Here is a 56991-nt window from a genome sequence, read left to right as displayed (position 1 = left end):
CCGGTCGGCTTTCGGCGCGTCCGACCAGGTGAGTTCCAACTTATCCTCGCCGGCAAACTGGAAGAGGTGCTCGGCAAGCACTGAGCGGACATTTTGAAGTGCGCGCGCACTCTTGCAGGAGAGCTCGATCGCAAGCGAGCGGCCTTCATGGCGGATATCGGCCTTGCCGATCATCATCTCCAGGGTCACCTGGTCGCCATCGCGCCTGACGGTGCTGTGTTCGACAAAATGAGTGCAAAGCTCGTCGAGCATCCTACCGGGATCGACGGCGATTGCGATGCCGGATGTGGTAAAAGGTGCAGCCATCATTATTTGATGTCCTTTCTCGAAAGCAGCCAGATGAGATAGGGACCGCCGATCAAGGCCGCGAAGAGGCCGACCGGCACCTGATAAGGGTAGATAACGACGCGCGAGAGCCAGTCGGCTGTCATCAGCACGCTAGCGCCGAAGAGCACGCTTGCTGCAAGCTGGTGACCCGGCCGGTGGAAGCCGGCAAGCCGCGCAAGGTGCGGGGCGATGAGCCCGGCCAGGCTGAGCGGCCCGACGAGGAATGAGGCGATTGCCGTCATCAGTGCGGCGAGAATGGCAAGTGTCAGGCGGCTTGCGCCGACGCGAAGACCGAGAGACCGGCTGGAATTGCCACCGAGCGGCAGCATCGTCAGCCAGCGGCCGAGGAACGGCAGCGGCGCGACGAGGATGGCAAGTGAGATGATTGCGGTCCAAGCTTCAAAAGCACCGGCGCGATTGGTCGAGCCGGAGAGCCAGGTCAAGAGGATGTATCCGCGCATATCGCCCTGAGCGAGCACCATGCTGACGATCGCCATGGCGAACGCGCCGATGCCGACGCCGGCAAGCAGCATGCGTTCCGGCGAGAATTGCGCTCGGGCGGAAACGGCAATCATCGCCCCGAATGCGGCGAGCGCGGCAAGCGCCATGGCGAGCAGCATGATGGCGGGTGAGGGGAAGCCGAACAGGAAGAGAGCCACCGTCAACCCAGCCCCGGCGCCACTGCTGATGCCGAGCACTTCCGGACTTGCGATCGGATTGCCTGTCATCCGCTGCATGATGAAGCCGGCCGCCGCGAGCATGCCGCCGGCGCAGGCCGCGACGATGATGCGTGGCAGACGAAAGGGCAGGAGGCCGGTGAAGAGGGTGCCGGTCGCGAGATGCCAACCGTCATCGGCCGGGCCGAGCGTGAGGAAGGCGATGAAGAGCAGCACAACTGTGGCGCAGAGCACGGCAAGGGCAACAAGCGGCTTTGATAGTCTCGTAAGCGGCCGCGTTGATTGAGCCGCCGTGGCCGCAACGGAATGTACGCGCGGCAGCAGGAAAATCAGCGATGGGCCGCCGAGCAATGCTGTCGCAGCCCCTGTTGGCACGAGATCTGTGAAGCCGGGGCCGAGGATCTGGGTCAGGCAATCGGTGAGAAAAAGCAGACTGGCGCCAGTCAGCGGTGCCGCGATCATCAGGCTCCCGGTGCTGCGTGCGCCGAGAAGTCTCGCGATTGCCGGTGCTGCCAAACCGAGGAAGCCGATGATGCCGACCTCTGCCGTGACCGAGGCAGCGAGCCAGACCGCGAGCGCAAGGATGGCGAGGCGGGCAGAATGCAATGCGAGGCCGAGGCTCCTGGCACTGCCGTCATCCAGTGTCAGAATGCGCAACGGCCGCACCAGGATCAGGGTGGCGGTAAAGCCGAGGACGAGGCGGGGACCAAGCGAAAGCACGCCGTTCCAATCCTGCTGGCTCAGCGAACCGGCGCCCCAGATATAGATCGACATCGCATATTCGCCACGCTCCAGGATGAGTGTGACGCTGAGCGCGGCAGCGATCATGCTGACGATCATGCCCGAGAGCGCGACGGTGACCGGATCGAGCCCGCGCCGCCAGCTCAAGGCGAGCACGATCGCGACGGCACCAAGCCCGCCGCCAAAGGCGATGATCTCTCGCGAAAAACCAGGTAGCAGCGGCGAAAAGCTGAGCGCCGCCGTCATCGCCAGTTCCGCGCCGGAGGCGATACCGAGCGTTGAGGCGTCGGCGATGGGATTGCGCAACACCCGCTGCAACAGCGTGCCGGAAAGGCCAAGCGCTGCACCGGCAATCAGCGCCAGTACGGCGCGCGGCATGATGCTGTTCCAGAGCAGAACGCCGTCAAGCATGGTGGCTTGAGCGACGTCGCCGGGAACCTGCGGGCGTGTTGCGATCAGTAGCGCGAAGGCAATGATGCAAAGCACCGGCAGCGCAACAGTGGCAAACGGAATGTTGAGGCTGCGGGCGGGCCTGGCGAGACTAACCATTCCATGCATGGTCAAGACCCTCCTGCAGAAGATCGGCAAAGCGCATGGCAGCCGGGAGCGCACCATAGGGATTGATGGAGCCAAGCATCAGCACACGCTTCTCGCGCACGGCCGGCAATGCGTTCCAGAAGGCGCTGGTCGAAAGTTCCTCGATCGCATCGGCCGGATGGGGCGGGATCATGACGATCCAGGCATCCGGCATAGAAGCCAGCGTCTCGATGCCGACGGGAGCGGTCGCCGAATAGCTGGTCGCTCCCTGCCAGGCATTGGTTAGGCCGACACGCTTCAGCACCTCGCCGAACATGCTGTCGGAACCGAAGACGCGGAAATGCCTGGCATCGCCGAGATTGATCGGGATGACCGGCCTGCCATCGCCCGCAGCAAAGGCCGTCTTATAACCGTCGAGTTTGGCGGAAAGCTTTTCGGTAAGCTGCCTTGCAGCAGCAAGCTGTAACCGCTCGCCGATCGCGAGCGTTGTCTGTTCGGCAAGCGCATAGGGGCTTTCGCCGGGCTTGTAGATCGCATGGCTTTCGACAGGGGCGATCGGCTGCATGCGCGCATCAGCCCAGGCGTAGAAATTCGAATTGAGGATCAGTTCCGGGCGAGCGAAGCGCAGCACCTCGAAATTCGGCGTGCCACGCAGGCCGAGATCGGTGACGCCGCCGGGAACGACAGGCGTGACCGCCACCTTACGGAACTGCCGCAGTTCCGTTCCGGCGACCACATTGGCGCCGATCGCCAGCAGGGTTTCGAGCAGTGCCCAGTCGAGGGTCGCGACGCGCGGGCTGTCGGCCGCCCGCAGGAGTGCAGGGGCAGACAGCGTGGCTGCGGCGCCGGCCAGAAAATGCCTGCGGGGGAATGATGCCATGGCCTACAGCAGGTAGCTGACCGGCTCGTTGCGAACCGGATGCGGGAAAACGCCCATGCCGACGCCGAAGATCGACTGGAGCTTATCGGCCTGCATGATATCGGCTGGCGCACCTTCGGCGGTGATCTGGCCGCGATTGAGGGCTATGATGGCATCGCAATAGCGCGCCGCGAGATTGATGTCGTGCAGGACGATGATGACGGTGAGGCCGCGCTCGTGGCTGAGTTCCTGTACCAATGAGAGCACGCTTGCCTGATGTGCGAGGTCGAGCGCGGACGTCGGCTCGTCAAGCAGCAGGCAGCGGGCATTCTGGGCAAGCATCATGGCGATCCAGGCGCGCTGGCGCTCGCCGCCGGACATGCTGGCGACGAGACGATCAGCGAAATCCTCAAGCTCCGTGCGGACGATCGCTTCTTCGACCATCTCACGGTCTGTGGCGCTGAAGCGACCGAGCGTGCCATGCCAGGGGAACCGGCCAAGGGCCACCAGTTCCCGCACGGTCATGCCGTCGGTCGCCGGCGTGAACTGCGGCATATAAGCGACATGGCGGGCGAAGGCGCGGCTGCCCCAGTCGGCGGCGGCTTTGCCGTCGAAGTCGATCGCACCGCACTTTGGGGCAATCTGTCGGGCGATGATCTTCAAGAGCGTGCTCTTGCCGGATCCGTTCGGGCCGACCAGGCCGTAGATGCGGCCAGCCTCGAGCGCTAGATCAATGCCGTTGAGGATGGGTCTGGTGCCGATGGCATAATCGATCCCGGTAAGGGTCAGGAAGGACTTGGACACGAGGAAACTCCGGCTTGGCTGCAAAAGGGCTCAGGAGGGCCTTAACCCTCCTTTATCGCAGCTTCCTGAAAAACTAAACTATATTTGTCAACTTACCATTTCTTGCTGAGCTTGAAAGTGACCGTGCGTGCATCGCCATAACCGCAGACCGTAAGGCCTTGGCAACTGGTGACATATTCCTTGTCGAAGAGGTTGGCGACATTGAGCGATGCGGCCCAGTTTTCCTTCTCGTAGCGGATAGCTGCATCGAAAACCGTCGCCGATGGCACTTTTTCGGTATTCTGTTCATCCGCCCATGACCAACCTTGATGTCGAATGCCGGCGCCAAGGCTGAGACCCTCCAGCGCACCCGTCGTGACCAGATAATCGACCCAGAGCGAAGCCTTGACCTTCGGTGTGATATAGGGGGATTTGCCGACCAGAAGCGGGTTGGCGGCGTTTTCCAACACTTCCATGTCGGTATAGTCGAGACCCGCCGTGACCTTCCAGTTGTCGTTGACGTTGATCTTGCTTTCGAGTTCGAAGCCGCGCGAACGTACCTTGCCGAGCTGGCTCTGTTCGAAGGTGATTGGATTGGTCACGGCATTGTTGCGCTTGTCGATCTGGAATACGGAGGCTGTGATCACGCCATCGAAGAAGGCCGGTTCATATTTGACGCCGCCTTCGATCTGATAGCCTTCTTCAGGCTTGAGGGGGCCAGAAATGCCGGTGCCGATCAACGGGTTGAAGAAGCTTGCTGCGCTGACATAGGGGGTCAGGCCGTTGTCGAACTCGTAGGCGAGGCCGGCACGGCCGCTGGCCGCGCCGTCATCGAAACCGTAGCTCGTGCCGATCGCGGCATCGGAGTCGATGTCGACATGATCATAGCGGCCGTTCAGCGTCAGAAGCCAGCCGTCGCCGAAATGGATCTGGTCCTGAGCGTAAATGCCGATCTGCTTCATGCTCACGATACCATCGGCGTAAACGAAGTTGGCACCCTGTGGCGTGCCGTAGACCGGGTCGGTCGCGCTAATCGGGTTCGAGCCGCAGCAAGCCTGCCAGTTGTCCAGACGGTAATATTTGTAGTCGATACCGGCGAGCAGGTTATGGGTAGTGCCGCCGAGCTCTGTCTCGCCCTCTACGCGGTTGTCGATGCCGACGGAATCGACGCCGGAGCGGCCTTCGAAACCGATACGGGCAAGGTCGTAATCTGGAGCCGTTGGAACACCGCCCTCATAGCCGTTGAGGTACGGACCCTGCTCATGTTTATCCAGGCGGCCATAACGGAAATTCGAGGTGAATTTCACGCCATTGTCGAATTCATGCTCGAATTCGTAGCCGACCATCTTCTGCACATAGCTGCCGTCGTCGATATCAGGCTCGCCATAGAAGGCGTCGCGTGGGATCTTGCCGAAGGGCGCGTCCACGACCGTGCCCTCATAGGGGAAGAAGCCGTTGCCTGTGTGGACCTGATCGAGGCCTGCGAGATAACCCCAGACGGTGAAACTCGTCGCATCGTCAGGGGCGACCTTCAGCTGCGGCATGATGAAGCCGCGGAAATCATGAGAGAAATCGGAGTAGTTGTCGCCGCCGGAGACCTTGCCGGTGATGCGGTAGGTCATCGTATCGCTGGAGCCGACCTTGTCGGAGATATCGAAACCGGTAAAGGCGTTGCCGTTACTGTTGATGCCGATATCGGTGTAATAAAGCGGCTCATCGAGCGGGCGCTTGCGTACGAGATTGATGATGCCGCCGGGATTGGCGCCGCCGTAAAGAACCGAGGCCGGCCCCTTCAGAACCTCGACACGCTCCAGCATGAACGGATCGATCTGGAAACCGCCGAAGCCGTAGCTGAAGAGGTTCAGGTTGTCGAAGAAGACGCCGGTCTGGGTCGCGTTGAAGCCGCGGATATAGAACCAATCGGTATCGGGATCATTGCCGAAGGGCTGGGTTGTGACGCCGGGCGTGTAAAGGAGTGCTTCGTCGATTTTGTTGGTGATGCCGTGATCATCCATTTCCTGCCTGCCGATAACGGAGACCGACTGCGGGGTTTCGTTGATCGGCGTATCGCTCTTGGAGCCCGTGGAAGAGGTTTTCGCGACATAGCCTTTGACGGGGCTGGTGGCGGTTTCATCGCCGCCCTGGATGACGATCGGCGCCAGTTGCGTCGGATTGGCATCTTGAGCAAGGGCGGAAGAGCCCGCCATGATCCCGGCGAATGCCGTTCCTGCCAGTAGATATGTCCTGAAGGTGAGCCCCTTGGTCTGCGCTCGCATAATTTACCCCACTCATGCCGCGGCCTCGCTTGCCACGGTTTGGCCTTGAATAAGTCGAGTGTTTAACTCAAATTTAATCGGGCGGATTGTCGCGATCGGGTGGAAATTGAACGTTCTTGGGCAATTTTCCGCGCTGCACGCAAATGCCCAGGCGTGTTGCAATCAGGCAATCTGCGCCTTTTTCCAGTTCGCCGGTGTGGTTCCCAAATTCTTACGGAAGACACGGGTGAAATGGGCCTGATCGGCAAAGCCGGTTTCCACAGCGATGGTCGTCAGCGGATATTCGCTGCCAACGAGCAGATGTTTTGCGCGGTCGAGGCGGACATTGGTCTGATATTGATGCGGCGCAACGCCGGTCGATGCCTTGAAGGCATGGCTGAAATGCGATTGCGACAGGCCGGTGACGGATGCAAGTTCCTCCAGCCGGATATTGCGCAGGCAATTCTCCTCGATGAAATCGGTGGCGCGGCGCAATTGCCAACCTGCAAGCTTGCTGCGCTTGCGCGGCTGCACCTTGGTAAGCTTTAGCACATCGATGATGAGGGAGAGCGACAGGCCGTCTCCATAGAGATCATGCAGCGGCTGCGGATTGACGCATTCGGCAGCAATCAACTGGGCAAGCGACAAAAGGCGCTCGTCGGAAAACAGGAGTTGAGCATTGGCGAGGCGCTGCGGATCGAGATCATCGCCGAGCCTTCGGCTGATGGTCTCGACATCGAAATGGATATCGAGATGGCGCAGCGAATGCACACCCACCAGATCGGCCCAGACCTCCATATCGGCCGGCACATAGGAGATCGGCCGTTTTTCGGTGTCTTGCACTGTGCCATGGGCACGCGGCGAGAGCTTAACCCGCGAATTGCCAGGCCCGCGCTTTTCGAGGAGGATGAAAAGCCGCGGGTCTTGCGATACGTAGTAGCCGCCGCAATGGGAGGCGCATTCGACATCCCAGACATCGGCCACGATGCCGTTCCACACCCGGCGATTGACGCCTTTGGTGACGGAAAAACCGTGAATCTTGTTCTGCATGCGCGGTTGAAACGTCATTCCCACTTCCGCCTCCGGCCAGATGGCCAGAATAAACCTTCGTATTAAACTCAAGTTTAATACAGGAGGCAGAGTGGTATGACAATCACCCAGATTCGTTGTGCAAAAAAGCCGATATCAGACGACGGACAAGGTCAGCCGCGCGCTGTCGCCGAAGCGGATATCGATCTCGCCGGGCTCGGTGAGTTCGACGGCGCCGCTGAGCGTACCCGTGGTGACGAGCGCGCCTGACTTCAGCGAATCGTCCGGCCGCAGCGGGTCGTTGATGTAGTCGAGGAGCCAGAACAGGACGTCGCCCTTCGGATGCTTGGCAAGCCCATCATAGATCACCTTGCTGCCATGGGTGACCTTCACCGGCGTGCTTGCGGCCGTATCGATAAAGCTCTTCGAAATGGATGGGCCGAGCACATAGCCGCTATTGCCGAGACGGTCTGCGAGGAAGAGAAGGAAGGAGACAGCACCGCTTTCCTTGACCGCGCTGACCAGCAGTTCGGCGCCGAGATAGGCGCTGGATATTGCTTCCAGCACTTCGGCGCGGCTGTAGGGTGCGCCCTTGCGATACGGCAGGTCCTTGCCGAGGCGCACCGCAATTTCGGCCTCGAATTTCATCCCCGGATACCAGGGGATCGTCGCGCCGGAGACGGCTTCAGCATAGGGATGGAGGGGCGCAGTAACCGGCTGGCCCTCGGGGGAGGCCGTAACCTTCCAGGCATTGCTGGCGACAGCTTCATCGGCCTTCAGGAAATTCTGCGCTTCCATGCCCTGGTGAAAATCGTTCGGCAGCGGAAAGGCGCTTGTCGGCTCCTGCTTTCCGTCCTGGCGCAGGCTGTAAAGCTTGGCGGCCAGCGCCCGCGGGTCGAATGGATCAGTCATGCTGTCTCCTCCATCAAATCGAGAGGTGCCACAGTAGCGGCACAGCCGGTCTGAACAAGGGCACCGTTGGAAAGACTGTTATTCCATCGCGGCGTACCAGTGCTCCCGGTAGTCGGAAAGCCCTGGGATTGCCGAGGGTGCGAAGTGTTTTTCCGCGCTGGAAACGGGTCTGATGCCGGCAAGCAGCGCGGCACCCTGGCTGGTGCCCGTCGAGCCCGGCAGCGCCATCGTATCCCGGCCGGTCAACGCAGAAAGCAGGGACAAGTAGGTCTCGTTCAGCGCGAACGGACCTTCGACGATAACGGGGCCTTTTGCACCGATCAGCCCGAGACAGGCCTGTGTCATCAGCGCCAGATAGAGGCAGGCCGCGGCATATCGCTCTTGGCGACTGGCGCCCTCCACACCCACCCAGCGGCTGACCTTGCCGGGGAAGGGACCGGAGCCCGTCGCCACGTTCGGCAACAGCATGATACCCTTGGCAATGACATCAGCGACGGCAGTTCGTGCAGCGGCATCGCTGACCTCGCCGATTTCCGCCGAGAGAATTTCGAATTCGCGACCGCCCATGAAACGGGAGGAGGGCACAGCGCGGCCATAGGCGTCGACATTGGCAAGCGCATCGCGCTTCGCGTCGAGATGGTCGAGATCGCCGCCGACACCGAAATTGATCACCCATGTACCGGTCGAGACTACGGCGAAGGGCGCTTCACGGCCGACGAGATGCGGCAGTAGCGAGGCATTTGAATCATGGATACCGCAATAGACAGGCACGGAAAGCCCAATTTCATCGGCGATTTCGGGCAGGACTGGGCCAAGCGCATCGAAAGCCGAACGGATCGGCGCCATCCGGGCGCGAATGGCCAGCGTGTCGACCAGCGAGGAATAAGCGCCGGTTTTCGGGTTCCAGAGGTCGGTGTGACAGCCGAGCGAGGTCGCCTCGTTTGCCGCGACACCGGTCAGCCGCGCGGACCAGTATTGTGCATAGGTGAGGATGTTTGCGACTTTGGCGAACGCGTCCGGGAAGGCGGTCTTTTGATAGTGCAGCTGTGCGCCGACATTCAGCCCCATCGACAGGCGTGGCGAGAATGTCTCGGCAAAGGGCGGCCGGAGCGCGTCATAGGCGTCGCGGATGTCCTGCGGGTATTCATGCTCGTAATCGATGACAGGCATGGCAAGTTTGCCATTTGCATCGAGCAGGGCGGCAGCTGCCCCATGCGTGGTGATCGAGATCGCGTCGAAGCCCGGCTCCCTGGCGGAAGCCTTGAGTGAGGCTAGCGCGAAATTCCAGAGGGTTTCAATATCGTAATGCGGATAGAGACCATCGCGTATGACGGTGTTCGGCTGCTTGCGAACGGCGATTTCAGCGCCCGTCGCGCTGTCCAGCACGACGACCTTGGCGTTGGTCTTGCCGATGTCGAGAACGGCGATGCGGCGATAGTCACTCATGGCATATGGAAGACGGTGACGAGGTCGCTTTGAACTGGCGAATTATCCGGATTGGTTTCCATGATGTCGCCCATATGCGCCCACCACTTCTTCATGACGGGATGTTCGGGCAGGCTCGCCATGGTGTGGTCTTTCGGGCGCGTCAGCACGCCGAAAAGCGTATTGGTCTCGCGGTCGAGATGGATGGAATAGTCGCTGGCGCCCGACTTGTGCAGGAGATCGACCAGCTCCGGCCAGATCTCGTCATGGCGCCTGCGATATTCGGCCTCCATGCCGGGATTGAGCTTCATCTTGAAGGCGTGTTTTTCCAGGGTCATTTGGCGCTCATGGCTTTGATGCGGCGGGCGATGATCGGGATCGCAATGGTGATGATCAAGAGCAGGCCGATGAAGATCGACATGACGATGCCGGGCACGTTCAACAGGCCGAGGCCGAAGGTGACGAGGCCCATGACGAAGGCGGCGATGACGACGCCGCCGATCGTGCCGGAGCCGCCGAGGATCGAGATGCCGCCGAGCACGACCATGGTCACGACTTCGAGTTCCCAGCCTTGCGCGATCGAAGGACGCGTCGAGCCGAGGCGCGAGGTCAGGCAGACGGCGGCGACACCGCTCATCACACCGGTCAGCAGGAAGAGGATGAATTTGACGCGCTCGACCGGAATGCCGGAGAAACGGGCGGCAAAATCATTGTTGCCGATCGTGTAGACTTGTCGGCCGAAATTCGTCGCATGCAGCAGGATGGCAAAGAGGATCGCCAGCACGATGAACAGTACGAATTCGAAGGAGAAAACCCAGATGACGTAACCCTGGCCGAAATAGGCGAAATCCGCCGGATATTTGCCGTAGGCCTGGTCGCCAAGCACGATATAGGAGATGCCGCGGAAAAGGCTCATCGTACCGATTGTGACGACGATCGACGGCAGCTTCAGCACCGAAACGAGAAAACCGTTGAAGATGCCGCAGAGAAGCCCGGTACCGATGCCGATCAGCACAAGGCCCGGCGTGCCGACGCCGACCTGCGCTGCAGCACCCATCGCCGTCGAGGCAAGGGCTATGATGGCCGCAACCGACAGGTCGATCTCGCCTGATATGACGAGCAGCGCCATGGCAAAGGCGATCATTGCCTTTTCGGTGAAATTGAAGGTCGCGTCCGAGAGGTTCCAGGCATCGAGGAAGTAGGGCGATGCCACGGAATTGAAGATGAAGATCAGGACGGCCACCCCAAAGAGCAGCACTTCCCAGCTCGACATGATGCGCTTGAAGGGCGTGCCGAGGCGATCGGGAATGATACGCTTTTCGGGCGTTGAGGAAACCATGCTCATGCTGCGACCTCCGCTGCCGCCCGATCCCGCAGGATGATGCGGCCACGATTGCGCTCGCGCCGGGCGTTGAAAACGACGGCGAGGATGATGACGGTTCCCGAGATCGCCATCTGCGTGAAGGGCGAAATGCCGATGACGGGCAGGGCATTCTTGATGACGCCGAGGAAGAGCGCGCCAAGCACGGTGCCGGCGACCGAGCCAACGCCGCCGGCAATCGAAATGCCGCCGATCACGCAAGCCGCGACGCTATCGAGCTCGAAGCCGTTGGCGATATCGACATAGGCGACTGCATAACGCGAGACCCAGAGATAGCTGGACAGCCCGGCGAGCGCCCCCGAGAGGACGAAGGCCAGGAACTTCGTCCGGCCGGTATCGATCCCGGCATAGACGGCGGCCGTCGGGTTGCCGCCGGTTGCATAGGCCGAGCGGCCGAACTGGCTGTAGCGCAGCAGCATATACATCAATGCAACGATGATGATCGCAACCCAGCTCAGTACAGGCAGGCCGAGGATCGGCGTGCGCGGAATAGCAAGGAAGGTCGGCGTCATCTGGTGGGCATTGACCCAGGCCCCACCTGACAGGACAAAGGCCATGCCGCGATATATGGTGAGCGTGCCGAGCGTCACGACGATCGGCGGGATTTCGAGGCGCCAGACGAGGAAGCCGTTGATGCTGCCGAGGGCTGCACCGATCACGACCGCCGCAAGGATGAGGACGATCAGAGGCAGGCCGGGAAAAGCGGCGTTCATCATCGCGATTGCCATGCCGGTAAAGGCGAGATTAGCAGCGACCGAGAGGTCGATCGATTTCGTCAGAATGACCGTCATCTGGGCGAGCGCCAGGATGATGAGGATTGCCGTATCGTTGAAGATGCCGGCGAGATTGTCCGGTGTGGCGAAATCGGCAGCACGCGTCGAGAAGACGGCAATCATCACCACGATGATGGCGAAGAGCAGGGTTTCGCGTTTTCTGATCAGTCTCATCAAGCCGTCACCTCATGCATTTCCGGTCGCCGCGCGCACCAGCGCTTCCGGCGAAAGCTGATCGCGTTCGAAGAGCCCTGCCGACAGGCCCTCCTTCATGACGAGCACACGGTCCGACATGCCGATAATCTCAGGCAGTTCGGAGGAGATCATGATGATGGAGAGGCCTTCAGCGGCAAGCTCGCTGATGAAGCCGTGGACGGCAGCCTTCGAGCCGATGTCGATACCTTTGGTCGGTTCATCGAGGATGATGACCTTGGGCATGGTCGCAAGCCACTTGCCGATGACGACCTTCTGCTGGTTACCGCCTGACAGAGTGCCGACCGGCACGGACAGGGCGGCAGCACGCAGGTCCAGCCGCTCGGCATATTTGCGGGCGAGCGCGAATTCTTCCGCCGCCTTCAGGAAGCCCTTGCGCGAGGTGCGCGCCAGAGAGGGAAGCGTCATGTTCTGGTAGATCGGCATCGGCAGCGCCAGGCCGTGACGGCCGCGCTCTTCCGGCACGTAGACGATACCGGCGCGGATGGCGTCATGCGGAGAATTGATCGAAATCTCCCGGCCTTCAAGTGACAGCCTGCCGGAGAGCGGCCTGGTGATGCCGAAGAGCGATTGGGCGAGCTCCGAGCGCCCGGCGCCAATCAGGCCGTAAATGCCGAGGATCTCACCCTTGCGCAGCGTCAGCGAAATATCGCGGAATTCGGTGCGATGGCTGTATTTCTCGACCTCGAGAATCGGGCCGCCGATCGCCACATCGATCTTCGGGAAGGCGTTTTCGACATCACGGCCGACCATCATGCGGACGATTTCGTCCTGCGGCGTTTCCTTGAGCCTCCCATGCCCAACGGCGCGCCCGTCGCGGAAGACGACGTAATTGTCGGCGATCTCGTAGAGCTCGTCGAACTTGTGGCTGATGAAGAGGATGGCCTTGCCGCTTGCCTTCAGGCCCTCGACGATGCGGAAGAGGTCGTCGATCTCCCTGCGTGACAGGGCAGCAGTCGGTTCGTCCATGATGACGATGCGGGCCTCGATCGACAAGGCGCGAGCGATCGCCACGAGATGGCGCTGCGCAATCGAGAGGTCCTTCAGGCGGATCGTCGGATCGATATTGCTTTCGAGCGAGGTCAGCAGCGTTCTTGCGCGGCTGTTCATCTCGCTCCAGTCGATGGTGCGCCAGCGTGTGCGCGGCGCGTGGCCGAGAAAGATGTTTTCAGCGACCGAAAGCTCGTCGAAGAGCACGGTTTCCTGATGGATGGCGGTGACACCGGCATCGATGGCGGCCTGCGCCGTCGCGAAATGCACCGGCTTGCCGTCGACGATGATTTCGCCCTCGTTGGGGCGGTAGATGCCGGTCAGGATCTTGACGAGCGTCGACTTGCCGGCGCCGTTTTCGCCGATCAGTGCCGTCACCTTGCCGGGGTAGAGCGCGATGCTGACATTATCGAGCGCTCTTACGCCCGGAAAGATCTGCGAGATGCCGCGCATTTCGAGAATGGCGGCCGCGTCGTCGGCTTTTGGATCCGTGACGGGATATTGAAGGGCAGGGGTCATCAGCAAGCTCACCACCATCGAAAGAGAAGCCCGGCGGCAAAGCCGCCGGGTGTTCGTTCATGATCTCCGGAAATCAGAAGACCTTGGAGAACTGGTCGATGTTCGAGGCATTGTAGACGAAGGGGTCGGCCATAGCGGCTTCGCCATTGTCGCCAATCTTGATCTTGCCCATGCGGCCGGCTTCGATTTCGCTGCCCGGCTTGCCATCGGCATCACCCTTTGCCAGGTGATAGGCGATCTGCGTTGCGGAATAGCCGAGGTCGATCGGGTTCCAGATTGCGAATTCCTTTGTCGCGCCCGACTTGATCGCCCCAGCCATTTCGGAGGGTAGGCCGAGACCGGTGACGTAGACCTTGCCGACCAGGCCCTTGTCTTCAACGACCTTGGAAGCAGCCAGAACGCCGACCGTCGTCGGAGCGACGATGACCTTGACGTTCGGGTTGGACTTCAGCAGGCCTTCGGCTTCACGATAGGACTTGTCCGAGAGGTCGTCGCCGTAAACTGTGGTGACGAGGTTGAGACCCGGGAAATCCTTGAGCTGCTTCTTCATCTGGTCGATCCAGATGTTCTGGTTGGTCGAGGTCGTGGTGGCCGACAGGATGGCGAAGTCACCCTTGCCGCCGTCGAGATGATCCTTGGCGAGCGTCAGGCACATCTTGCCGATCAACTCGTTGGATGACGGGTTGAGCTGCAGGATGCGGCCTTCCGGAGCAACGCCGGAATCCCAGGAGATGACCTTGATGCCACGCTGGGCAGCCTTCTTCAGAGCCGGAACGACAGCGTCCGGATCGTTTGCCGAGATGGCGATGGCATCAACGCCCTGAGCAATCAGCGAGTTGATGACTTCGATCTGGCCTTCGGCCGTCGTGCTCGTCGGGCCGGTGTAGATCACTTCTACACCGCCGAGTTCCTTGGCTGCTTCCTGAGCGCCCTTGTTGGCAGCGTCGAAGAAGCCGTTGCCGAGCGACTTCACGACGAGGCCGATCTTGATGTCCTTGGCGCTTGCAGCGCCGGCCATCATGGCGACGGCAAAAGCCACGCCGATTGCAAGTGTCTTTGCAAGTTTCATGTCATGTCCTCCCATTAAGATTTAGACTTCCACACCTCGCCGGCGCCTCATGCAACCGACGAGGAATCCTCCTTTGCTGCCTGCGCCGTTGGGCTCGCGACAACGAGCCGGACGCCTGCATTCTCGACCATACGCGCAGCCTCATCGGCGATGCCGTCGTCGGTTATGATTGTCGAAACCCGGTCGAGCGCGCAAAGGATGAGGCTCGACCGGCGATTGAACTTGCTGGAATCGGCCATGACGACCAGCTCGTCGGCCTGATGCATCAGCTTCTGCTCGCTCTGGATGATGAGGGCATCCGCCTCCATGATGCCGAGCGGGCCGACGCCCTGAGCGCCGATGAACATGCGCCGCGCATAGAAATTGCGGATCGCGTCATTATCAAAGGGCGACAGGATCAGGCTCTGCTCGCGATAGATTGCGCCACCCGGTACCGTCACCGAGTTTTTGGAGTGCTTCACCAGATGCTCGGCAATGGCGAAGGAATTGGTCATAACCTGCATGCGATGGCCGGACATATAGTGAACCATCTGGAAAGTGGTTGTGCCGCCGTTGATGATGATGGCATCGCCTGCTTCGCAGAGATCGACGGCCGCACGCGCGATTGAGCGCTTTTTATCGATATTGACGGATTCTGACACCCGGAAGGGGCGACCTGCAAGATTTCCAAGCTGCGGCGGGTGCACAGCCTCCGCGCCGCCACGAACGCGCCGGATCTTGCCCTGCACGTGAAGAGCTGCAATGTCGCGCCTGATTGTCGCTTCAGAAGCCTCCGTCAGCTCGGAAATGTCCTGAATCGTAACGACGGACTTTTCCTGGACAGCGCTCAAGATGATGCGATGGCGTTCGCGTTCGTGCATTGGGCTCCTCCTCTTGTCATATTTATTTCGTATCTGTTAAAGCCTGTCAATCAGGAACGATCATAAATTTTCATATCGCGATGCAACATAATCGAATTTGATCGTTTTCGATTGACAAGCTGCATTTCGATGCGCGATACCGTGACCGAAACGAGCGCTCACCAGAGTGCTTCAAAGCCTTTTATGGGAGGATGGCATGGCGGCACAGGTTCGACTTCTCGACAACCGATGGGATGATGCTTACGCGGCGGGCCTCGATGATCCCGGCAAGCTTCTCTATCGCTCGAATCTGCTCGGTGCCGACAAGCGCATCACCAATTACGGTGGCGGCAATACCTCGGCCAAGGTCATGGAGACCGATCCGCTAAGCGGCGGCAAGGTTCAGGTTCTCTGGGTCAAGGGCTCGGGCGGCGATGTCGGCACGATCAAGCTCGACGGTTTTGCGACGCTTTATCAGGACAAGCTGGAATCGCTGAAAGGCATCTACAGGGGTGTTGAAGACGAAGACCGCATGGTCGGCTTCCTGCCGCATTGCACCTTCAACCTGAACGCCCGTGCCGCTTCGATCGATACGCCGCTGCATGGCTTCGTTCCCTATACGCATGTCGACCACATGCACCCGGATGCGATTATTGCGATTGCTGCCTCCAAGAATTCCAGGGATTTGACCAAGCAGATCTTCGGCGACGCGATCGGTTGGCTGCCCTGGCGCCGTCCGGGCTTCCAGCTCGGCCTTGATCTCGAAGCCTTCGTCAAGGCGAACCCTGACGCAAAGGGCGTCGTGCTCGAAAGCCACGGCCTCTTCACCTGGGCAAACGACGCCAAGGCCTGCTACGAGCTGACGCTCGATATCATCAACAAGGCGATCGAGTGGTTTGCCGGGCAGACCGAAGGCAAGACGATCTTCGGCGGCGCCGTCGTTGAAAGCCTGCCGGTTGCCGAACGTCGCGCCATCGCCGCCCGCCTGATGCCGGAAATTCGGGGACGCATCGGCAAGCAGGAACGCAAGCTTGGCCATTTCGACGATCAGGATGCGGTGCTTGAATTCGTCAATTCGAAGAACCTGCGTCCGCTCGGCGCGCTCGGCACCAGCTGCCCTGACCATTTCCTGCGCACCAAGATCCGCCCGCTCATTATCGATTTCGATCCGGCAAATCCCGATGTCGATGCCATCATCGCCGGCCTCGACAAGGCGCTCGAAGATTACCGTGCGGACTATGCCCGCTACTACAATGCCTGCAAGCGCGACAATTCGCCGGCCATGCGTGACGCCAATCCGGTGATCTTCCTGGTGCCGGGCGTCGGCATGCTCTCATTTGCCCGTGACAAGGCGACGGCTCGCATCGCCAGCGAATTCTATGTCAACGCCATCAACGTGATGCGCGGCTCCTCCACGGTCTCTGAATATCAGGGACTGCCGGAGCAGGAAGCCTTCGACATCGAATACTGGCTGCTGGAAGAGGCCAAGCTGCAGCGCATGCCGAAGCCGAAGAGCCTTGCCGGCAAGGTCGCCTTCGTCACCGGCGGAGCCGGCGGCATTGGCCGCGCAACGGCTGCTCGTCTGGTCGGCGAGGGCGCCTGCGTGGTGTTGGCCGATATCGACCAGGCAGCGCTCGAATCGACGGAAGCCGAATTCGTGAAGAAATACGGGGCCGATGCGGTTCGCACTCTGAAGCTCGACGTCACCAAGGAAGACGGAGTGATTACGTCCTTCGCCGAATCCTGCGTCGAGTTTGGCGGCATCGATATCCTCGTCTCGAATGCAGGCATCGCGTCATCGGCGCCGATCGAAACGACCGAGCTGTCGACCTGGAACCGCAATATCGACATTCTGGCGACCGGCTATTTCCTCGTCTCGCGTGAAGCGTTCCGGCTGTTCCGCCGTCAGGCGCTCGGCGGCAACGTTGTCTTCATCGCGTCGAAGAACGGCCTTGCCGCTTCGCCGGGGGCAGCTGCCTATTGCACTGCAAAGGCTGCCGAAATCCATCTTGCCCGTTGCCTGGCGCTGGAAGGCGCAGATGCCGGCATCCGCGTCAACACCGTCAATCCGGATGCCGTTCTTCGCGGCTCGAAGATCTGGAGCGGCGAATGGCGCGAACAGCGCGCGGCTTCTTCGAAGATCGAGGTCGACGATCTGGAGGAACATTACCGCAAGCGTTCCATGCTGAAGCTGAACGTGTTCCCGGAAGATATCGCCGAGGCCGTCTACTTCCTGGCATCGGACCTTTCGGCCAAGTCGACAGGCAATATTATCAACGTGGACGCTGGCAACGTTCAGAGCTTTACCCGCTGATAGCGAGCGGCGGGCCACGCCCGCCGCAACAGAATTTCTGGGAGGAACAGATGACAGAATCCAGGATTGCGCCGGATCTGGTCGCGGCGGAAAACGACAAGCGCGCTGCGGCCTTGAAAGCCGACTACGAAGCGCTGGGTGCAACGCTTGCGCGCCGCGGTGTCGATATCGAGGCGATCACCCGCAAGGTGGCGGAGTTCTCCGTCGCCGTCCCCTCCTGGGGCGTGGGCACCGGCGGCACGCGCTTTGCCCGTTTCCCCGGAACGGGCGAGCCGCGCGGCATTTTCGACAAGCTCGACGATTGCGCCGTCATCAACGAGCTGACACGGGCGACCCCCACTGTTTCCCTGCATATTCCCTGGGACAAGACCGATGCGAAGGAGCTGAAGGCAAAGGGCGATGCGCTCGGTCTCGGCTTCGACGCGATGAATTCCAATACCTTCTCGGACGCACCCGGCCAGAAGCTGACCTATAAATATGGTTCGCTCAGCCACACCGATGCGGCGACCCGCCGGCAGGCGATCGAGCATAACATTGAATGCATCGAGATCGGCAAGGCGATCGGTTCCAAGGCGCTCACCGTCTGGATCGGCGACGGCTCCAACTTCCCCGGCCAGAGCAATTTCACCAAGGCGTTCGAGCGTTACCTCGCCTCGATGGCAGATATCTACAAGGCGCTACCGGACGATTGGAGGCTCTTCTCCGAACATAAGATGTACGAGCCGGCGTTCTATTCGACCATCGTACAGGATTGGGGCACCAACTACCTGATCGCCCAGACGCTCGGCCCCAAGGCGCATTGCCTTGTCGACCTTGGCCATCACGCACCGAACACCAACATCGAGATGATCGTCGCCCGCCTGATCCAGTTTGGCAAGCTCGGCGGCTTCCACTTCAACGACTCGAAATATGGCGACGATGATCTCGATGCCGGTGCGATCGAGCCCTATCGCCTGTTCCTCGTTTTCAACGAGTTGGTCGATGCCGAACAGCGCGGCGTGAGTGATTTCCATCCGGCTCACATGATCGACCAGTCTCACAATGTGACGGACCCGATCGAAAGCCTGATCAACAGCGCCAACGAAATCCGCCGTGCCTATGCCCAGGCCCTGATCGTCGACCGCAAGGCGCTCGATGGTTACCAGCAGGATAACGATGCGCTGATGGCTTCCGAGACTCTGAAGCGCGCTTACCGCGCCGATGTCGAACCGATCCTGGCCGAAGCCCGCCGCCGCGCCGGCGGCGCGATCGATCCAGTCGCTACCTTCCGCGCCAGTGGCTACCGCAGAAAAGTCGCCGCCGAGCGCCCGGCTTCGGTCTCCGGCGGCGGCGGCATCATCTAAGCACGGGGAAGCCGTGGGTCACGGCTTCCATTTCCCCGCAATCTGCCGGGTGGCGACGTTCAGCCGGTTCCAGACATTGATATTGGCAATCGCGATGACGAGGGCCGCAAGGCTCTTGCCGTCGCAGTGGCGGGTGCATTCGTCCCAGACCTCGTCAGATACCGGATCGGCGCGGTCGCTGAGGCGGGTGACGGCCTCGGTCAGGGCAAGTGCTGCGCGTTCGGCATCGCTGTAATAGGGAGCCTCGCGCCAGCCTGCGACGACGAAGAGCCGCTCGTCGGTCTCCCCATGTTTGCGGGCGATGCGCCAATGCCCATCGATACAGACGCTGCAGCCGTTGATCTGGCTGGCGCGCAGATAGATGATTTCCAGAAATCCCGGCGCAAGTCCGGCCGCAGCAGGCACTTTACCGAGAGCATTCAGTGCCTGCATGGCTTCCGGGATGACGAGGGCTGGATTTCCCATTCTCTCTTGCATGTTCAATCTCCTGATTGCGTGTTTCCCTTGACGCAGGGCCGGCATGTCGCCGGCTTTCGTTCGTCATAGGTTTGACGGATCAGGATGAGGCAATGTGACGAGAACAGAAGAAAAAGATGGGAAGCAAAACGACTGTCGACTGCTCGGTCAAAGCCGCCATCGCCGACCTGCTTCGTGCTATCGCTGGTCGGGCCCGCATACCTGCACTGTCCATCATGCCCGTTAGGCGTGGACCTTATAGCGCAGGGTGACAGCACCATTGCCCATCGTCTCGGCCGATATCAGTGAGAGCTGCGTCTTGCCCGCCAGTCCTCCGTCAAAGGTGACGACAGGCTGGCCGCCGCTGCCATCCAGCGCCGGAGCGATGAGCAGATGGAACTCGTCGATCAGCCCGGCGGCAAAGAAGGCGCCGTTGATCGCGGCTCCGCCCTCCAGCAGCAGCTTGCGGATGCCGAGTTCCTTGTCCAGCACCTCGAGCGCTGCGGGTAGGTCGATTTCGGCGGAAGGCGAGACTATGTAGGAGATGCCGTCGGCGGCAAGCTCCGCAAGATGCGTATCCGGCACCCCGTTGCCGAGGATGACGACGATATGGTCGCCATCGATCTCCGGTCGCGTGAAATGCAGTTTGCCCAAGGTGTCGAGGGCAATCGCGTAGCTGTTTGCCACGCGATCGGCAAAATGGTTCGGCCGCTCCACAGCACCGGCCGATTTCGGCGGATGCGGTTCTCCCTTCGCCATTTCGGCCATCGTCACGCGCCCGACGATCCAGGCGTCCCCCTGCAGCTCTTCATGGATCCTCTGATAGAGCGCAGACCATTCCTTGCGGCTGCCATCAGGGCTTTCTGTCCACTTGCTCGGATGCAGACCGCCGTCGAGCGACGACATCATTAGGCAGACGATTTCCGGCTTCATGGCAATTCCTTTCAAGCGGGTGCGGCAAACCGATCAAAACTTGGCCGATCAGAGCTTGGCCGATCAAAGCTTGATCGAGAGGTGGCCGCTGTCGGCAATGAGAACGGTCGCATCGGCATAATGTTCGATTTCGGGATAGCCTTGCAGCGAATGTTTGTGGCCGGCGGCCGTGACGACCATGATATCGGCTCCGGCTGCCGCTCCTGCCTTCACGCCGGCTTCGACGTCTTCGAAGACCAGGCATTCACGCGTGGAAAAGCCGAGCTTCTCGGCGCCGAGGATGTAGCATTGCGGGTCAGGCTTGCCGACGGTCACATCCTCGGCCGTCACGATGGCCCGCGGCATCGGCAAGCCGGCTGCCTCGAGCCGGCGCTCAGCAAGGCGACGCGGAGAGGAGGTGACGATCGTCCACCGGTTCGGTGGGAGCAACGCCAGAAAATCTGCAGCACCCGGAAGTGCCACGACGCCGTCGACATCGCGGATTTCGTCTTCAGTAATCTCAGCTGCTTCCGCCTCGGCGTCGATATCAGGAAGGTTCAGCCGCCTGATCGTGTCGATACCGCGCGATCCATGCATGGTCGGCAGGAACTTTTCGACATCGAGCCCGTGCCGCTCGGCCCAGCGTCCCCAGACGCGCTCTGCTGACGCAGTCGAGCTCAGGATCGTGCCGTCCATGTCGAACAGGAAGGCGGCATATTGTTTTGAACTATCAAATCGGAAGGACATAGTGAAACACCATAGGGAGGGATCTGCGCGCCATCAGCCAATGAAAAATGCGGCAGGTCAAGTCGCCGGAGAAATTTCGCGGGGGCTTGATGCGACATTGCTCCTGTCACATCGTCCGGCTTCCGTTCGTCATGGTCTTTGACATGACGGGATGAGGAGTGGACCAATGAACGAGAAAAATTGGCTGGCCGATGAATTCGAGGCGAACCGGACGCATCTGCGGGCCGTCGCCTTCCGCATGCTCGGTTCGCGTACGGAAGCGGAGGATGCGGTGCAGGAAGCGTGGCTGCGCCTCACGCGGTCGGACAGGTCTGGCGTCGACAATCTCGCCGGCTGGCTGACGACGGTCGTGGCGCGCATCTGCCTGGACATGCTGCGCTCACGCAAGACGCGACGCGAAGAGCCGCTGGAGTTGCCGGCGCATGGCGCAATCGCCGATATTGCCAGCAATCCGGAGCGCGAGGCAGCCTTTGCCGATTCGGTTGGCATAGCCGTACTTGTCGTGCTGCAAACGCTCTCGCCTGCAGAGCGTGTCGCCTTCGTGCTGCATGACATGTTCGATCTTCCCTTCGAGGAGATCGCCACGATCATCGGTCGCAGCGCTGCCGCCACCCGGCAGCTTGCGAGCCGTGCGCGACGCAGGGTCAGCGGGCAGGCTGAAACGCCTGAGGTCGATCTGGCTCGCAAACGCAGCATTGCGGAAGCTTTTATTGCTGCCTCTCGCAAGGGCGACTTGGAAGGGCTGATAGCCTTGCTCGCGCCGGACGCCGTCTTCCGGCCGGATGCGACCGCCGCCCGCACTGGCGGGGTTGTTCCGCTTCGTGGCGTGGATGCCGTGGCCAAAATGTTCAAGGGAAGGGCGCAGTCCGCCGAAGTCGCGCTTGTGGATGGCGAGGTCGGCCTCATCATCCGCGTCCAGGGCGAGCTTCGTGTTGTCCTGTCCCTCAGCTTCCATGGAGACAGAATCTCGGCCATCGATGCGATTGCCGATGCCGATCATCTTAGCGAAATTGGCTATTCGGCCTTCGAAAGCTGAGCGATCTCAAATTGGTAAATTTCGACCAGGCGGTTCTTGAAGAGCTCGCCTGCTCGAGAGGCTGCCGGATCCCGCAAGGCCAAAACTGCCTGGAAATATCACCGTCGAAATCGAGGCGATCGTCGCGCTTAAAGACTGTGACAGGCTCTTTAGTGACCGCGCCAGCCCATCAGCCTTTCGATGCGTTCCGCAGAGCTGCGCACCTGCCTGGTATAATGGCTCTCGTCTGAAAAGGCCTTTTGTTCCGGCAGGACGATGGAGATGGTGGCGACGCATTGGCCCTCACGATCGCAGATCGGCGAGGCGATGCAGGCGACGGCATAGTCGGATTCACCGGCCTGGATCGACAGGCGCGCTTCGAAGGCCTTGCCGGCGGATTGCGATAGTGTAGCGGGATCGATCTCGGCGCGTCCGGTCGGCGAGGAGCGGGCGCAGCGCTTGAAGAGCTCGACGCGCTCGTCTTCCTGCAGGTGGCCGACCAGCAGGCGACCGGAGGCCGTCCAGTTGAGCGGTACGCGGGTGCCGACACGCGAGGCGACCTGGAAATGGCTGGGGCCATCGGCCATGGCGAGCACCAGCATGTAATCGCCGTCACGACCGCAGACCTGAACGGTCTCGCCGGCCTGCCGGCAAAGGTCGTGCATTTCATGTGTGGCAACGCTCATGAAGTCGAGCGAGCGGGCATAGGCAAGGCCATAATGGTAAAGCCGCGAGCCGAGCCAGATCGAACCGTCGGACTGTCGCGTCAGCATGTTCTTTTCGACGAGATCGTCGACGATGACATAGACGGTCGAAAGCGGCGCCTTCACAGCTTTCGCAATGGCGTAGACGCCGGCCGGGGATCCCGTCTCGTAAAGATGGTCGATCACCTGCAGCGCGCGGTCGATACCGCTGACACGCGCGCGGCGGCTACCCTTGGTGCCGGTCTCTTCGGCCGGGCTTCCATCTTCGGAGATTGCGGGTGATGTGTTTCCGTCCAACTCAACGTACCTCTTATGCTATACGAGCCTGTTACATTACTATGGCATAGCTGCTTGCGAAGCAAATCGCAAAATCTTGCGAGCTTACGGAAATGCCTGATAGCGGCCCAGCGGATACCGCTTTCAAGCGGCGCAGGTTGAGGTGGCTAAAGAACTTGGGGTCAAATGCCGAATACGGCGCAGGCATTGGCCATCGCTCTAAATTGCAACGGCACAAAGAGCCGTAGGCAGGAACAACAAGGCCCAGCCCGAGTTCTTGACCTATCAGAGCTGATATTTGCTGATCGGATGCGGGCTATGTCTCCGGCCTAGCATGCGGCCAGCGATGGCAAGTCGGAGTCTGCGGCTTGCAAAGCCACCGCCGGTGAACATTGTCATGATGACGGCGTCACCGGCGGCGAGCGTTCTATCGTCTTGGGAGACATAGTCATAATCGGTTGGATGTTTAAAAAACTCGCAACTCCGGAATGCCGGAGACGTGAAGCGCCCAACCAACCATGTTGCAAGGGCTGCCGCCTGTTGATAGCGGCAGCCCGTCTGGGGCAGGGCTTAACCCCAGTGCCGATCGGGCCTTGTAAGGCCAGCGGTCAGATCAGCCGAAGCAGGGCATCGCCGGCAGATTGGCGCGGCTGGCAAAGGACCCGATCATATCGCTCGCCGTGGAGGTACGCGGCTCGCGTTTGCGGGCGGCCGTCTCGAGGAGTTGCTTGAAGTCGTCAAGCTTCACGCCGTCGGCGCGCAGCACCATGGCGATCAGCGGGTCGCGAAGGGCTTCGGAAATGGTCAAATCTTCTCTGGTCTTTCTCATGGTGCAGTCCTCCTTTCGTGGGCGGTCGCCCGTGTTCCACTCCCGCTGCCAAGCGCTCTTGGCATTGACTTCCGCGAAGAGTGGTGTTACCGGTAAGTAACAATACATTTGTTACCGATCGGTCACATCGATGTCAAGGACTTCGTCCGCGAAAAAATCAGAAACATTGAACGAAATCTCCGCAGCCGTTTCAGATGATCGAATCCCGCCGCGGGAGCGTATCGTTTCGACGGCTTCGGAGCTTTTCCGCGAGCGCGGCATTCGCGGCATTGGCGTCGATGCCATCGCCGATGCTGCCTCCACCAACAAGATGACCCTCTACCGGCATTTCGGCTCCAAGGATGAACTGGTCTGCGAGACACTGCGCCGCGCCTCCGACAAGGCCGAGAAGATCTGGCGCGATCTCGAAGCTGCCCATCCTGGTGATGCGCGCGCCCAGCTGCTTGCCTGGGTCGAAGATCGGGCTCACTGTCTGAACGGCGAGCCAGCAGGTTGCGATCTCGCCAATGCCGCCATCGAATTGAAGGGCGAAGGCCATCCGGCGCACGAGCTGATCGAGCGCCACAAGGCCATGCAGCGCAACCGGCTCGCGGCTCTTTGCGTGGCTGCCGGTGCACGTGAGCCGGAACTTCTTGCCGACACGCTGACGCTGTTGCTCGAGGGCGCGCGCGTCACCCGTCAAGCCATGACGGATGGCGGCTGTTCCTGCCATTTCGAAAAAGCGTGCAACGTGGCGATCTCCGCCTTCGGCTGATCCCCACGCGACCAAGGTGCTCAGTCTTGGGAACCTTGGAGGTGCATGGCCGTTATTCTGCTGATCTGGGAGCAATCTGGAGGCAGAGATGAATTACGCTTATCTCCGGCGGCTATATGCCAGACGTGCCGAGCTTGAAGCCAAGCTCGAACTCTACGACGCACGTTACTGCTTCGGCGAAGAGGAAGTGGACGATGGTACGGAAAACGATCTGAAACAGCGCCTCGAAGAAATCACCAAGGAGATTGCGGCGCTGGAGCGCTCGCCGGCTTAATTATTACCGGCGCTCAGAATCGAAATTGTCCGTTCGTCGAATTTTCCATCGTAGAAACGCTCGATTGCCTTGTGAAAGGGCGAGCCGTGGTCGCTGACCGCAGCAAAGAGCGTCATGGACGAGCGCAGCTTCAGATCATCGGGTGCGCCCATAATATCGTGGGCGCTGCGATCGTTAATAGAGATGATCGCCTCGACACAGCGCAAAAGTCTGCTGCCGAGGATTGGGTCGGCGAGATAGGCTGACGCTTCCTCCGCGGAGCGAATGGCATATTTCTCCGCCATGGAAGACGTCCCAAGACCGGCGATCTGTGGGAAAATGAACCACATCCAGTGGGAGCGCTTGCGGCCGGTTTTCAGCTCGGTAAGAGCCTGTTCGTATATGCCGTTCTGCGCTTCGATGAAGCGGTGGAGGTCGTAGTCTACGTCACCGGCCATGGCTCTTTCCCTTTTCTATGCTTCTTATGCACGTCAGACGAAAGATTTCCATGCCCGGCAAAAATCGCTGGTTCTCAGCAGACCTTGTCTGCGTAGGGGCTTGTTTCACGGCAATGGCCGTAGCGCTGGTGATGTGGCACCAGACTATCACCTGGAGGTGCTTTTTCTTCAATAGCCGAGGTCGTCATCGGATCGGTCGCTGATGTCTGTGCCGACGGTGCCGTGAAGCCTACAAAGCTCAGCAGTACGAGGGCGCCCACGACAACGATCCGCTCCAGGACCGAGAGCTTCTGCGCGCTGACGTGGTCGGCGTAGTCGCGTTCAGCTTCGCCGTAGCTCACGTCCTCCTTCACATGCTGGTGCACCATATCCTGGTGACCGGAGGTCCAAGTTTCAGATTGTGTCATTTCAAGTCTCCTGCAATGCACTGGGATGCGGCTTGGAAAGGCAAGCTAATGGCGCGCCTATCCGCTTCCCGCGTGCAGCACCGCATGTGTGTCTTAATTGCGATAAATTGAAGAGGGCTAATTCAAACTCAGTGTTCACAAAATCGTACCAATCGTCGTGAAAAGCCGTGCAAGGGCTGGTCCTGCGAAATGATAGGCGGTAAATCCTGTGTGATATCCACAGGACTCTCCCCCATGGCCCTTACTTTCGGCGCGATGTCGATCGCTCAGCTTTCCCTCATCATCCAGAGCGGAAAGGCTGATCCTGTTGACGTCGCAGAGGCGATCTTCGACGGCATCGAGCAATATGCCGACAAGGCGGTCTTTACCGTATTGTTGCGCGAGCGAGCATTGCGGGAAGCCCACGCTTCCTCGAAGCGTATCCGCGACGGCCGTTCGCTCGGTGCGCTCGACGGCATTCCGATCGCCTGGAAAGATCTTTTTGACATCGAAGGCATGGCAACCACGGCTGGTTCGGTGGTACTGGCTGCCGATGCGCCCGCTAAAAGGGACGCTGCCGTCGTCACCACGCTCAAGAATGCCGGCATGCTGGCGATCGGCCGTACCAATATGAGCGAGTTCGCTTTCTCCGGCCTCGGCATCAATCCGCATTATGGGACGCCGGAAAATCCTCACAGCAGGGACGAACCGCGTATTCCCGGTGGGTCGTCTTCCGGCGCGGGCGTCGCCGTTGCCGCAGGCCTTGTGCCGGTTGCGATGGGCACGGATACCGGCGGTTCGGTGCGTATTCCTGCCGCCCTGAACGGCATCGTCGGCTACAAGGCGACGCGCGGACGCTATGCCATGGAAGGCGTCTATCCGCTGGCAACGAGCCTCGATTCCCTCGGCCCGCTCTGCCGTTCCGTGCAGGATGCCATCTGGGTCGATGCCGCCATGCGCGGTCTGACCGCGCCGACCATTGCTTGGCAGTCCCTGAAAGGCATCGAGATCGTAACACCGCGGAACGTCGTGTTCGACGGTCTGGGTGCTGGCGTCGCCGAAGCCTTCGAAGGCGGTGTGAAGCGGCTGCGCGCTGCCGGTGCGCTTGTCAGCCCGCTCGAAATCCCGGCTTTCGACGAGATCCTTGCGCTGATGGCAAAACATGGAGCTCTCGTGACCGCCGAAGCCTTCGCCCTCCATCGCGAACGACTTGCAGGGCCGGAGGCTGCGCGCATGGATCATCGTGTCGTCATGCGCACTCGTCTTGGCGAGAAGACCAGCATGCCCGACTATATCGCCATTCTTGCTGCGCGTGCCCGACTGATCGCCGATACGGAGCGTCTGATCGGCAATCGCCTGATCGCCTTCCCCTCGGTTGCCCATGTCGCACCGCCGATCGCCGCACTGGAGCGCGACGACGAGCTCTTCGTTGCCACAAATGGCAAGACGTTGCGCAATACGGCGCTCGGCAATTTTCTGGACTGGTGTGGCGTTTCCATTCCCTGCGGAAAGGGTGAGGCGGATATGCCGGTTGGTTTCCTTCTGTCGGCCCCGGCTAACCGGGATGACGCAATGCTCGCGGTTTCTCTGGCGGCAGAAGCGATCATTCGCGGCGACCGGATTTAGCGTTGCGGGCTTGAAGCCGCACGCCATTCTTGCCAGAGTGCAAAAGGGAGGAGATGAAAGATGCAGGCTTTGCAGAATGGCCGGTTTGCGGTTTCCACATGGTCGCTTCACCGGATGCTGGGTGCAACCCACCCCTATAGTCCCGATCCGCAGAAAAGCGCGACACGCCAGGAGCCCTATGGGCCAGGCACCGTCAGCCTGCTCGAAGTGCCGGGCATGCTCGCCGAACGCGAACTTGGCCGGCTAGAGGTCTGCTCGTTCCATCTGCCGAGCCTGGATGCCTCTTATCTCGCCGAATTTCGCGATGCGCTTAAGGCCTCCAACATTCTCTTCCAGACGCTGCTCGTCGAGGATGGCGATCCCAGCAACGGTGAGACGGCGGAACGTGACACAGGCTGGATTGCCGGTTGGATCGATATCGCAAAGAAGCTCGGCGCCGAGCGCATCCGCGTCATCGCCGGCAAGCAGGCGCCTAACGAGGAGAACCTTGCGCGTTCCGCGCGGCATCTGAAGTGGCTGGCCCGGCAAGCGGAGGGAAGCGGCGTGCGCGTTGTCACCGAAAACTGGTTCGCCCTTCTGCCCTCACCGAGGGAAGTGAACTGGCTGCTTGATGAACTCGACGGCAAGATCGGTCTCAATGGCGACCTCGGAAACTGGGCGGCGCCGGCGAAATATGAAGGGCTGGCGAATATCATGCGCCGGGCCGAAATCTGCCATGCCAAGGCCGATTACAATGCCTCCGGACTTGATGCCGCAGATTACCGTCATTGCCTGGAAATGTGCGAAAAGGCTGGTTACGCCGGACCCTACACGCTGATCTACGACTCGCCGTTCTTTGCGGATGAGTGGGATGGCATCCTGCTGCAAAAGCGCTTCATCGAGGACTTCCTTGAGGACGTCCCGGCGCGCCGCACAGCCTAGGCTCGTTCAAGCCTGTTCTTCGCTCGCTTGCGCCAATCCTTGGGGGTCTCGCCGGCGTGCTTGAGGAAGAAGCGGGAGAAATAGGCCGGGTCGGCAAAGCCAAGCCGATAGCTGACCTCCTGAACGTTCGCGAGCGTGAAAACGAGCTCGCGCTTGGCTTCGTCGACGAGTTTGCCGGCGATCAGGTCGTGAGCCGTCTTTCCGGTCATCGATCGGACTATACGATTGAGATGGGTCGGCGAAATGCCGATTTCCCTGGCATAGAATGAGGCAGGTCTGTGCGAACGGAAATGCTGCTGGATGAGGCCAGTCAGGTGCTCCATCCGCCGTTCGTTTTCATCGGTGGGGAACTGGCTGATATCCTCCTGATAGGAAATTCTCGCCGTCAGCCGCAGCGCCAATGCGGCATAGGAGGCGAGAAGCTCGCTGCGGCCGCTGCGGTTGTTGCGATATTCATCGCCGAGCCGCCTCAGGCTCTGCATGAGATAGGCGGCGTCGGGATCATCAGGATCGAGCGCTATGAGATGCGGCACAGCAAGCCATTCGCCGAGCCGGCTGCGGTCTCCGGGAGGGTGGCTGAGATTGGCGCTCAGCATCGTGATGACCAAGCCATCGATATCCTTCGAAAAGCGGAAACCGTGCTCCAACCCGGGAGGAACCGTGACGACTGCCGGCGGCTGGATGCTCTGGCTGCGCTCCCCGAAAATGGCATCGCCCGCGCCGGCGTCGATGTATAATATCTGAAAGAAACTCGCGTGCCGGTGCAGCTTGATCTCCCAATGGTGAAGGCTGCTGCGCGAGGGAATTGTTTCGCAATGCAGCCAGAAATCGGGTTCCTTGCCCGATGCCTCGCCGTAGAGTTCATAGGTCGGCACATGTCTCGTCATGGGTTTCCTCCCGTTCCCATGTTCGTTTTGTGCAATTTTTCGGTGGGAAAGTCCATTGCCGCATGAGAGGTAGCAGGTCAGAATCTGGCAAAAGACAAATTGCGGGGAGGAAGCAATTGCGCACCCAAATCGCCATCATCGGCTCGGGGCCATCAGGCCTGCTGCTCGGTCAGTTGTTGACCGGCGCTGGGATCGACAATGTCATCCTCGATCGCGTAGGCAAGGATTATATCCTCGGGCGCGTTCGCGCCGGCGTTCTGGAAGAAGGCACGGTCCGCCTGCTGGAAGAGGCGAAGTCCGCTAAGCGCCTGCACGCCGAAGGCTTGCCGCATGATGGTTTTTCGCTGGCTTTCGACGGGCGCGATCACCGCATCGATCTCCATGGCTTGACCGGCGGTAAACGCGTGACCGTCTACGGCCAGACCGAAGTGACGCGTGACCTGATGATCGAGCGGGAGGCAAGCGGCGCCGTGACGATCTACGACGCTGCCAATGTGACGCCGCACGACTTCGATGGCAGCACACCCTACGTTACTTACGAGAAGGGCGACGTCACCCACCGCATCGACTGCGATTTCATCGCCGGCTGTGACGGCTTCCACGGCGCAAGCCGCAAGGCGGTTCCGGAAAAGGCAATCAGAACCTTCGAGAAGGTCTATCCCTTCGGCTGGCTTGGCCTGCTTGCCGATGTCGCCCCTGTCAATCATGAGCTCATCTACGCCAACCATCCGCGCGGCTTTGCGCTCTGTTCAATGCGTTCGGCGACCCGCAGCCGTTATTACATCCAGTGTTCGCTGGAGGAAAAGGCCGCGGACTGGAGTGACGACCGTTTCTGGGACGAACTGCGCCGCCGCTTGCCAGCCCATCACGCCGAGGCGCTGAAGACTGCGCCTTCCTTCGAAAAGTCGATTGCGCCGCTGCGCTCCTTCGTGGCCGAGCCCATGCGTTTCGGGCGCATGTTCCTGGTCGGCGATGCCGCCCATATCGTGCCGCCGACCGGTGCCAAGGGGCTGAACCTTGCCGCCAGCGACGTGCATTATCTGTTCGGAGGCTTGAGCGAGTTCTACGGTGATCGCTCCAGTGCCGGGGTAGACGCCTATTCGCAGAAGGCGCTCGCCCGTGTGTGGAAGGCCGTGCGTTTCTCTTGGTGGATGACGACGATGATGCATCGTTTCCCGGATACGGATGATTTCGACCAGAAGATCCAGGAAGCGGAACTCGACTATCTCACCCATTCCCGCGCCGCCTCGACTGCGCTTGCGGAGAACTACGTCGGATTGCCGTTCTGACGGAATGATTTAAGACCGGTGCAGTGCCATGGAGGGCGGCACCTTGATAGAGGGAGGATCTCACATCATGAAAAAGCTCGTTATGGCCGCGGTCGCGGCGCTGCTCTTCGGCGGAACTGCCTATGCCGATACGATCAAGGTCGGCGTGATCGGGCCCTTCTCCGGTCCGTTTGCCCTGCAGGGCAAGAACTTCAAAGCCGGCATCGACGCCTATATGGCACTGAACGGCAACAAGGTCGGCAATGATACGGTCGAGGTCGTCTATCGCGACGTGCCGCAGGCCGATCCGGCCCAGTCCAAGGCGCTCGCGCAGGAGTTGATCGTCAAGGAAAAGGTGCAGTATCTCGCCGGCTTCTATTTCACGCCGGATGCGATGGCCGTGACGCCGATCCTCAAGCAGGGTAATGTGCCGATGGTGATCATGAACGCTGCGACCTCGGCGATCGTCACCAAGAGCCCGCTCGTCGTGCGTACCTCCTTCACCACCTGGCAGACCTCGACGCCGATCGCCAAGGTCGCCTTCGATTCCGGCGTCAAGAAGGTGATCTCTGTCGTCAGCGACTACGGCCCGGGCGTCGATGCCGAAAATGCCTTCAAGGCCGGTTTTGAAAAGGCCGGCGGTCAGGTGGTCGAGGCGATCCGCATGCCGCTTGCGACCAACGATTTCAGCCCGATCATGCAGCGCATAAAGGATTCTGGCGCGCAGGGCGTCTTCGCCTTCCTACCGTCCGGTCCGACGACGCTCGGCTTCGTCAAGGCTTACAACGAAAACGGCCTGAAGGCTGCCGGCATCAAGTTCTTCGCGCCTGGCGACCTGACCCAGGAATCCGACCTGCCGGCGCTCGGCGATGCAGCACTCGGCATCCAGACGACGTTTCACTATGCGGTGTCGCATGACTCGCCGGAAAACAAGGCTTTCGTCGATGCGGCAACCAAGGCGATCGGCAACAAGGCCGAGCTCTCCTTCCCGGCCGTCAGCGCCTATGACGGCATGTATGTCATCTACAAGATGATCGATGCGACGGGTGGCAAGCAGGATGCACAGAAGGCGGTCGATGCGGTCAAGGGTCTCTCGTGGGTCAGCCCCCGCGGCCCGGTTTCCATCGATCCGGAAAGCCGCCACATCACGCAGAACATCTATCTGCGCGAAGTCGCCAAGGCCGGTGATGGGACCTACATCAACAAGGAAGTTCAGACCTTCGAAAAGCAGGGCGATCCGGGCCTTGCGGCCGCCAAGTAACAGGCCACTGACTTCGAAAGAGACATGCGACGGACCCGGCGGGGATCTTCCGCCGGCTTCCCTCGGGGGTCTGCCGCATCAAAGCAGGGTAGTTCCATGCAGACAGTCTTCAGCATAGCCGTGGATGCGCTTGCCTATGGCATGGTGCTCTTCGTCATATCGATCGGCCTTTCGGTGACGATGGGTTTGATGCGTGTCGTCAACCTGGCGCATGGTGCCTTCGCGATGATTGGCGGTTATGTGGCGTCTTATGTCGCCCGCGATCTGGGGCTTGGTTATACAGTCGCAATCGCTGCCGCCGTTGCAGCAACGATCATCATCGCCATTCCAATCGAGCGCTTCTTCTATCGGCGCATCTATGGCGCGCCGGAACTGACGCAAGTCTTGATGACGATCGGTATTACTTTCTGTGTCATCGGCATCGCCAACTACCTCATGGGACCGACGCTGAAGACCATTCCGCTTGCCGAGGCGCTGCAGGGGGCGGCCGATCTTGGCTTTCGCACTATTCCCGTGCATCGGCTCTTTGCCATCGTCTGCGGTCTGGCCGTCGCCCTCGGCCTCTGGTTCGTGATCGACAGGACGAGTTTCGGTGTGAAGCTGCGTGCCTCGGTCGATAATGCACCGATGGCTGCAGCTCTCGGCGTGCGCACCGAGATCATCTATGCCGTGAGTTTCGGCGTTGCAGTCGGCCTTGCCGCATTTGGCGGGGTCGTCGGTGCCGAATTGCTGCCGGTCGAGCCCTATTATGCGCTGCGCTACATGGTGACCTTCCTCGTCGTCGTTTCGGTCGGCGGTGCGGGTTCCATTCCGGGCGCGCTGATCGCCTGCCTGCTGCTTGGCGCGATCGATACGACAGGACGTTATCTCATGCCGGAATTCGGCGAATTCTTCTTCTATCTCGCGGTTATCGCCATCATCTGCATCTTCCCGCGCGGCCTTGCCGGGAGGGCGAAATGACGCTCGCCATGCATGATAAAGAAATTTTGGTGCAGCGCCGCCGCAGTGCCCTCAGCCGCGATCTCTCGGGCATTGCCGTCATCATCGCCGCCGCTATCGTCGGCTATTTCGCCTTTCCAGACAATCTGGCGCTCTTGACCCGCATCATCGCCATTGCGCTTCTAGTCTTGTCGCTCGATCTCGTTCCCGGCTATGCCGGCATCGCCACCCTCGGCCATGCCGCGCTCTTCGGCTCCGGCGCCTATGCGGCCGGTATTGTCTCGGCCCATTACGGCATCAACGATCCGCTGCTGATGACGCTTGCCGGCATTTTCGGCGGGGCGATCGCCGGCCTCATCTGCGGTGCCGTCATTCTTCGCGCCCATGGCCTGCCGCAACTCGTATTGTCGATTGCGCTCATCAACCTCTTCCACGAATTCGCCAACAAGGCGTCCTCCTGGACGGGCGGCAGCGACGGTCTGTCGGGCATTTCGCCTGATCCGATTTTCGGCATGTTCGAATTCGACCTCTACGGCCACACGGCCTATGTCTTCGGCATCGCTCTGCTGTTGATCGTCTTCGTGCTGCTGCGCCTGCTCGTGCGCTCGCCTTTCGGCATGCTGTGCCGCGGCATCAAGGAGGATCCGCTGCGCATCCGCGCCATGGGCGCCTCGCCGAAAGCGGCGCTTGCGAAAATGTATGTGCTGTCCGGCGCGGTTGCTGGTGTCGGCGGCGCCTTGAACGCGATTTCCACCCAGGTCGTCGGTCTCGACAGCCTCTCCTTTACCCAATCGGCGGAAGCGCTGGTGATGCTGGTGCTCGGCGGCACGGGCTCGCTGTTTGGTGCACTGTCGGGCACTGTTATCTTCATGCTTTTCGAGGATTATGTCTCGGCCGCCAATCCTTTCCACTGGCTGACGATGATCGGTGCCTTGCTGATTGCGGTCGTACTCTTTGCACCCAAGGGGCTTTACGGCACCGCGGCTGCCCTCGTCGCCCGCCGCAAGGAGGCCCGTCCATGAGCGCCGTTTTCGAAGTCGCCCATCTGAAGAAGGCCTTCGGCGGTCTGGCGGTCACCAACGATGTCTCGCTCTCCATGTCGCCTGGCGACCGCATCGCGCTGATCGGCCCGAACGGGGCCGGCAAGACGACCTTCGTCAATCTTGTTACCGGCAATCTGGCGCCCGATTCCGGCGAAGTGCGCCTTGCCGGCGAGATGGTGACGAAAGTGGATGCGATTGGTCGGGTGAGACGAGGGCTCGTGCGTTCATTCCAGGTCACTCGCTTGTTCCAGGACATGACGCCTGCCGAGCATGTCGCGCTTGCCGTCTTGCGCCGGAAGGGGCGAACCGGGCGCCTCATCGGTAATTTTCTGGCCATGCCTGATGTCATGGCCGAGGTCGACGAGTTGCTCGACAAGCTTGGCCTTGGACCGCTGATGCATCGCAAGGTCGCCGAAATCGCCTATGGCCAACAACGGCTTCTGGAAATCGCGCTGGCGCTTGCACTCAAGCCCAAGGTACTGTTGCTCGACGAACCTGCAGCCGGCGTACCGCAAAGCGACACAGGTCGTATCGAACAGGCGCTGGCCGATCTTCCGGCCGATCTCGCCGTCTTGATGATCGAACATGACATGGACCTCGTTTTCCGCTTCGCCAAACGCGTCATCGTGCTTGCGGCCGGCGCTATCATCTTTGATGGCGCGCCGGCCGAGGTGACGAAGGATGCACGTGTCCGTGAGGCCTATCTGGGGAGCTATGCCAATGCCAGCCATGTCGCTTGAGGTTGAAAATCTCTCTTCCGGCTACGGTCCGACAAAAGTGCTCGAAGGCATCACCTTCTCGGTGCCCTCTGGCTGTCGCCTCGCCGTGCTCGGCCGAAACGGGATGGGCAAGACGACGCTGCTCGCAACGCTCGCGGGCCAGACGAAACGTTATGAGGGGCGCATCCGGCTCGGCGAAACCGATCTGACCGATGCGCCGAGCGCAACGCGCGCGCATCGCGGTCTCGGCTATGTGCCGCAGGCACGCTGTATCTTCCCGACCCTGACGGTCGAGGAGAATCTGTTCGTCGGCCTCAAGGGGCGCCCGAAGACGGCGCTGGAGGAAGCTTATGCGATGTTTCCGCGGCTGAAGGAGCGACGCAAGAACCTCGGCAACCAGCTCTCGGGCGGCGAGCAGCAAATGCTCTCGACGGCCCGCACCATTCTCGGCCGCCCATCCGTGCTGCTGCTTGACGAACCGCTGGAAGGATTGGCGCCCGTCATCTGCGAGGAATTGATGGCCGCCTTTACCGAGCTTGCCAAGGCTGGCGACATGACCATCCTGCTTGTGGAGCAGCGCATCCAGAGCGCCCTCGATTTCGCCGATCGCGTCATTATCCTGGAGCGCGGCCGGATTGCCTGGAGCGGCACGCCGTCGGAATTGTCAGCCGATCACGATGCCGTGGAGCGTTTCCTCGGGGTCGGCGGATTGCACTGACTGAAACCTGGCGAAAGGGACGGACCCATTGCGTGCGCGCCAGCCGCAGACAGGCTTCCTTCGACGGCTGGATATGGCGGCCGACGATCTCGACAAGCTTCTCGCGATCGCCCTTTTCCATAGTCGATCATCATGCCATGCTGCTACCCCTCAAGGCAGGCAGCGAATATCGCAACAATATTGTTGGGTATCTTGGTGGACTGTGCAAGAACTCAAGAGCCATGAAAGCAGGATCGTCGAACTCGGCGAAGCTGCAATGCGTTCCCGAGGAGATCGAGGTCGAGGGCGTGGTCAATGTTGCTTACCTCTGACGACAGCCGCTTGATTACCAAGCAGATGCTTGTGATCAATGGCGGCCTTATCTGACGATGAGTGGGGGTCCCATGAACGCCAATACCAACACCGCGCCCCGCCGCTATCGCATCGCCTCCGTTCCGGGCGATGGTATCGGCCCCGAAGTCATCGCCGCCGGCCTTGAAGTGCTGGATGTGCTGGCCGCCCGCAGCGGTACTTTCGTGCTCGACGTCGATCACTATGACTGGGGCAGCGAGCGCTACCGCAAGACCGGTGCCTTCATGCCTGACGATGCGCTGTCTCTGCTGAAGCAGGCTGACGCCATCTATTTCGGCGCCGTCGGCGCGCCTGACGTGCCGGATCACGTCACGCTCTGGGGCCTGCGCCTGCCGATCTGCCAGCGTCTCGACCAATATGCCAATATCCGGCCGACCCGCATCTTCCCCGGCGTGAAAAGCCCGCTGAGGGGTGTGGAAGAAGGCGATCTCGACTGGCTGATCGTGCGCGAAAATTCCGAGGGCGAATATTCCGGCCATGGCGGCCGCGCCCATATCGGCCTGCCAGAGGAAGTGGCGACCGAGACTTCGATCTTCACGCGTCGTGGCGTCGAGCGCATCATGCGTTTCGCCTTCCGCGAGGCGCAGAAGCGCCCGCGCAAGCTCTTGACGGTCGTCACCAAGTCCAACGCCCAGCGTTACGGCCTGGTGCTCTGGGACGAGATTGCCGCCGAGGTCGCCAAGGACTTCCCCGACGTGACCTGGGACAAGGAACTGGTCGATGCCATGACTTTCCGCATGGTCGCAAAACCGAAGAGCATCGACACTGTCGTTGCGACCAACCTGCATGCCGACATTTTATCCGATCTTGCGGCGGCACTTGCGGGCTCTCTCGGCATCGCGCCGACCGGCAATGTCGATCCCGAGCGCCGGTTCCCCTCGATGTTCGAACCGATCCACGGTTCGGCCTTCGATATTACCGGCAAGGGCATCGCCAATCCGGTCGCGAGCTTCTGGACGGCATCGTTGATGCTGGAACATCTTGGCGAGGCGGCTGCCGCAAAGATACTGATCTCGGCGGTGGAACAGGTCTGCGCCGCCGGCATTCTCACTCCAGATCTTGGCGGCAAGGCAACCACGGCGGATGTGACGCGCGCCGTTTGCGAAGCGTTGCGGGGATCGAACTTCGCCCCCGATGACGAGAATATTCCGGCCGTCTGATCTCCCGGCAGCCGCGTTTCATGGAAGGTGTCCAGTTATGAGCAACAGACTTTCGGGCTACAAGCTTCGCCGTCCGGAGCTTTTTCGCGAAGCGAATTATATCGCCGGCCAGTGGGTGCAGGCCGATAGCGGCCGTACCTACGACGTCACCAATCCTGCGACCGGCGAGGTGATCGGCACCGTGCCGGCCATGAGCGCTGTCGAAACCAACCGTGCGATCGACGCTGCCTACAAGGCGCAGAAGGCATGGGCGGCGCTGACCGCCGAGCAGCGCGCCAATCATCTCTGGAAGCTTGCCGAGCTGATGCACGAGAATCTTGAAGACCTTGCAGCGATCATGACGATCGAGCAGGGCAAGCCGCTCTCCGAAAGCCGCGGCGAGGTCGTTTATTCCGCAAGCTTCATCGAATGGTTCGCCGAAGAGGCAAGACGCATCTATGGCGACACGATCCCTTCGCCAGTTCCGGGGCGTCGGCTGATCGTGCAGAAACAACCGGTTGGCGTCTTCGCGGCGATCACGCCGTGGAACTTCCCTTCGGCAATGATCACCCGCAAGGCCGGTCCCGGCTGGGCGGCAGGCTGCACCGGCGTCATCCGTCCGGCGAGCCAGACGCCCTATTCGGCGCTGGCGCTGGCGGTGATGGCGCAAGAGGCGGGTTTTCCGGCCGGCGTCTGCAACGTCATTACCGGTCCTTCATCGGAAACAGGTCCCGCAATCACCAGCAGCCCGAAGGTGCGCAAGCTCACCTTCACCGGCAGCACGGCAGTCGGCGCCAAGCTGCTCGCTGAATGTGCGCCGACCATCAAGAAGACCAGCATGGAACTCGGCGGCAATGCGCCCTTCATCGTCTTTGATGACGCCGATCTCGACGAGGCGGTGAAAGGTGCCATGGGCTCCAAGTTCCGCAATACGGGACAAACCTGCGTCTGCGCCAACCGCATTCTCGTGCAGGACAAGGTGCATGACGCCTTTGCCGAAAAGCTCGCAGCCGCCGTTGCCAGGCTGAAGCTCGGCAACGGCATGGAGGAGGGCGTCACCCTCGGCCCGTTGATCGACGAGGCGGCGGTCAAGAAGGTCGAGACGCATGTCGAGGATGCCGTCAAACACGGTGCGAAAATCGTCTCCGGCGGCAAGCGCGATCAGCGCGGCGGCAATTTCTACCTGCCCACCATTCTCTCAGATGTCTCCCCTGCAGCGGAAATCTTCTCCGACGAGACGTTCGGCCCGGTTGCCCCGCTTTTCCGCTTCAAGACGGAGGAGGAGGCGATCGAAATGGCGAATGATACCCCCTTCGGTCTTGCCGCCTATTTTTATGCCCGTGACGTCGGCCGCATCTTCCGGGTTGCCGAGGCTCTCGAATTCGGCATTGTCGGTATCAACGAGGGACTCATCTCGACGGCCGTCGCTCCTTTCGGCGGCATGAAGCAGTCCGGCATCGGCCGGGAAGGCTCGAAATACGGCATCGAAGAGTTCCTCGAGGTCAAATACATGGCCATTGGTGGCCTGACGAACTGAGGAGAATGCCATGAGTGCAACTGACATCGACGGCTTTGCAGCCCGGATCAGGAACCATGCAAGCGGGATGATTTCCGCTTGGGTCGGCATTCCCGATCCGCTGCTGGTCAATCATCTGGCCCAGGAAGCCTTTGATGCCGTCGTGCTCGACATGCAGCATGGCATGTGGGATCTGCCATCGGCAGCAGCCGCCGTCAGTCATGTGCGTATTGCCGGCAAGCCGGCTCTCGCCCGTATTCCGGTCGGCGATTTCGCCTCTGCCTCGCGTCTGCTCGATGCCGGCGCGTCGGGCATCATCGCGCCGATGATCAACTCGGCCGAGGATGCGAAGGCCTTCGTCAAGGCCACCAAATATCCGCCCGTCGGCGAACGTAGCTGGGGTCCTTCGCTGGCCCTCAATCATACCGGTCTCTCCGCCGATGACTACCTCAAGAATGCCAATGACCTGACGGTGGCGATCGCCATGGTCGAGACGCGCGCATCGCTCGAAGCAATCGACGATATTCTTGGTGTGCCCGGTATCGATGGCATCTTCATCGGTCCTTCGGACCTTTCCATCGCACTTTCCAACGGCGATCAAGTCGCACCGAATGCCGCCGAGATCGACAGCGCCATGCGGCATGCCGTTGCGCGTTGCCGCGCGCATTCAAAATTCGCCTGCGCCTTTGCCGGTGACGGCGAGCGCGCCGGCGAACTTCTGAAATTCGGCTTCGTCTTTGTCATCGCCGGCGCGGAAACCGCGCAATTACGCTCCGGCGCCCGCAAACAGATCAACGCCGCCAGGAAGATTGCCTCCGGCGGCTGATCCATAGGCATATACGGTCTCAAGCGATCATGTAGCCGCCATCGACAGGCATGGAGATGCCGTTGACCATCGCGGCTTCGTCCGAGAGCAGGAAAAGGATCACCTCTGCCACGTCCTCGGACTCCGCGAACCGTCCGACCGGGATGCGGTTCAGCATGCCGGCGGCCTTTACCGGATCGCTCCACGCCTTGATCGCCATCGGGGTCAGCGTCACCGTCGGATGTACGCCGTTGACGCGGATGCCTTTCGGCGCCAGTTCCTTGGCCATGACGCGCGTCAGGCCGTCAAGGCCGCCCTTCGAAGCGCAATAGGCGGCATGATCAGGAATACCGATGAAGGCGGCGACGGAAGAGACGTTGACGATGGCGCCCTTGCGACCCGCTTCGATCAGGGAGCGCGCAAATTCCTGTGCGACGATCATCGGAGCGCGTGTGTTGACGGCTATCAGATGATCGAAGGCCTCTATCGTGGTGTCCAGGAAGGATTGCAGCTCGGTCGTACCGGCGCAGTTGATCAGAAGATCCGCTGGCAGAGCAGCTTGCGCAGCCTCCCGCGTTGCTTTCGCATCAGCAAGATCGACCTGAATGGCCCGGCAGCCAAGATCCTCCCGTAAGGAAACGACATCGTCAGCACTTCTGGTCAGTGCCGCGACCTCAGCCCCGCGTTTGACCAATATCTCTGCGACGACACGGCCGATGCCCTTGCCGGCGCCGGTGACGATGACTTTTTTACCTTCAAAATTCATGTGATCCTCGCTTTACAATCGCTGTCCCGTCGCCTGATCAAAGATGTGAACGCGTCTCGGATCAATATGAAAGTGCAATGTCTTGCCGGGCGCGACCTCAAGGCGTTCACGGATGAGGGCATCGATCGGGGTGCCGCCGACACGGCCGAAGATCAATGTTTCGGAGCCGGTTGGCTCGTATACCGAAACTTCCACCGGAATGCCGTCGTCACTGATGGTGATGTGTTCCGGGCGAATGCCGTAGGTCACCGCTTTGCCGTCCTCAGCATTCACGCGGTCGACGGGCAGGATGACGCCCTGGTCGGTGATGACGATTTGCTTGCCGTCCCTTGTTGCGATCTTGCCCTGAAGAAAATTCATCGATGGGCTGCCGATGAAACCGGCTACGAAGAGATTAGCGGGGAAGTCGTAGAGGTCGAGCGGTTTGCCGACCTGTTCCACCCTTCCGTCGCGCATGACGACAATCTTGTTTGCCATCGTCATGGCTTCGATTTGGTCATGCGTGACGTAGACGGTGGTGGTTTTCAGTCGCTGATGCAGCTCCTTGATTTCGACGCGCATGGTGACGCGAAGCTTGGCGTCGAGGTTGGACAGCGGTTCGTCGAACAGGAAGACCTGCGGGTCTCGGACGATGGCACGGCCCATGGCGACGCGTTGGCGCTGTCCGCCTGACAGCTGTTTCGGGTAGCGGTCGAGATAGCGTGTCAGGTCGAGGATCTCGGCTGCCCTGCCGACCTTTTCGTTGATCTCCGACTTGGGGCGTTTCTGCATCTTCAGCGGGAAGCCCATGTTCTCGGCGACCGTCTTGTGGGGGTACAGCGCATAGCTCTGGAAGACCATGGCGATGTCGCGTTCTTTCGGCGGAGCGTTCGTCACGACGCGGCCGCCGATCCTGATGTCGCCGCTGCTGACCGTCTCAAGACCGGCGATCATGCGCAGCAGCGTGGACTTGCCGCAGCCGGATGGGCCGACCAGCACGACGAATTCACCATCTTCGATATCGACGCTGACGCCGTGCATGACCTGAAGAGCGCCATATCTCTTGGTGACGTCGCTGACCTGTACGTTTGCCAATCTCGTTTCTCCCTAATGCAGCACCGCTTGCGTATTGATATTGTTGACAGAATGCCGCCTCACCCCTTCCGGATGATGTAGGCGCCGAGCACGGCGGAGATTGCGACGGCGAACCAGACCGAAAGCCCGAGCGGCTCGATGAACCGCATCCAGAACAGGGTGAGCGCGACCCAGATCACGATCGAGATGAACAGCCGGTCGAACCAGTTCGTCTCGATCGGCAGGAAGCCCGGCTGTTTTTCGTTGTTTCGAGAATCCGAAGCCATCTCGCTATCCTTTCACTGCGCCGAAGGTCAGGCCGGCAACGATGTGACGCTGCACCACCGAGAAGACGATGAGCGCCGGGATCAATGTCAGCATCGAGATCGCGGCCATGATGCCCCAGGCGGTGCCTGTCGTCGTCACGTATTCCGACAGGCCGGTGGTGAGTGTGCGGGCGTTGAAGTTGGTGAGTGTCGCGGCAAGCAGATATTCGTTCCACGCGAAGACCCAGGTGAGGATGAGCGTCACTGCAAGCCCCGGTCGCGCCAAGGGAAAGACGATGTCGTAAAGGACCATCCAGGGGCTTGCGCCATCCATATAGGCCGCCTCGTCCAGTTCCTTGGGGATGCCCTCTACCGTTGGACGCAGCGTCCAGATGGCAAAGGGAAGGTTGAAGGAGCAGTAGACCAGGATCATGCCGAGCCTGGAATCCGCCAGCGAAAAGTCGCCGATCCTGTAGACCTGCGTCAGCAACAGGAAAAGCGGCAGCAGGAAGACGGCCGGCGGCGCCATGCGGTTGGTGATCGTCCAGAAGAAAATGCTTTCCTTGCCGGCGAGATCAAAGCGGCTCAGCGCGTAACAGGCAAGAAAACCGAGGGTCGTGACCAGGATTGCGTTTCCAGACGAGATGACCAGCGAATTGATCATGTATCGCCGCAATGTCTCGTTCGTCAGCACGTCCTGATAGTTCTTCCAGAAGAAGCTGCTGATGACGACGTCTGGCGTCGAGAACAGGTCGAAGGGCTGCTTTACCGATATGACGAAGAGCCAATAGATCGGGAAGAGGGTTGCAAAGCTTATCAGCGTCCACAGGAGAACCGAAAGCCAGGGGTTCCGTCTCTGCATCGGATCAACCTCTCTTCGCGCGGGGAGCAATCAGGCCAACGTAGAGCAGCCAGCAGACCACGATGGTGAGGTAAAGCACGACGACCGAAATCGCCGAACCGTAGCCGTAATTCGTCTTCGGAAAGACTTCCCTGAAGATGTGGACGCCGATGTAGCGCGTCGAAGACCCCGGACCGCCCCCGGTCAGCATCAGGACTTCGTCGACCGTGCGCAGCGCGTCCATGAGCCTGATGAACACCGTGGCCAGCAGGGCGGGACGGATCAGAGGGAGCGTGATGTGCCAGAAGATCTGGCTCTTGCCGGCGCCATCGATCTGCGCCTGCTCGAAGGGATCTGGCGGAAGCGAGACCAAGGCAGCAATCAGGGACAGGGTGACCAGCGGTGTCCAGTGCCAGACGTCCATGATAACGGTGATGGTGAAGGCCGCAGCTGCGCTCTGGCCGATGTTCAAATCATACCCGAACCAGCTTCGCAAGAGATATGGGATGATGCCGATCGACGGTGTTGTCATCAGCTTCCACACCGATCCGACGATGATGGGCGCCATGATCAGAGGAAGGGTATGGATGGTGCGGAAGAACGCCTTTCCGGGAAAATCCTTCATCAGCGCCTGCGCGAGCACGTATCCGAGGACGAGTTCGGAAACGACAGCAAAGAAGACGAATGCGATGGTGATTCCCAGCGAGGCGAGGAACTGTTTGTCGAAGACGAGGGTGCGGTAGTTCGATGCCCAGTTGAAGACCATCAGCGGATTTGCGGCGAAGGGATTCCACTGGTGAAACGAAACCCAGACGACGTAGATGAATGGAAAGATGCCGAAGAGCCCGAGGATCAGGATCGTCGGCGACAGCAGCAGCCATCCAAACTTTTGTGAGTGCATTGCCTCATCCTCTTTGGCCCCCTGGGGCGGCCTATCGAGCCAAGAAAGAGACGGGTCGCCAAGCGAAGACGACCCGCCAAGGTGGGGAGGATGATTTATTTGCGATAGCCGAGCGACGTGAGCTCCTCTTCCGTCTTGGCGGCCATCTGGTCGAGGCCTTCGTCGGGCGCGATCTTGCCGGTCAGGATGTCGAAGAAGATCGGCAGGGTTGCTTCACGTAACTGGGCGTGGAACGGATACGGGGGAGCACCGGCGAAGAGTTTGCCTTCATCCTTCAGCATCGTGTAGAAGCCGCCGAGCTTGACATCCATCGCCTTGACCTTCGGGTCATCGAAGGTCGCCTTGTTGGTGATGCGGGGTGCCGCGATCGCCCAATCGGGCTGCACATCGTTCTGACCCATGAATTCGAGGAAGAGCAGGGCCGCTTCCTTGTTCTTGGACGTAATCGGAAGGCCGAAAGCGCCGCCGTCGTAATAGCCAATATAGCCTTTTCCGGATTTCGCATCTTCCAGAACGCCCGGTTCCAGCGGCGGCAGGGCAAAGCCTACTTTGTCGACCACCTTCGACTGCGCAGGATCACTCGCAATCCATGCCGCGTTCTCGCCGTAGATCAATCCTTGGGCGACACGGCCGGCAGCGAAGGTCGTCGCAGTCTCCGTCCAGGTGGACTGGGTCGATTCCGGTGGAGCGATATCGCGCAGGTGCAGCCAGTATTTCAGCGCGGCCTTCGCCTTGTCGCTGTTCATCGCGCCGCCATGCTCGACGGTTGCAGCATAGTTGTTGCTGGCGTCGATGCCCCAGTTATAGACGCCAAAGGTCGGCGCGATGGATTCGAAAAATTCATACCATGACGCCGCGTGACCTGTATGGGCCTGAGCCGTGGTGCCCCATAGCTCAATGCCGTTATCCTTGCCGTATTTGGTGAAGAATTCGGCGATCTGCGTGTAGTCCTCATGCGTGGTTGCCGGCTTCAGGTCTTTGCTAGTTTCCTTCTTGAAGGCTTCCTTGATCTTCGGATCATCGAAAAGGTCCTTGCGATAGAGATAGGTCTTCAGGAAGGCTTCCATCGGGACGCCAAAGAGATCGCCCTTCTTGTCCTTGAAATAGTCGGCGAAGCTCGTGAAGTTCGCGTCGTCGTAGGTCGGCGCCTTCAGATCCGCCTGATCCTTCAGCGTCTGAGTGATGTTGACGAGAAAATTCCGGGACAGATACGAGTAGATGATGTCCTGTTCGATGTAGACCATGTCGTAGATGCCGGTCTTGGCCTCCATGTCCTTGATGGCCTTGTCGTACATCTGATCCCAGGACGTCGTCTCGATCTCGACTTTGATGCCGGTCTTCTTCTCGAATTCCGGGGCGAGCACGTTCTTGATGTAGTTCGATGGCGGCGTGCTTTCGGTCACGCCGTGCAAGGTCACGCCTTTGAACTTGGCGCCGGCGTCAGACCAGAAGTCTGCCCAGGCCGGCGACGCGGCGGCGGCGAGGCTGAGCGTCAGCGCAAGCGCGCTGGCCTTCAGAGCGTAATTCATTTCAATCCTCCCAGATAGCAGCGAGATCATTTCGCCGAGCCATTTTGTAGACGAAAAAAGCTGCCCATGCAATATTTGTTGTCTAAACCTGCAAATATGCCGGCTATGTTGTTGATTTTGGTAAGAACTAATTCCGGTGAAAATAACAAATACAGAACAATCAAACTAAAATGCTGCAACGCAACGAATTTGCTCGCAGAGGCAAAATTTTGATCTGCGAATTTATTTGTTGTCTTACCATACTAAATGGCATAGGTGTGGCAAAGTTGAAGGCTTGAAGTGGAGGAAAAAAGCCATGCGCCGATTGGGTATCCATTCATTTGTATGGACAGGCGGCCAAACGCAGGGGGGCCTCGAAATGGCCCTTAACAAAACGGCCGAGCATGGATATCGCACGATCGAATTCGCTTATCTGCGCCCCGAGAAGTTCAATCTCGACCGTCTGGCGAAGCTCGCACAATCGCTCGATGTCGAGATCGGTGTGACGATGGGGCTGCCGGTCGACAAGGATATTTCGAGCGAGGATGCGGCGGCCGTCTCCGCCGGCAAGCAGACGCTGGCCGATGCGGTGCGTGCGGTCCGTGACATCGGTGGAAACAAGCTCGGCGGTATTCTCTATTCCGCGCACACCAAGTACAACCGCCAGCCGACGAAGAAGGGCTGGGACAACAGCGTCGCTACGATCGCTGCGACCGCTGATGTCGCGAAGGAAGCAAGGGTCGATCTCGTCCTGGAGATCGTCAATCGCTTCGAAACGAACCTTCTGAACACGGCGGCCCAGGGATTGAAGTTCATCTCCGAGACCGGATCGGACCATGTCCGACTGCATCTAGACACCTTTCACATGAATATCGAGGAAGCAAATCCGGCTGCCGCGATCCGGCTTGCCGGCGACAAGATCGGCTACTTCCACATCGGCGAAAGCAATCGCGGCTATCTTGGGGACGGCGTCATCAACTTCGATCTCATCTTCGATGCGTTGCTCGATATCGACTACAAGCGGGACATCGTCTTCGAGAGCTTTTCGACCGCCGTCGTCGATGAGGGTCTCTCGCTCGCCTGTGCAATCTGGCGCGACACGTGGACCGATAACGATCCGTTGGCGGCCCATGCCAAACGCTATATCGAACTGAAATACGAGGAAGCCAAACGCCGCCGCGTCACGAACGCGCGCCCCTGATAATCCTTCTGCCGATCTGCTTCGCAAGTGTAGGCTGGAGCAGTCGATTTGAAGAGAAATGAACATGAACGACACCGTCTCCATCGGAAGCTCGCCGCGCAGGATCAGGCAGAACAACATCGTCGCAGCCCTGCAGACGATCTACAGTCATCGCCGCCTGAGCCGGGCCGATCTGGCGCGGAAGCTCGGAATGAACCGTTCGTCGTCAGGCGAGATTGTTGCCGAACTGACGGAGAGCGGCTTTGTTCAGGAGTCGGAGGAGAGCAGCAAACAGCGCCCGGAGCAATCGCGCGCCGGCCGTCCGGGGATCATGCTCGAACTGGTTCCGGATGCCGCGTTCTTCGCCGGGATCGAACTTGGCGTGGAGCATATATCTGCTGTCGTCGTGGATTTTTCGGCAGATGTGCGGGCCTGTCGCAGGCTGGCCTTCCACGCGCAATCCTTGACCGTGGAGGAAGCGGTGGCGTGCGGCGTCGAGCTCATTGTGGACGCGATGTCGAAAGAGATGATTGAGCGCTGTCGGGGGCTCGGCATATCCGTGCCGGCGCATATCCGGCCGGAGGGGATTGTCACGCTTGCGCCGATCATCGGCTGGCGGGAGGTGCCATTGAAGGAGATCGGCCGCAGCTCCTTTCCGGCCGAGGTGCCGATCGCGGTCGAAAACGATGCCAATGCCTTCGCGATTGGTGACAGCTATCGTCACGGCGTTGCCGGTGTGACGCTCTTCCTGCTCATGGAGACCGGTGTCGGCGGCGGGATCATGATCGACGGGAAGCTGTTTCGCGGCGGTCACGGCCTTGCGGGCGAAATCGGCCATACCCTGGTGCCGGGAAGCGGCGGACAGAAGTTCGAGCAACTGATCGGCCGCGAAGTGCTGATCCGGCAGTACCGGGAAGCGACCGGCCGCACCGACGCCGACCTGCAGGAGTTCCTAACCGACGTTCGCGATCGCGTTCCGGACGCAGTAAACATAGCGGAGATCTGGTCGCGGCATCTTGCCTATGCGCTGCTTCAGGCCTGTCGTCTGCTCGATCCTGATAGGATCGTGCTGGGCGGCTCGGTGGCCTCGCTCTATCCGATGGTGGCTGCCCGCGTGGCGGTCCACATGTCGGAGGGCCAGAATATTCCTTTTCCGACACCCGAGATCGTCGTCGATGGCGATGCGGAGTTCGGTTCCGCCTTCGGAGCGGCATGCATGCTGCACCGGCGCTTCCTTTCTCTCGAAAACGAGGAGTTCGGTGGCGAAGACGGTGCAATACAACGGTCAACAGCGATTTAGCGACATCTATCGAAAGCAGGATGGCAATGGCTTCAGTGCTGGCTCCGGACCATCTCGGTCCCACGGTTTGCGTCGGCGAGATCCTCGTGGAGATCGTTGCCATGACGATCGGAGAGGGATTTCTCGAAGCCCAGCCGCTCGTCGGGCCGTTTGCCAGCGGGGCGCCGGCGATCTTCATCTCACAATGCGGCCGGCTCGGCGGAGCGGCAGCAATGGTGGGCGCGGTCGGCAATGACGATTTTGGTCGCGTCAATATCGACCGCCTCAGGCGCGATGGCGTCGATGTGTCGACCATTGCCGTCGATCCTGACTATCCGACTGGAAGCGCCTTCGTCCGTTACCGCAAGGACGGCTCGCGTGACTTCGTCTACAATATCGCGAAATCCGCGGCCGCCCGCTTCGGCTGGTCTCAGGATGTCGCCGATCTCATCAACCGCAGCGGACATCTCCATGTGATGGGTTCGGCTCTCTCCGTTCCGAGCGCTCGGGAAGTAATCGACAAGGCGGTCGATATTGTGAAGACGCGAGGCGGCACGCTCTCGGTCGATCCGAACATCCGCAAGGAATTGCAGCTCGATGAGGATACCGAGCGCCGATTTTTGCGGCTTGTCGCCGCCGCCGATCTTCTTTTGCCGTCAGGGGAGGAGCTCGAGCGTGCTGCAGGCATTGCGGGCGAAGCCGCGGCGATCCGCCGCCTGTTCGACATCGGCGTGAAGGAGATCGTACTGAAGCGCGGAGCGGAGGGAGCGACTTATTTCGGCAGGGACGGAGACCGGATCGATGCTCCTGCATTCCTCGTCGAGGAGGTCGATCCGACCGGTGCCGGCGATTGCTTCGGCGGCGCTTATCTCACCTGCCGGCGGCTCGGAATGTCCCCAGGCGAAGCTCTTGCCTATGGTTCGGCCGCCGGTGCGCGCAATGTGACGGTTCGCGGTCCGATGGAAGGTGCCGGCACCCGTCAGGAGCTCGACGCGTTCATCGCCTCGACGGAAAGGCGCCCCTGATGCAGATAGCACTCAACGAGCTGGCTGCACTCAGGGTCCAGGGGCGTCCCGCCGGTATCGTCTCTGTCTGCTCGGCCCACCCAATCGTCCTGCGGGCAGCGTTGCGTCATGGGCGTGACCATGCGAGCACGGTCCTGATCGAAGCCACCTGCAATCAGGTCAACCATTTAGGCGGCTATACCGGGATGACCCCTGCGGACTTTGCCGCCCTTGTGCTGCGCATCGCCAAAGAGGAGGGCTGCCCGGAAACCCTCATCACGCTTGGGGGCGACCACCTCGGGCCGAATCCCTGGCGGGATCGTGCGGCCGAAGAGGCCATGGCGGAAGCCGAAAGGATGGTGGCGGCCTATGTCGATGCCGGATTTCGCAAGATCCATCTGGACGCGTCGATGGGCTGCATGGGTGAACCCGCCGCGTTGGATGACGACACGACCGCCCATCGCGCTGCACGCCTTGCCGCTGTCGCGGAGACCTCGGCAAGGCAGGCAGGGGGAGCCATGCCGGTTTATGTGATCGGCACGGAGGTTCCTCCTCCCGGCGGTGCGGATCATGCGCTGACCACGATCGAGCCGACCGCGGCTTCCGCCGCCAGGCGAACCATCGATGTCCATCGTCATGTCTTCGCTGGGGCCGGCCTTGCGGAGGCGTTTACGCGCGCTATCGGCCTGGTGGTGCAGCCGGGCGTCGAGTTCGGCAACCATAACGTCATCCGCTACGACCGCAGCAGGATCGACGCATTGAGACAGGTGCTCGGAGACGAGCCGCAATTCGTGTTCGAAGCGCATTCCACCGATTATCAGGGCACCGATCCGCTGACCGCGCTGGTCGAAGATGGGTTTCCCCTTCTCAAGGTCGGGCCGGAGTTGACCTTCGTGCTGCGCGAGGCGCTCTATGGGCTGGATCTGATCGCCTCTGATCTCGTGCCTCATTATGGCGAGCGTCCGCTTTATGCCGCGATGGAGGCGCTCATGCTGGCGCATCGGGAAAACTGGAGCCGGCACTATCACGGCACGGAGAATGAGCAGCGCTGGCTTCGGCATTATTCGCTGTCCGATCGCATCCGATACTATTGGACGTCGAAAGAGGCTCGATCCGCCGTCGCACGCCTTTGCGACTCGCTTGCCGGAAAATCCGTGCCGTTTCCGTTGTTCCGGCAGCACATGCCGGCCGCCCAGCAGTTTTGTGACATGCCGCTGGATCCTGAGGAGGTTCTGATCTGGCGGGTGACGAAGAGCCTTGCCGACTATCATGCAGCATGCGGCGCAGGCAGATAGCGCTGCTCAACCGAGGAGGAAAGAATGAACGAGTTGAAAGGGAAGGTCGCCGCAATCACCGGCGCGGCGTCGGGTATCGGAATGGCGTCGACGGAGGCGATGGTCGCGGCGGGCGCCACGGTCGTTCTTGTTGATCGCGACGAGAAGGCGCTGAAAGCAGCCTGCGAGCGTCTGGGTAAACAGGCGATACCTCTCGCCCTGGACCTGCTCGACCCGGAAGCATGTGCTCAGCTTCTTGACCGCGTTCTATCAAAGGTGGGGCAGCTCGACATTCTGCATGCCAATGCGGGTACCTATATCGGCGGCGACCTTGCGGATGCCAATCTCGACGCCATCGACCGGATGCTGAACCTCAACGTCAATGTGGTGATCAAGAATGTCCGGACCGTCATTCCGCACATGATCGAGCGCGGCACAGGCGACATCATCGTCACGAGCTCGGTCGCGGGCCATGCGCCAGTTCCCTGGGAGCCGGTCTATTCGCCGTCGAAATGGGCGATGCACTGCTTCGTCCAGACGATGCGCAGGCAACTGCTGAAAAGTGGTATTCGTGTCGGCTCGGTTTCTCCGGGACCGGTCATCAGCGCATTGCTTGCCGACTGGCCGGAAGAGAACCTGCGCAAGGCGAAAGAGGCCGGCGCCCTGATCGAACCCAAGGAGGTGGCGGATGCGATCATGTTCATGCTGACGCGTCCGCGCAACGTGACGATCCGCGACATCGTGGTTCTTCCAAGCGCATTCGACATCTGAGGAGCTTGACCATGAGCTATCAGGAAAAATTCCGCCTTGACGGCGAGCGCGCCGTCGTCACCGGCGGCGGGCGGGCCATCGGGCTTTGCTGCGCTCACGCACTCGCCGAAGCCGGCGCAGCCGTCGTCGTCATCGAGCGCAATGAATCCGACGCCGAGCAGGCTCTGGCGCTCAAAGACCAGGGATACGACGTCGAGCTGCGTCTCGGCGATGTGACCGATTCCGCCCGCATGGAGGCGATCGCCAATGAACTCGCCGGCAGCGGTCGCCCGGCAACGATCCTGGTAAACAATGCAGGGATAGGGCAGAACGGGATTGCCGCAGAAGATGTCACGGACGCCGACTGGCTGCGGATGATGAATGTCAATGTCAATGGCGTCTTCTGGTGTTCGCGTTCCTTCGGCCGCCATATGGTGACGATGAAACGCGGGGCGATCGTCAATCTCGGCTCGATGTCCGGCATCATCTGCAACCGGCCGCAGCCGCAGACGGCCTATAACGTCTCCAAGGCTGCCGTTCACCACCTCACCCGTTCCATGGCCGCCGAATGGGCTCAGCATGGTGTCAGGATCAATGCGGTTGCGCCGACCTACATCGAAACCCCGATGGTGGCTGCAGTCGAAGCCAATCGCGAGCGGATTCCGATCTGGCTTGCCGATACGCCGATGGGACGAATGGGCACGCCGGAAGAGGTCGCAAGCGCGGTTCTCTTTCTCGCATCCGGTGCGGCAAGCTTGATGACGGGAGCAATCGTCAATGTCGATGCGGGATTCACCTGCTGGTAGACCGGGTCGGGGAGAGTCTTCGAGGCGCCGGCGATTCTGCCGACGCTTCGCTTTCTTCCGCCAACCTGCCCACCTGCACGGGGGTTCGTCAGCTTTTGACCGGATCATCCTTCACGGCATCGGCAAATTTCCGCATCAGGCGGACCAGATTGTCCAGATCATCGGGATCCCATGTCTTGAATATCTCGATCCCTATCCTCTCAAGAGCCGCATCGACGCGGTCCGTCATCGCTTTGCCCTTCGCGGTGACGACCGCTTCGCTGACGCGGCGGTCCGTTGTCCCGGCCGGCACGGCCGGCAGATCGACCACGCCGATCGGCCCCCAATCTTTCAATGCCTACCAGCAGAGGGAAGAGGGCGCGCCAGGTGACCGGATTCTTATCCGTCCGGATGACTATGTCGGCGCGATCACCTCACAAGACGAAGTGGCTGCATTGGAAGCCTGTCTGCATGATGTCGGGTTGCGGGCAGGGGCGGCAGCCGGGCGATAAAAAATGCTTCCGCGGCATCGCTTCGTCAGTGGGAGCAGAGATAGTTATGGCGCGGAACCGTCAGAGCTCTTCAGTGACGCTTCGTCATGATCGTGATGACATTCGCTGTTAAGCTCCGGTCGTGCGATGCTCGAAGCGGGTAACGCGAAAGTTCGTTTCCAAAGATGCAGCAATTTGGTCAGCACCTGGAATGCCTTGAACGGATGTCCATCTGATCTCGTAGATTAGCTCTCGGTACGCCTCATCGCTGTCCCTGAGCTCTGTGAAGGTCGCTTCTGAAAGCTCGATAGCCGTCTTCTTCAGATCAGGAATGCCGGCCTCGACCGGCAGTCTGATTGCGACCATGCCTTTCTGTTGACCTGATATCCACCGGTCTACCTGCTTCAGCGGGGAAAGGATCAGGACGGCGAGAATGGTCACGATAGCGCCGATCACGATCTGCCCGCCGCCGAAACACAGGCCGATTGCCGTGATCAGCCACAGCGTGGCCGCCGTAGTCACGCCGGTTGTAATGTCGCCCCTCCTCAGGATCGCCCCGCCACCGATAAAGCCCACGCCAGTCAGGACGCCGAGTGGGAAGCGCAATATGTCCATTGATCCGTTTACGCTCTGGCTCGTTGCCAAGAGGATATTCGCCTGGATCATCGAAAGACAGGCCGCTAGCCCTACGAGGATGGTCGTGCGCAATCCCGCGACATGTCCCCCGCGTTCCCTGTCGAGGCCGATGAATGCGCCGGCGATAATCGTTGCCGCCAGACGGATTGCGATGTCCGTCCAGCTCGGCGTGATCGGCATCAGGTCGATCAAATCCAATTTCATGCTCCCCTTGTCGCAAATCAGCGCCCAGAACGCGGGATCGCTGCCGATCGTTTAGTGCGGGAAGCTAGAGCGCGGGTGGCAAGCCGGCCAGTGGGACAGTAAAATCCGTCACGGAATCGGCAGGTGCAGGATCGGGTTCATTCTGCGAAGACCGATGGCGCAGGCTTGCGGCCGAATCGCGAATGACCTCGGAAATCTGGAGCAGCTGCTTGGCCAGAGGCGTCGAATTGCGCCAGATGATTCCGATCGTTCGCAAGGGTTGGGGTGTGCGAAACCGGGAGATGGAGACATCCGCCGAGCGCGTTTCCACCGGCACCGCCATTTCGGGGATGAGGGTGACGCCGATACCGGCGCTGACCATCTGCACCAGCGTCGAGAGCGAGCTTCCCTCCATGATTTCGCGGGGACGCGTCGATTCTATTCCGCAGAAGGACAGGGCCTGATCTCGAAAACAGTGCCCTTCCTCCAGAAGAAGCAGGCGCATTTCGCGCAGAGCCTCGGGTTCCGGCACCGGCTTTCCTTCGTCTTCGCGCCGTCGGACCAGCAGGAACTCCTCGTCGAACAGCCTGATTTCGGTCAGCGATGGTTTCGATACCGGCAATGCGACCACCGCCAGATCGAGCTCACCCTGCGCCACTTCATGAACCAGCCTGGCCGTCAGCGTTTCGCGCACCTGAATTTCGATATTCTCGAAGGTCCTGTTCAGGTCGCCGATGATCGCCGGGAGCAGATAGGGGGCGATGGTTGGAATGATGCCGATCCTCAGCCGCGTCAACAGCCTGTCCTGCGAGGCGCGGGCAAGGTCGCCGAGTTCGTCCACGGCCCGTAGAATATCGCGAACCCTCAGCGCAAAGAGCTGTCCGAATGCTGTCAATTTCACTTCGCGCGCACCGCGTTCGAAGAGATTTCCGCCGAGCTCTTCCTCAAGCTCCTTGATCTGCATGGACAGAGCGGGTTGCGAGATCGCACAGGCATCGGCCGCATGCCGGAAACGGCCGTGACGTGCCAGGGCTTCGAAATAGCGAAGCTGCTTGAGGGTAACATTGGTCATAAGATCAACTTATCGCAGCCATCAGTAAATCCAACTTAAAATTATCACATGCTTCCGATAAAAAGGAAGAACAGGGAGGATGCGTGCCGACCCCGATCGAGCCGGGACGAGGTGTGGGTACGCGATCAGGCCCCAATAGTTTGACGGACAAGGCGGCTGCAGAACGGTCGTCTGAAGCAACAGGAGAAAACTATGGACCAGAAACCAGAGAGCGCGGGCAAATGTCCCGTTGACCATTCGGGAGCACGTGGCAGGGGCAATCGCGACTGGTGGCCGAACCAGCTCGACCTGCAGGTGCTGCACCATCATTCCGACCTTTCGGATCCGATGGGCAAGGATTTCGATTATGCCGAAGCGTTCAAGGCGCTCGATCTCGATGCGGTGAAGCAGGATCTTCACGCGCTGATGACGGATTCGCAGGACTGGTGGCCGGCCGATTTCGGTCATTACGGCGGTCTCTTCATCCGCATGGCCTGGCACAGCGCCGGCACCTACCGCATCACCGACGGCCGCGGCGGCGCCGGTCAGGGCCAGCAGCGTTTTGCGCCGCTCAACTCCTGGCCTGACAACGTCAACCTCGACAAGGCCCGCCGCCTGCTCTGGCCGATTAAACAGAAATACGGCAACAGCATCTCCTGGGCTGACCTCTTGATCCTCACCGGCAACGTCGCGCTCGAATCCATGGGCTTCAAGACCTTCGGTTTTGCCGGCGGCCGCGCCGACGTCTGGGAGCCGGAAGAACTCTACTGGGGTCCGGAAGGCACCTGGCTCGGCGACGAGCGCTATAGCGGCGAACGCCAGCTGGCAGAGCCGCTCGGCGCCGTGCAGATGGGCCTGATCTACGTCAACCCGGAGGGCCCGAATGGCACGCCCGATCCGCTCGCATCCGCCCGCGACATCCGCGAAACCTTCGCCCGCATGGCGATGAATGACGAAGAGACGGTGGCGCTGATCGCCGGTGGCCACACGTTCGGCAAGACCCATGGCGCCGGCGACCCGTCATTCGTCGGCGTCGATCCAGAGGGCGGTGCGCTCGAGGCCCAGGGCCTCGGCTGGGCGAGCACGTTCAACAGCGGCGTCGGCCGCGATGCGATCGGCAGCGGCCTTGAAGTCACCTGGACGACCACTCCTACCAAGTGGAGCAACAATTTCTTCTGGAACCTGTTCGGCTATGAATGGGAGTTGGAAAAGAGCCCGGCGGGCGCCCATCAGTGGGTGGCAAAGGGCGCTGGCGCCACCATCCCGGATGCCTTCGATGCCTCGAAGAAACATCTGCCGCGAATGCTCACCTCCGACCTTGCACTGCGCTTCGACCCGATCTACGAGGCGATTTCGCGCCGCTTCCTCGAAAACCCGGATCAATTCGCCGACGCGTTTGCCCGCGCCTGGTTCAAGCTGACCCACCGCGACATGGGACCGAAGGTCCGCTACCTCGGCAAGGAAGTGCCGGCCGAAGACCTGATCTGGCAGGATGTCATCCCGGCCGTCGACCATCCGCTCGTTGACGACCAGGATATTGCCGGTCTCAAGGCCAAGGTCGCTGCTTCCGGCCTGACAGTGCAGGAACTGGTCTCGACCGCCTGGGCGTCGGCTTCGACCTTCCGCGGCTCCGACAAGCGCGGCGGCGCCAACGGAGCACGCATCCGTCTTGCGCCGCAGAAAGACTGGGAGGTCAACGAGCCGGCACAGCTTGCCAAGGTTCTGGGTGTCCTGGAAGGCATCCAGAAGGACTTCAACGCGGCCCAGACCGGCGGCAAGAAGATCTCGCTCGCCGACCTGATCGTGCTGGCCGGTGCAGCCGGTGTCGAAAAGGCGGCCAAGGCCGGTGGTCACGACGTCGTCGTGCCGTTCACGCCGGGCCGCATGGATGCAACCGCCGAGCAGACCGATGTTGCGTCCTTCGCTGTTCTGGAGCCGCGCATCGACGGTTTCCGCAACTATGTGAACGGCAAGCGACAGCAGTTCATGAAGCCGGAGGAAGCGCTCGTCGACCGCGCCCAGCTCCTGACGCTGACCGCACCGGAAATGACCGTGCTTATCGGCGGCCTGCGGGTGCTGACGGCCGGCAAGCCGGAGCACGGCGTCTTCACCGCCCGTCCGGAAGTGCTGACGAACGACTTCTTCGTCAACCTGCTCGACATGGGCACCGTCTGGGCACCGGTTGCCGGCAAGGACGGCGTCTACGAAGGACGCGACCGCAAGACGAAGGAACTCAGGTGGACCGGCACCCGCGTCGACCTGATCTTCGGCTCGCATTCGCAGCTTCGCGCTCTTGCGGAAGTCTACGGCCAGTCGGATGCCAAGGCGAAGTTCGTCAAGGACTTCGTCGCCGCCTGGAACAAGGTCATGAACGCCGATCGCTTCGATCTCGTCTGATTGAAAAGCCCTGTCTGTACGCGGCGGTATCGCCGTCGCGTACAGGCGTTTGAGCGATCGAGCAGTCTCTGTTCGGTATTGCGCGCTCGATTTTTCTCGTGCAGCCACGACGACTGCAATCGGCACAGCCACGTGCTCTGAAGATTCATTCAGCCATTCAGTATTGATCGTACCGCCCTTGCGATTGCCAAGGGCCGTTTGCAACGCAATGTCTATAGGCAGATATTTGCTGCAGACCGTCATAAGTTTTCGCAAACGGTGTGTCGCGACAATGTTACGTTAGAGGTCCCTTTAATTCTCCTTCAATCCGATTTCGCTATCATGGCCTCATGAGAATAAGAACGATCACCAACTGGGCCTATGGCATAACCATGATCCTCACGGCGCTTTCGGCCGGCGCCTTTATCATGTCATCGCGCAGCGCCGAGGACGAGAGGCGTGCGGTTGAGGAGCATCTCGCTCTCGATACGTTGACTGAACAGCTCGAGATGGGCGCGGAATTTTCCAGCGATGAAGCACGGTTCTACGTCATGCGCGGAGAACAGCGCCACCTTGATGCCTTCAAGGCGGATGAGGAAACCGAACGGCGGCGCGAAACGGCGGCCGAGCAGATCGCGGCCAGAGATATATCCGTCGTGGAGCGGACAATTATTGAGGACATAGATAAGCAGGCTGAGGCGCTTGACGTTCTGGAGGCCGCCGCTATCGATGCCTTCCAGAAAGGTGACAAACAAGCGGCACAGCAGGCGCTCTTCGGGCCGGAGCACGAGAGGTTGCAGACGGCGCTCCTGGAGTCGGCCGGGCATCTGCGTGATATCACCGCGACACGCACAGGAGCCGCACTCGATGATGCGCGTCGGCGCAGTGATCAGTGGAGCCTTGTCGCCAAGGTCATGCTGGCCATTACCGGTCTGCTCTTCCTTGCCGTGCTCTATTTTATCCTGCGGCGTCGTGTGGCCATGCCTCTGGTGCGCATGACGGGTATCGTTAACCGGCTGGCCAAGCAGGATTATGCGGTCGAAGTCCCTGTCGACCGCCGCCGTGACGAAATAGGCGAGATGAACGATGCCATCCAGATCTTTCGTGAAAACGGGCTCGAACGCGAGCGTCTGGATGCCGAACGGCGGGCCGACCAGCACACCAAGGATCTCATCCTGCAGATGATGCATCGCCTTCAGGCCTGTGAGAACCAGCACGAATTGGCCGATGTTGTCGCACGCTTCGCGCCGCAGATCTTTCCGGGCATTGCCGGAAGCCTTTATATCCTGAACGAGGACAAGTCCGCGCTCGCACAAGCCGGTGCATGGCTGGAGCCCGTCAATGCACAGGAGGCCTTTCCGGCCAATGCCTGCTGGGGTCTGCGGCGCGGACGCCCGCATATGAGCGGCACCGGCGACGGCGATGTGCCCTGCCATCATGTCGAGGGCAGCGGTGTTGCGACCTCCTGTCTTCCTCTGACTGCGCAAGGTGATATGATTGGCCTTCTCTATCTCGAGGAACGCAACGGACAGGTGCCGGTACTGGAAGATGCCCGCCTCTACCTGGAACTGATTGCCGAGAATGTCGGGCTGGCGGTCGCCAACCTGCAGCTTCGTGAAAAGCTGACAGATCTTGCCGTCCGAGATCCGCTGACCGGGCTCTTCAACCGCCGCTTTCT

Annotated in this window: 55 protein-coding genes and 1 pseudogene (2 of these 56 only partly in view); 25 read left to right on the top strand and 31 right to left on the bottom strand. The window is 60.5% G+C overall.

Features of this window, described 5'->3' with window-relative positions; all coding sequences use genetic code 11:
- The 14 genes from KQ933_RS27070 to KQ933_RS27005 all read right to left on the bottom strand — a co-directional run.
- On the bottom strand, positions 1–309 hold the beginning of the coding sequence (locus KQ933_RS27070) for a DUF2218 domain-containing protein (RefSeq protein WP_216759085.1). It extends 741 nt beyond the left edge of the window; only the first 309 of its 1050 coding nucleotides appear in the window; the start codon lies at positions 307–309; its stop codon lies beyond the left edge, outside the window.
- On the bottom strand, positions 309–2294 hold the full coding sequence (gene fhuB / locus KQ933_RS27065) for a Fe(3+)-hydroxamate ABC transporter permease FhuB (protein ID WP_216760830.1): 1986 nt from the start codon (positions 2292–2294) through the stop codon (positions 309–311). The genes KQ933_RS27070 and fhuB overlap by 1 nt, the downstream gene beginning before the upstream one ends.
- Positions 2287–3162: an ABC transporter substrate-binding protein gene (locus KQ933_RS27060; protein WP_216759084.1), complete on the bottom strand. Its 876-nt coding sequence runs from the start codon at positions 3160–3162 to the stop codon at positions 2287–2289. Before KQ933_RS27060 ends, fhuB begins: the two co-directional genes overlap by 8 nt.
- A gap of 3 nt (positions 3163–3165) precedes the next feature.
- On the bottom strand, positions 3166–3945 hold the full coding sequence (locus KQ933_RS27055; protein WP_216759083.1) for an ABC transporter ATP-binding protein: 780 nt from the start codon (positions 3943–3945) through the stop codon (positions 3166–3168).
- Between the two features lie 92 nt (positions 3946–4037).
- Positions 4038–6200, bottom strand: a complete 2163-nt coding sequence (locus KQ933_RS27050) for a TonB-dependent siderophore receptor (RefSeq protein ID WP_216759082.1) — start codon at positions 6198–6200, stop codon at positions 4038–4040.
- 162 nt (positions 6201–6362) lie between these two features.
- On the bottom strand, positions 6363–7247 hold the full coding sequence (locus KQ933_RS27045; RefSeq protein WP_216759081.1) for an AraC family transcriptional regulator: 885 nt from the start codon (positions 7245–7247) through the stop codon (positions 6363–6365).
- Between the two features lie 117 nt (positions 7248–7364).
- Positions 7365–8120 carry a fumarylacetoacetate hydrolase family protein gene (locus KQ933_RS27040; protein ID WP_216759080.1) on the bottom strand — a complete coding sequence of 252 codons (756 nt, stop codon included), beginning with the start codon at positions 8118–8120 and terminating at the stop codon, positions 7365–7367.
- 78 nt (positions 8121–8198) lie between these two features.
- Positions 8199–9566, bottom strand: coding sequence for an FGGY-family carbohydrate kinase (locus KQ933_RS27035; RefSeq protein WP_216759079.1), 1368 nt, complete (start codon positions 9564–9566; stop codon positions 8199–8201).
- Positions 9563–9883 (bottom strand): L-rhamnose mutarotase, encoded by a 321-nt coding sequence (rhaM, locus tag KQ933_RS27030; protein ID WP_216759078.1) that lies wholly within the window; start codon positions 9881–9883, stop codon positions 9563–9565. Before rhaM ends, KQ933_RS27035 begins: the two co-directional genes overlap by 4 nt.
- Positions 9880–10890, bottom strand: coding sequence for an ABC transporter permease (locus tag KQ933_RS27025; RefSeq protein ID WP_216759077.1), 1011 nt, complete (start codon positions 10888–10890; stop codon positions 9880–9882). Before KQ933_RS27025 ends, rhaM begins: the two co-directional genes overlap by 4 nt.
- The gene (locus KQ933_RS27020) at positions 10887–11876 is read right to left on the bottom strand and encodes an ABC transporter permease (RefSeq protein WP_216759076.1); all 990 of its coding nucleotides are present in this window, start codon (positions 11874–11876) and stop codon (positions 10887–10889) included. The genes KQ933_RS27025 and KQ933_RS27020 overlap by 4 nt, the downstream gene beginning before the upstream one ends.
- 9 nt (positions 11877–11885) lie before the next feature.
- Positions 11886–13421, bottom strand: coding sequence for a sugar ABC transporter ATP-binding protein (locus tag KQ933_RS27015; RefSeq protein WP_216759075.1), 1536 nt, complete (start codon positions 13419–13421; stop codon positions 11886–11888).
- Positions 13422–13494: 73 nt separating this feature from the next.
- Positions 13495–14490, bottom strand: coding sequence for a rhamnose ABC transporter substrate-binding protein (rhaS, locus tag KQ933_RS27010; protein WP_183725586.1), 996 nt, complete (start codon positions 14488–14490; stop codon positions 13495–13497).
- A gap of 47 nt (positions 14491–14537) precedes the next feature.
- Positions 14538–15350 (bottom strand): DeoR/GlpR family DNA-binding transcription regulator, encoded by an 813-nt coding sequence (locus tag KQ933_RS27005; protein ID WP_216759074.1) that lies wholly within the window; start codon positions 15348–15350, stop codon positions 14538–14540.
- A gap of 196 nt (positions 15351–15546) precedes the next feature.
- On the opposite strand from KQ933_RS27005, the gene KQ933_RS27000 reads away from it, so the two are divergent.
- Both KQ933_RS27000 and rhaI read left to right on the top strand, forming a co-directional pair.
- Positions 15547–17643 carry a bifunctional rhamnulose-1-phosphate aldolase/short-chain dehydrogenase gene (locus KQ933_RS27000; RefSeq protein WP_216759073.1) on the top strand — a complete coding sequence of 699 codons (2097 nt, stop codon included), beginning with the start codon at positions 15547–15549 and terminating at the stop codon, positions 17641–17643.
- A 50-nt stretch (positions 17644–17693) separates the two neighbouring features.
- Positions 17694–18986: an L-rhamnose catabolism isomerase gene (gene rhaI, locus KQ933_RS26995; RefSeq protein WP_216759072.1), complete on the top strand. Its 1293-nt coding sequence runs from the start codon at positions 17694–17696 to the stop codon at positions 18984–18986.
- An 18-nt stretch (positions 18987–19004) separates the two neighbouring features.
- On the opposite strand, the gene KQ933_RS26990 is transcribed toward rhaI, so the two are convergent.
- The 3 genes from KQ933_RS26990 to KQ933_RS26980 all read right to left on the bottom strand — a co-directional run bounded on the left by KQ933_RS26990 (position 19005) and on the right by KQ933_RS26980 (position 21101).
- Positions 19005–19463, bottom strand: a complete 459-nt coding sequence (locus KQ933_RS26990; RefSeq protein ID WP_216759071.1) for a carboxymuconolactone decarboxylase family protein — start codon at positions 19461–19463, stop codon at positions 19005–19007.
- Between the two features lie 222 nt (positions 19464–19685).
- Positions 19686–20375, bottom strand: coding sequence for a RibD family protein (locus tag KQ933_RS26985; RefSeq protein ID WP_216759070.1), 690 nt, complete (start codon positions 20373–20375; stop codon positions 19686–19688).
- 63 nt (positions 20376–20438) lie between these two features.
- Positions 20439–21101: an HAD-IA family hydrolase gene (locus KQ933_RS26980; RefSeq protein ID WP_216759069.1), complete on the bottom strand. Its 663-nt coding sequence runs from the start codon at positions 21099–21101 to the stop codon at positions 20439–20441.
- 166 nt (positions 21102–21267) lie between these two features.
- Between KQ933_RS26980 and KQ933_RS26975 the strand changes: the two genes are divergently transcribed.
- On the top strand, positions 21268–22137 hold the full coding sequence (locus KQ933_RS26975) for a sigma-70 family RNA polymerase sigma factor (protein WP_216759068.1): 870 nt from the start codon (positions 21268–21270) through the stop codon (positions 22135–22137).
- 149 nt (positions 22138–22286) lie between these two features.
- Here KQ933_RS26975 and KQ933_RS26970 read toward each other — a convergent pair whose 3' ends face one another.
- Together KQ933_RS26970 and KQ933_RS26965 are read right to left on the bottom strand one after the other, a co-directional pair.
- Positions 22287–23117: an IclR family transcriptional regulator gene (locus tag KQ933_RS26970; RefSeq protein ID WP_216759067.1), complete on the bottom strand. Its 831-nt coding sequence runs from the start codon at positions 23115–23117 to the stop codon at positions 22287–22289.
- 592 nt (positions 23118–23709) lie between these two features.
- Positions 23710–23925: a hypothetical protein gene (locus KQ933_RS26965; protein ID WP_216759066.1), complete on the bottom strand. Its 216-nt coding sequence runs from the start codon at positions 23923–23925 to the stop codon at positions 23710–23712.
- A gap of 130 nt (positions 23926–24055) precedes the next feature.
- Here KQ933_RS26965 and KQ933_RS26960 point away from each other — a divergent pair, with 130 nt between their 5' ends.
- On the top strand, positions 24056–24679 hold the full coding sequence (locus tag KQ933_RS26960) for a TetR/AcrR family transcriptional regulator (protein WP_216759065.1): 624 nt from the start codon (positions 24056–24058) through the stop codon (positions 24677–24679).
- 88 nt (positions 24680–24767) lie between these two features.
- The gene (locus tag KQ933_RS26955; RefSeq protein ID WP_216759064.1) at positions 24768–24953 is read left to right on the top strand and encodes a hypothetical protein; all 186 of its coding nucleotides are present in this window, start codon (positions 24768–24770) and stop codon (positions 24951–24953) included.
- On the opposite strand, the gene KQ933_RS26950 is transcribed toward KQ933_RS26955, so the two are convergent.
- Together KQ933_RS26950 and KQ933_RS26945 are read right to left on the bottom strand one after the other, a co-directional pair.
- Positions 24950–25390, bottom strand: a complete 441-nt coding sequence (locus KQ933_RS26950) for a DUF1810 domain-containing protein (protein WP_216759063.1) — start codon at positions 25388–25390, stop codon at positions 24950–24952. The two genes, KQ933_RS26955 and KQ933_RS26950, sit on opposite strands and share 4 nt — an antisense overlap.
- 74 nt (positions 25391–25464) lie before the next feature.
- A complete protein-coding gene (locus KQ933_RS26945; protein WP_216760828.1) occupies positions 25465–25758 on the bottom strand; it encodes a hypothetical protein in 294 nt (97 codons plus the stop codon).
- A 273-nt stretch (positions 25759–26031) separates the two neighbouring features.
- On the opposite strand from KQ933_RS26945, the gene KQ933_RS26940 reads away from it, so the two are divergent.
- On the top strand, positions 26032–27402 hold the full coding sequence (locus KQ933_RS26940; RefSeq protein WP_216759062.1) for an amidase: 1371 nt from the start codon (positions 26032–26034) through the stop codon (positions 27400–27402).
- Between the two features lie 60 nt (positions 27403–27462).
- Complete coding sequence (locus KQ933_RS26935; RefSeq protein WP_216759061.1) at positions 27463–28323, top strand: sugar phosphate isomerase/epimerase; 861 nt, start codon at positions 27463–27465, stop codon at positions 28321–28323.
- Here KQ933_RS26935 and KQ933_RS26930 read toward each other — a convergent pair.
- Positions 28320–29210 (bottom strand): helix-turn-helix domain-containing protein, encoded by an 891-nt coding sequence (locus KQ933_RS26930; RefSeq protein WP_216759060.1) that lies wholly within the window; start codon positions 29208–29210, stop codon positions 28320–28322. The genes KQ933_RS26935 and KQ933_RS26930 overlap by 4 nt on opposite strands.
- Positions 29211–29326: 116 nt before the next feature.
- On the opposite strand from KQ933_RS26930, the gene pobA reads away from it, so the two are divergent.
- From pobA to KQ933_RS26880, 10 genes are all read left to right on the top strand, one after another.
- Positions 29327–30499, top strand: a complete 1173-nt coding sequence (gene pobA / locus KQ933_RS26925) for a 4-hydroxybenzoate 3-monooxygenase (protein WP_216759059.1) — start codon at positions 29327–29329, stop codon at positions 30497–30499.
- Between the two features lie 67 nt (positions 30500–30566).
- Complete coding sequence (locus tag KQ933_RS26920) at positions 30567–31739, top strand: ABC transporter substrate-binding protein (protein ID WP_216759058.1); 1173 nt, start codon at positions 30567–30569, stop codon at positions 31737–31739.
- A gap of 96 nt (positions 31740–31835) precedes the next feature.
- The gene (locus tag KQ933_RS26915; RefSeq protein ID WP_216759057.1) at positions 31836–32699 is read left to right on the top strand and encodes a branched-chain amino acid ABC transporter permease; all 864 of its coding nucleotides are present in this window, start codon (positions 31836–31838) and stop codon (positions 32697–32699) included.
- Complete coding sequence (locus tag KQ933_RS26910; RefSeq protein WP_216759056.1) at positions 32696–33700, top strand: branched-chain amino acid ABC transporter permease; 1005 nt, start codon at positions 32696–32698, stop codon at positions 33698–33700. Before KQ933_RS26915 ends, KQ933_RS26910 begins: the two co-directional genes overlap by 4 nt.
- Complete coding sequence (locus KQ933_RS26905; RefSeq protein WP_216759055.1) at positions 33697–34461, top strand: ABC transporter ATP-binding protein; 765 nt, start codon at positions 33697–33699, stop codon at positions 34459–34461. Before KQ933_RS26910 ends, KQ933_RS26905 begins: the two co-directional genes overlap by 4 nt.
- Positions 34442–35158: an ABC transporter ATP-binding protein gene (locus tag KQ933_RS26900; RefSeq protein WP_216759054.1), complete on the top strand. Its 717-nt coding sequence runs from the start codon at positions 34442–34444 to the stop codon at positions 35156–35158. The genes KQ933_RS26905 and KQ933_RS26900 overlap by 20 nt, the downstream gene beginning before the upstream one ends.
- 32 nt (positions 35159–35190) lie before the next feature.
- Positions 35191–35469, top strand: a complete 279-nt coding sequence (locus tag KQ933_RS26895) for a hypothetical protein (protein WP_216759053.1) — start codon at positions 35191–35193, stop codon at positions 35467–35469.
- A 72-nt stretch (positions 35470–35541) separates the two neighbouring features.
- Positions 35542–36669 carry a tartrate dehydrogenase gene (locus KQ933_RS26890; RefSeq protein WP_216759052.1) on the top strand — a complete coding sequence of 376 codons (1128 nt, stop codon included), beginning with the start codon at positions 35542–35544 and terminating at the stop codon, positions 36667–36669.
- A gap of 37 nt (positions 36670–36706) precedes the next feature.
- Positions 36707–38185: an NAD-dependent succinate-semialdehyde dehydrogenase gene (locus KQ933_RS26885; RefSeq protein WP_216759051.1), complete on the top strand. Its 1479-nt coding sequence runs from the start codon at positions 36707–36709 to the stop codon at positions 38183–38185.
- Positions 38186–38195: 10 nt separating this feature from the next.
- Entirely contained in the window at positions 38196–38990 is a 795-nt protein-coding gene (locus tag KQ933_RS26880) for an HpcH/HpaI aldolase/citrate lyase family protein (RefSeq protein WP_216759050.1), read from the top strand.
- Between the two features lie 19 nt (positions 38991–39009).
- Here KQ933_RS26880 and KQ933_RS26875 read toward each other — a convergent pair whose 3' ends face one another.
- The 6 genes from KQ933_RS26875 to KQ933_RS26850 form a co-directional block, all read right to left on the bottom strand.
- Positions 39010–39735: an SDR family oxidoreductase gene (locus KQ933_RS26875; protein WP_216759049.1), complete on the bottom strand. Its 726-nt coding sequence runs from the start codon at positions 39733–39735 to the stop codon at positions 39010–39012.
- Positions 39736–39747: 12 nt separating this feature from the next.
- A complete protein-coding gene (locus KQ933_RS26870) occupies positions 39748–40809 on the bottom strand; it encodes an ABC transporter ATP-binding protein (protein WP_216759048.1) in 1062 nt (353 codons plus the stop codon).
- A gap of 59 nt (positions 40810–40868) precedes the next feature.
- On the bottom strand, positions 40869–41075 hold the full coding sequence (locus KQ933_RS26865) for a DUF2160 family membrane protein (RefSeq protein WP_216759047.1): 207 nt from the start codon (positions 41073–41075) through the stop codon (positions 40869–40871).
- Between the two features lie 4 nt (positions 41076–41079).
- Complete coding sequence (locus KQ933_RS26860; protein WP_216759046.1) at positions 41080–41916, bottom strand: carbohydrate ABC transporter permease; 837 nt, start codon at positions 41914–41916, stop codon at positions 41080–41082.
- Between the two features lie 4 nt (positions 41917–41920).
- Positions 41921–42796, bottom strand: a complete 876-nt coding sequence (locus tag KQ933_RS26855; RefSeq protein ID WP_216759045.1) for a carbohydrate ABC transporter permease — start codon at positions 42794–42796, stop codon at positions 41921–41923.
- 95 nt (positions 42797–42891) lie between these two features.
- A complete protein-coding gene (locus KQ933_RS26850; RefSeq protein ID WP_216759044.1) occupies positions 42892–44325 on the bottom strand; it encodes an extracellular solute-binding protein in 1434 nt (477 codons plus the stop codon).
- A gap of 295 nt (positions 44326–44620) precedes the next feature.
- Here KQ933_RS26850 and KQ933_RS26845 point away from each other — a divergent pair, with 295 nt between their 5' ends.
- From KQ933_RS26845 to KQ933_RS26820, 6 genes are all read left to right on the top strand, one after another.
- Positions 44621–45505, top strand: a complete 885-nt coding sequence (locus tag KQ933_RS26845) for a sugar phosphate isomerase/epimerase (protein WP_216759043.1) — start codon at positions 44621–44623, stop codon at positions 45503–45505.
- A 64-nt stretch (positions 45506–45569) separates the two neighbouring features.
- Positions 45570–46784, top strand: coding sequence for an ROK family protein (locus tag KQ933_RS26840; protein ID WP_216759042.1), 1215 nt, complete (start codon positions 45570–45572; stop codon positions 46782–46784).
- A 26-nt stretch (positions 46785–46810) separates the two neighbouring features.
- Complete coding sequence (locus KQ933_RS26835; RefSeq protein WP_216759041.1) at positions 46811–47788, top strand: sugar kinase; 978 nt, start codon at positions 46811–46813, stop codon at positions 47786–47788.
- Positions 47788–49062 (top strand): D-tagatose-bisphosphate aldolase, class II, non-catalytic subunit, encoded by a 1275-nt coding sequence (locus KQ933_RS26830; RefSeq protein ID WP_216759040.1) that lies wholly within the window; start codon positions 47788–47790, stop codon positions 49060–49062. The genes KQ933_RS26835 and KQ933_RS26830 overlap by 1 nt, the downstream gene beginning before the upstream one ends.
- Before the next feature lie 24 nt (positions 49063–49086).
- A complete protein-coding gene (locus KQ933_RS26825) occupies positions 49087–49812 on the top strand; it encodes an SDR family oxidoreductase (protein WP_216759039.1) in 726 nt (241 codons plus the stop codon).
- An 11-nt stretch (positions 49813–49823) separates the two neighbouring features.
- A complete protein-coding gene (locus tag KQ933_RS26820) occupies positions 49824–50597 on the top strand; it encodes an SDR family NAD(P)-dependent oxidoreductase (RefSeq protein ID WP_216759038.1) in 774 nt (257 codons plus the stop codon).
- An 88-nt stretch (positions 50598–50685) separates the two neighbouring features.
- On the opposite strand, the pseudogene KQ933_RS26815 reads toward KQ933_RS26820, so the two are convergent.
- The 3 genes and pseudogenes from KQ933_RS26815 to KQ933_RS26805 all read right to left on the bottom strand — a co-directional run bounded on the left by KQ933_RS26815 (position 50686) and on the right by KQ933_RS26805 (position 52958).
- Positions 50686–50995 (bottom strand): annotated as a pseudogene (locus KQ933_RS26815) (MarR family winged helix-turn-helix transcriptional regulator).
- A gap of 201 nt (positions 50996–51196) precedes the next feature.
- Complete coding sequence (locus tag KQ933_RS26810; RefSeq protein WP_216759037.1) at positions 51197–51907, bottom strand: MgtC/SapB family protein; 711 nt, start codon at positions 51905–51907, stop codon at positions 51197–51199.
- A gap of 64 nt (positions 51908–51971) precedes the next feature.
- Positions 51972–52958: a hydrogen peroxide-inducible genes activator gene (locus KQ933_RS26805; protein ID WP_253958348.1), complete on the bottom strand. Its 987-nt coding sequence runs from the start codon at positions 52956–52958 to the stop codon at positions 51972–51974.
- Between the two features lie 192 nt (positions 52959–53150).
- Here KQ933_RS26805 and katG point away from each other — a divergent pair, with 192 nt between their 5' ends.
- Positions 53151–55334 (top strand): catalase/peroxidase HPI, encoded by a 2184-nt coding sequence (gene katG / locus KQ933_RS26800; protein ID WP_216759036.1) that lies wholly within the window; start codon positions 53151–53153, stop codon positions 55332–55334.
- A gap of 329 nt (positions 55335–55663) precedes the next feature.
- Positions 55664–56991 carry the 5' portion of a sensor domain-containing diguanylate cyclase gene (locus tag KQ933_RS26795; protein WP_216759035.1) on the top strand. It continues 478 nt past the right edge of the window, so the window shows 1328 of its 1806 coding nt (coding positions 1–1328); the start codon lies at positions 55664–55666; its stop codon lies beyond the right edge, outside the window.

The organism is Rhizobium sp. WYJ-E13 (assembly GCF_018987265.1).
Classification (GTDB): Bacteria; Pseudomonadota; Alphaproteobacteria; order Rhizobiales; family Rhizobiaceae; genus Rhizobium.
This window is presented reverse-complemented; position numbering and strand designations above follow the sequence as displayed.

Coding starts and splice junctions, on each gene's coding strand:
- fhuB (WP_216760830.1), bottom strand. CDS start 2,294: ATGGTTAGTCTCGCCAGGCCCGCCCGCAGCCTCAACATTCCGTTTGCC.
- KQ933_RS27060 (WP_216759084.1), bottom strand. CDS start 3,162: ATGGCATCATTCCCCCGCAGGCATTTTCTGGCCGGCGCCGCAGCCACG.
- KQ933_RS27050 (WP_216759082.1), bottom strand. CDS start 6,200: ATGCGAGCGCAGACCAAGGGGCTCACCTTCAGGACATATCTACTGGCA.
- KQ933_RS27045 (WP_216759081.1), bottom strand. CDS start 7,247: ATGACGTTTCAACCGCGCATGCAGAACAAGATTCACGGTTTTTCCGTC.
- KQ933_RS27040 (WP_216759080.1), bottom strand. CDS start 8,120: ATGACTGATCCATTCGACCCGCGGGCGCTGGCCGCCAAGCTTTACAGC.
- KQ933_RS27035 (WP_216759079.1), bottom strand. CDS start 9,566: ATGAGTGACTATCGCCGCATCGCCGTTCTCGACATCGGCAAGACCAAC.
- rhaM (WP_216759078.1), bottom strand. CDS start 9,883: ATGACCCTGGAAAAACACGCCTTCAAGATGAAGCTCAATCCCGGCATG.
- KQ933_RS27025 (WP_216759077.1), bottom strand. CDS start 10,890: ATGAGCATGGTTTCCTCAACGCCCGAAAAGCGTATCATTCCCGATCGC.
- KQ933_RS27015 (WP_216759075.1), bottom strand. CDS start 13,421: ATGACCCCTGCCCTTCAATATCCCGTCACGGATCCAAAAGCCGACGAC.
- rhaS (WP_183725586.1), bottom strand. CDS start 14,490: ATGAAACTTGCAAAGACACTTGCAATCGGCGTGGCTTTTGCCGTCGCC.
- KQ933_RS27005 (WP_216759074.1), bottom strand. CDS start 15,350: ATGCACGAACGCGAACGCCATCGCATCATCTTGAGCGCTGTCCAGGAA.
- KQ933_RS27000 (WP_216759073.1), top strand. CDS start 15,547: ATGGCGGCACAGGTTCGACTTCTCGACAACCGATGGGATGATGCTTAC.
- rhaI (WP_216759072.1), top strand. CDS start 17,694: ATGACAGAATCCAGGATTGCGCCGGATCTGGTCGCGGCGGAAAACGAC.
- KQ933_RS26990 (WP_216759071.1), bottom strand. CDS start 19,463: ATGCAAGAGAGAATGGGAAATCCAGCCCTCGTCATCCCGGAAGCCATG.
- KQ933_RS26985 (WP_216759070.1), bottom strand. CDS start 20,375: ATGAAGCCGGAAATCGTCTGCCTAATGATGTCGTCGCTCGACGGCGGT.
- KQ933_RS26980 (WP_216759069.1), bottom strand. CDS start 21,101: ATGTCCTTCCGATTTGATAGTTCAAAACAATATGCCGCCTTCCTGTTC.
- KQ933_RS26975 (WP_216759068.1), top strand. CDS start 21,268: ATGAACGAGAAAAATTGGCTGGCCGATGAATTCGAGGCGAACCGGACG.
- KQ933_RS26965 (WP_216759066.1), bottom strand. CDS start 23,925: ATGAGAAAGACCAGAGAAGATTTGACCATTTCCGAAGCCCTTCGCGAC.
- KQ933_RS26960 (WP_216759065.1), top strand. CDS start 24,056: ATGTCAAGGACTTCGTCCGCGAAAAAATCAGAAACATTGAACGAAATC.
- KQ933_RS26955 (WP_216759064.1), top strand. CDS start 24,768: ATGAATTACGCTTATCTCCGGCGGCTATATGCCAGACGTGCCGAGCTT.
- KQ933_RS26950 (WP_216759063.1), bottom strand. CDS start 25,390: ATGGCCGGTGACGTAGACTACGACCTCCACCGCTTCATCGAAGCGCAG.
- KQ933_RS26945 (WP_216760828.1), bottom strand. CDS start 25,758: ATGGTGCACCAGCATGTGAAGGAGGACGTGAGCTACGGCGAAGCTGAA.
- KQ933_RS26940 (WP_216759062.1), top strand. CDS start 26,032: ATGGCCCTTACTTTCGGCGCGATGTCGATCGCTCAGCTTTCCCTCATC.
- KQ933_RS26935 (WP_216759061.1), top strand. CDS start 27,463: ATGCAGGCTTTGCAGAATGGCCGGTTTGCGGTTTCCACATGGTCGCTT.
- KQ933_RS26930 (WP_216759060.1), bottom strand. CDS start 29,210: ATGACGAGACATGTGCCGACCTATGAACTCTACGGCGAGGCATCGGGC.
- KQ933_RS26920 (WP_216759058.1), top strand. CDS start 30,567: ATGAAAAAGCTCGTTATGGCCGCGGTCGCGGCGCTGCTCTTCGGCGGA.
- KQ933_RS26915 (WP_216759057.1), top strand. CDS start 31,836: ATGCAGACAGTCTTCAGCATAGCCGTGGATGCGCTTGCCTATGGCATG.
- KQ933_RS26910 (WP_216759056.1), top strand. CDS start 32,696: ATGACGCTCGCCATGCATGATAAAGAAATTTTGGTGCAGCGCCGCCGC.
- KQ933_RS26905 (WP_216759055.1), top strand. CDS start 33,697: ATGAGCGCCGTTTTCGAAGTCGCCCATCTGAAGAAGGCCTTCGGCGGT.
- KQ933_RS26900 (WP_216759054.1), top strand. CDS start 34,442: ATGCCAGCCATGTCGCTTGAGGTTGAAAATCTCTCTTCCGGCTACGGT.
- KQ933_RS26890 (WP_216759052.1), top strand. CDS start 35,542: ATGAACGCCAATACCAACACCGCGCCCCGCCGCTATCGCATCGCCTCC.
- KQ933_RS26885 (WP_216759051.1), top strand. CDS start 36,707: ATGAGCAACAGACTTTCGGGCTACAAGCTTCGCCGTCCGGAGCTTTTT.
- KQ933_RS26880 (WP_216759050.1), top strand. CDS start 38,196: ATGAGTGCAACTGACATCGACGGCTTTGCAGCCCGGATCAGGAACCAT.
- KQ933_RS26875 (WP_216759049.1), bottom strand. CDS start 39,735: ATGAATTTTGAAGGTAAAAAAGTCATCGTCACCGGCGCCGGCAAGGGC.
- KQ933_RS26865 (WP_216759047.1), bottom strand. CDS start 41,075: ATGGCTTCGGATTCTCGAAACAACGAAAAACAGCCGGGCTTCCTGCCG.
- KQ933_RS26860 (WP_216759046.1), bottom strand. CDS start 41,916: ATGCAGAGACGGAACCCCTGGCTTTCGGTTCTCCTGTGGACGCTGATA.
- KQ933_RS26855 (WP_216759045.1), bottom strand. CDS start 42,796: ATGCACTCACAAAAGTTTGGATGGCTGCTGCTGTCGCCGACGATCCTG.
- KQ933_RS26850 (WP_216759044.1), bottom strand. CDS start 44,325: ATGAATTACGCTCTGAAGGCCAGCGCGCTTGCGCTGACGCTCAGCCTC.
- KQ933_RS26845 (WP_216759043.1), top strand. CDS start 44,621: ATGCGCCGATTGGGTATCCATTCATTTGTATGGACAGGCGGCCAAACG.
- KQ933_RS26840 (WP_216759042.1), top strand. CDS start 45,570: ATGAACGACACCGTCTCCATCGGAAGCTCGCCGCGCAGGATCAGGCAG.
- KQ933_RS26835 (WP_216759041.1), top strand. CDS start 46,811: ATGGCTTCAGTGCTGGCTCCGGACCATCTCGGTCCCACGGTTTGCGTC.
- KQ933_RS26830 (WP_216759040.1), top strand. CDS start 47,788: ATGCAGATAGCACTCAACGAGCTGGCTGCACTCAGGGTCCAGGGGCGT.
- KQ933_RS26825 (WP_216759039.1), top strand. CDS start 49,087: ATGAACGAGTTGAAAGGGAAGGTCGCCGCAATCACCGGCGCGGCGTCG.
- KQ933_RS26820 (WP_216759038.1), top strand. CDS start 49,824: ATGAGCTATCAGGAAAAATTCCGCCTTGACGGCGAGCGCGCCGTCGTC.
- KQ933_RS26810 (WP_216759037.1), bottom strand. CDS start 51,907: ATGAAATTGGATTTGATCGACCTGATGCCGATCACGCCGAGCTGGACG.
- KQ933_RS26805 (WP_253958348.1), bottom strand. CDS start 52,958: ATGACCAATGTTACCCTCAAGCAGCTTCGCTATTTCGAAGCCCTGGCA.
- katG (WP_216759036.1), top strand. CDS start 53,151: ATGGACCAGAAACCAGAGAGCGCGGGCAAATGTCCCGTTGACCATTCG.